The organism is Chryseobacterium camelliae, assembly GCF_030818575.1.
Taxonomy (GTDB): Bacteria; Bacteroidota; Bacteroidia; order Flavobacteriales; family Weeksellaceae; genus Chryseobacterium; species Chryseobacterium camelliae_A.
In genome coordinates this window covers 345,647-403,317 of the sequence record NZ_JAUTAL010000001.1, presented here as the reverse complement: position 1 = coordinate 403,317, position 57,671 = coordinate 345,647, and the positions used below count along the sequence as shown (strand labels likewise).

The 57,671-nt window shown below is 40.8% G+C and carries 42 protein-coding genes (2 of these 42 running past the window's edge); 15 read left to right on the top strand and 27 right to left on the bottom strand.

What is annotated here, in order from left to right:
* The 3 genes in view from QE404_RS01860 to QE404_RS01850 are tightly spaced (at most 35 nt apart) and all read left to right on the top strand, a layout consistent with a single transcriptional unit that may run on beyond the window.
* Nucleotides 1-634, top strand: partial view of a cbb3-type cytochrome c oxidase subunit I gene (locus QE404_RS01860; protein WP_307445803.1) — the 3' portion only. 1,367 nt of this gene lie to the left of the window's left edge; 634 of the gene's 2,001 nt are visible here — the last part of the coding sequence; its start codon lies off the left edge, out of view; the stop codon is at nt 632-634.
* Between the two features lie 35 nt (nt 635-669).
* Nucleotides 670-1,305: a cytochrome c oxidase subunit 3 gene (locus QE404_RS01855; RefSeq protein ID WP_307445801.1), complete on the top strand. Its 636-nt coding sequence runs from the start codon at nt 670-672 to the stop codon at nt 1,303-1,305.
* Nucleotides 1,302-1,607, top strand: coding sequence for a cytochrome o ubiquinol oxidase subunit IV (locus QE404_RS01850; protein ID WP_307445799.1), 306 nt, complete (start codon nt 1,302-1,304; stop codon nt 1,605-1,607). The genes QE404_RS01855 and QE404_RS01850 overlap by 4 nt, the downstream gene beginning before the upstream one ends.
* Nucleotides 1,608-2,002: 395 nt before the next feature.
* On the opposite strand, the gene QE404_RS01845 is transcribed toward QE404_RS01850, so the two are convergent.
* The 10 genes from QE404_RS01845 to QE404_RS01800 all read right to left on the bottom strand — a co-directional run bounded on the left by QE404_RS01845 (nt 2,003) and on the right by QE404_RS01800 (nt 19,157).
* Nucleotides 2,003-2,557 carry a DUF7683 domain-containing protein gene (locus tag QE404_RS01845; protein WP_307445798.1) on the bottom strand — a complete coding sequence of 185 codons (555 nt, stop codon included), beginning with the start codon at nt 2,555-2,557 and terminating at the stop codon, nt 2,003-2,005.
* Nucleotides 2,554-9,465 carry a colicin E3/pyocin S6 family cytotoxin gene (locus tag QE404_RS01840; RefSeq protein ID WP_444877991.1) on the bottom strand — a complete coding sequence of 2,304 codons (6,912 nt, stop codon included), beginning with the start codon at nt 9,463-9,465 and terminating at the stop codon, nt 2,554-2,556. Before QE404_RS01840 ends, QE404_RS01845 begins: the two co-directional genes overlap by 4 nt.
* A gap of 40 nt (nt 9,466-9,505) precedes the next feature.
* A complete protein-coding gene (locus tag QE404_RS01835) occupies nt 9,506-9,988 on the bottom strand; it encodes a hypothetical protein (RefSeq protein WP_307445794.1) in 483 nt (160 codons plus the stop codon).
* A 4-nt stretch (nt 9,989-9,992) separates the two neighbouring features.
* Entirely contained in the window at nt 9,993-10,904 is a 912-nt protein-coding gene (locus tag QE404_RS01830) for a cell wall anchor protein (RefSeq protein ID WP_307445793.1), read from the bottom strand.
* A 366-nt stretch (nt 10,905-11,270) separates the two neighbouring features.
* A complete protein-coding gene (locus tag QE404_RS01825; protein WP_307445791.1) occupies nt 11,271-13,412 on the bottom strand; it encodes an outer membrane beta-barrel protein in 2,142 nt (713 codons plus the stop codon).
* 189 nt (nt 13,413-13,601) lie between these two features.
* Complete coding sequence (locus QE404_RS01820; RefSeq protein ID WP_307445789.1) at nt 13,602-14,486, bottom strand: DJ-1/PfpI family protein; 885 nt, start codon at nt 14,484-14,486, stop codon at nt 13,602-13,604.
* 212 nt (nt 14,487-14,698) lie between these two features.
* A complete protein-coding gene (locus QE404_RS01815; protein WP_307445788.1) occupies nt 14,699-15,037 on the bottom strand; it encodes a hypothetical protein in 339 nt (112 codons plus the stop codon).
* Between the two features lie 252 nt (nt 15,038-15,289).
* Nucleotides 15,290-16,216, bottom strand: a complete 927-nt coding sequence (locus QE404_RS01810) for a malate dehydrogenase (protein WP_307445786.1) — start codon at nt 16,214-16,216, stop codon at nt 15,290-15,292.
* A 154-nt stretch (nt 16,217-16,370) separates the two neighbouring features.
* Nucleotides 16,371-16,925, bottom strand: a complete 555-nt coding sequence (locus tag QE404_RS01805) for a biliverdin-producing heme oxygenase (protein WP_307445785.1) — start codon at nt 16,923-16,925, stop codon at nt 16,371-16,373.
* Between the two features lie 24 nt (nt 16,926-16,949).
* A complete protein-coding gene (locus QE404_RS01800) occupies nt 16,950-19,157 on the bottom strand; it encodes an ATP-binding protein (RefSeq protein WP_307445783.1) in 2,208 nt (735 codons plus the stop codon).
* A 506-nt stretch (nt 19,158-19,663) separates the two neighbouring features.
* On the opposite strand from QE404_RS01800, the gene QE404_RS01795 reads away from it, so the two are divergent.
* Complete coding sequence (locus QE404_RS01795) at nt 19,664-22,687, top strand: ligand-binding sensor domain-containing protein (RefSeq protein WP_307445781.1); 3,024 nt, start codon at nt 19,664-19,666, stop codon at nt 22,685-22,687.
* Nucleotides 22,680-23,303: a response regulator transcription factor gene (locus QE404_RS01790; protein WP_307445779.1), complete on the top strand. Its 624-nt coding sequence runs from the start codon at nt 22,680-22,682 to the stop codon at nt 23,301-23,303. Before QE404_RS01795 ends, QE404_RS01790 begins: the two co-directional genes overlap by 8 nt.
* Before the next feature lie 422 nt (nt 23,304-23,725).
* Here QE404_RS01790 and QE404_RS01785 read toward each other — a convergent pair whose 3' ends face one another.
* Complete coding sequence (locus tag QE404_RS01785; RefSeq protein WP_307445778.1) at nt 23,726-24,739, bottom strand: nucleoid-associated protein; 1,014 nt, start codon at nt 24,737-24,739, stop codon at nt 23,726-23,728.
* A gap of 312 nt (nt 24,740-25,051) precedes the next feature.
* On the opposite strand from QE404_RS01785, the gene QE404_RS01780 reads away from it, so the two are divergent.
* Both QE404_RS01780 and QE404_RS01775 read left to right on the top strand, forming a co-directional pair.
* Nucleotides 25,052-25,402, top strand: coding sequence for a DUF7674 family protein (locus QE404_RS01780; protein WP_307445776.1), 351 nt, complete (start codon nt 25,052-25,054; stop codon nt 25,400-25,402).
* A 228-nt stretch (nt 25,403-25,630) separates the two neighbouring features.
* Entirely contained in the window at nt 25,631-26,020 is a 390-nt protein-coding gene (locus QE404_RS01775) for a DUF7674 family protein (protein ID WP_307445775.1), read from the top strand.
* Nucleotides 26,021-26,096: 76 nt separating this feature from the next.
* Here the strand turns inward: QE404_RS01775 and QE404_RS01770 are convergent, their stop codons facing one another.
* The 11 genes from QE404_RS01770 to dnaK form a co-directional block, all read right to left on the bottom strand.
* Nucleotides 26,097-26,609, bottom strand: coding sequence for a thioredoxin family protein (locus QE404_RS01770; protein WP_307445773.1), 513 nt, complete (start codon nt 26,607-26,609; stop codon nt 26,097-26,099).
* A 145-nt stretch (nt 26,610-26,754) separates the two neighbouring features.
* Nucleotides 26,755-32,865, bottom strand: a complete 6,111-nt coding sequence (locus QE404_RS01765) for a T9SS type A sorting domain-containing protein (RefSeq protein ID WP_307445771.1) — start codon at nt 32,863-32,865, stop codon at nt 26,755-26,757.
* 9 nt (nt 32,866-32,874) lie between these two features.
* Complete coding sequence (locus QE404_RS01760) at nt 32,875-33,780, bottom strand: formyltransferase family protein (protein ID WP_307445770.1); 906 nt, start codon at nt 33,778-33,780, stop codon at nt 32,875-32,877.
* Nucleotides 33,781-33,818: 38 nt separating this feature from the next.
* Complete coding sequence (locus QE404_RS01755; RefSeq protein WP_307445769.1) at nt 33,819-34,937, bottom strand: ABC transporter substrate-binding protein; 1,119 nt, start codon at nt 34,935-34,937, stop codon at nt 33,819-33,821.
* A gap of 53 nt (nt 34,938-34,990) precedes the next feature.
* Nucleotides 34,991-35,533: a phage tail protein gene (locus QE404_RS01750; protein ID WP_307445768.1), complete on the bottom strand. Its 543-nt coding sequence runs from the start codon at nt 35,531-35,533 to the stop codon at nt 34,991-34,993.
* A gap of 33 nt (nt 35,534-35,566) precedes the next feature.
* The gene (locus QE404_RS01745) at nt 35,567-36,106 is read right to left on the bottom strand and encodes a phage tail protein (RefSeq protein ID WP_307453671.1); all 540 of its coding nucleotides are present in this window, start codon (nt 36,104-36,106) and stop codon (nt 35,567-35,569) included.
* A 43-nt stretch (nt 36,107-36,149) separates the two neighbouring features.
* Nucleotides 36,150-36,689, bottom strand: a complete 540-nt coding sequence (locus QE404_RS01740) for a phage tail protein (RefSeq protein ID WP_307445765.1) — start codon at nt 36,687-36,689, stop codon at nt 36,150-36,152.
* Nucleotides 36,690-37,455: 766 nt separating this feature from the next.
* The gene (locus tag QE404_RS01735; protein ID WP_307445763.1) at nt 37,456-38,376 is read right to left on the bottom strand and encodes a helix-turn-helix domain-containing protein; all 921 of its coding nucleotides are present in this window, start codon (nt 38,374-38,376) and stop codon (nt 37,456-37,458) included.
* Nucleotides 38,377-38,415: 39 nt separating this feature from the next.
* Entirely contained in the window at nt 38,416-39,135 is a 720-nt protein-coding gene (locus tag QE404_RS01730) for an SDR family NAD(P)-dependent oxidoreductase (protein WP_307445761.1), read from the bottom strand.
* Between the two features lie 48 nt (nt 39,136-39,183).
* Nucleotides 39,184-40,074 (bottom strand): SDR family oxidoreductase, encoded by an 891-nt coding sequence (locus QE404_RS01725; RefSeq protein WP_307445759.1) that lies wholly within the window; start codon nt 40,072-40,074, stop codon nt 39,184-39,186.
* Nucleotides 40,075-40,300: 226 nt separating this feature from the next.
* Entirely contained in the window at nt 40,301-42,199 is a 1,899-nt protein-coding gene (gene dnaK, locus QE404_RS01720) for a molecular chaperone DnaK (protein WP_307445757.1), read from the bottom strand.
* Between the two features lie 377 nt (nt 42,200-42,576).
* Between dnaK and ppk1 the strand changes: the two genes are divergently transcribed.
* Together ppk1 and QE404_RS01710 are read left to right on the top strand one after the other, a co-directional pair.
* Nucleotides 42,577-44,649 carry a polyphosphate kinase 1 gene (gene ppk1 / locus QE404_RS01715; protein ID WP_307445755.1) on the top strand — a complete coding sequence of 691 codons (2,073 nt, stop codon included), beginning with the start codon at nt 42,577-42,579 and terminating at the stop codon, nt 44,647-44,649.
* Nucleotides 44,646-45,530 (top strand): Ppx/GppA phosphatase family protein, encoded by an 885-nt coding sequence (locus tag QE404_RS01710; RefSeq protein WP_307445753.1) that lies wholly within the window; start codon nt 44,646-44,648, stop codon nt 45,528-45,530. Before ppk1 ends, QE404_RS01710 begins: the two co-directional genes overlap by 4 nt.
* A gap of 333 nt (nt 45,531-45,863) precedes the next feature.
* Here QE404_RS01710 and QE404_RS01705 read toward each other — a convergent pair whose 3' ends face one another.
* Nucleotides 45,864-46,109 carry a hypothetical protein gene (locus QE404_RS01705; RefSeq protein ID WP_307445752.1) on the bottom strand — a complete coding sequence of 82 codons (246 nt, stop codon included), beginning with the start codon at nt 46,107-46,109 and terminating at the stop codon, nt 45,864-45,866.
* A gap of 302 nt (nt 46,110-46,411) precedes the next feature.
* Here QE404_RS01705 and QE404_RS01700 point away from each other — a divergent pair, with 302 nt between their 5' ends.
* The 5 genes from QE404_RS01700 (at nt 46,412) to QE404_RS01680 (ending at nt 51,642) form a co-directional block, all read left to right on the top strand.
* Nucleotides 46,412-46,819: a hypothetical protein gene (locus QE404_RS01700; protein WP_307445750.1), complete on the top strand. Its 408-nt coding sequence runs from the start codon at nt 46,412-46,414 to the stop codon at nt 46,817-46,819.
* 28 nt (nt 46,820-46,847) lie between these two features.
* The gene (locus QE404_RS01695; RefSeq protein WP_307445748.1) at nt 46,848-47,774 is read left to right on the top strand and encodes an IS1595 family transposase; all 927 of its coding nucleotides are present in this window, start codon (nt 46,848-46,850) and stop codon (nt 47,772-47,774) included.
* On the top strand, nt 47,765-48,007 hold the full coding sequence (locus tag QE404_RS01690) for a hypothetical protein (protein WP_307445746.1): 243 nt from the start codon (nt 47,765-47,767) through the stop codon (nt 48,005-48,007). Before QE404_RS01695 ends, QE404_RS01690 begins: the two co-directional genes overlap by 10 nt.
* Before the next feature lie 338 nt (nt 48,008-48,345).
* A complete protein-coding gene (locus QE404_RS01685; protein WP_307445742.1) occupies nt 48,346-48,498 on the top strand; it encodes a hypothetical protein in 153 nt (50 codons plus the stop codon).
* A gap of 105 nt (nt 48,499-48,603) precedes the next feature.
* Nucleotides 48,604-51,642, top strand: coding sequence for a choice-of-anchor I family protein (locus QE404_RS01680; protein WP_307445741.1), 3,039 nt, complete (start codon nt 48,604-48,606; stop codon nt 51,640-51,642).
* 414 nt (nt 51,643-52,056) lie between these two features.
* On the opposite strand, the gene QE404_RS01675 is transcribed toward QE404_RS01680, so the two are convergent.
* Nucleotides 52,057-52,305, bottom strand: a complete 249-nt coding sequence (locus QE404_RS01675) for a NifU family protein (protein WP_294207302.1) — start codon at nt 52,303-52,305, stop codon at nt 52,057-52,059.
* A 41-nt stretch (nt 52,306-52,346) separates the two neighbouring features.
* Nucleotides 52,347-53,453 (bottom strand): Mrp/NBP35 family ATP-binding protein, encoded by a 1,107-nt coding sequence (locus QE404_RS01670; RefSeq protein ID WP_307445739.1) that lies wholly within the window; start codon nt 53,451-53,453, stop codon nt 52,347-52,349.
* 126 nt (nt 53,454-53,579) lie between these two features.
* Here QE404_RS01670 and QE404_RS01665 point away from each other — a divergent pair, with 126 nt between their 5' ends.
* Nucleotides 53,580-56,381, top strand: coding sequence for a GH92 family glycosyl hydrolase (locus QE404_RS01665; protein WP_307445737.1), 2,802 nt, complete (start codon nt 53,580-53,582; stop codon nt 56,379-56,381).
* Between the two features lie 97 nt (nt 56,382-56,478).
* On the opposite strand, the gene QE404_RS01660 is transcribed toward QE404_RS01665, so the two are convergent.
* Together QE404_RS01660 and QE404_RS01655 are read right to left on the bottom strand one after the other, a co-directional pair.
* Complete coding sequence (locus QE404_RS01660) at nt 56,479-57,201, bottom strand: phytanoyl-CoA dioxygenase family protein (protein WP_307445735.1); 723 nt, start codon at nt 57,199-57,201, stop codon at nt 56,479-56,481.
* 30 nt (nt 57,202-57,231) lie between these two features.
* Nucleotides 57,232-57,671, bottom strand: the end of a protein-coding gene (locus tag QE404_RS01655; RefSeq protein WP_307445733.1) for a dicarboxylate/amino acid:cation symporter. The gene runs 814 nt beyond the window's last position; only the last 440 of its 1,254 coding nucleotides appear in the window; its start codon lies beyond the right edge, outside the window; the stop codon is at nt 57,232-57,234.

The window sequence follows — 57,671 nt, the reverse complement described above, 5'->3', positions numbered from 1 at the left end:
ATATTCTCTGAACGAAAAGTACGGTAAAATTTCAGCTTATCTCTGGATTTTCGGCTTTATTTTTACATTTATGCCTCTCTATTGGCTGGGTCTTCAGGGATTGCCTAGACGTTCTCCTGAAATTCATGATGCCTCTTTTCAACCCTGGCTGATCGTTTCCGGAATAGGCGCATTTATGATGCTTGGCGCGCTGAGTTTTCTGATCTATGATTATTACATAAGCTATATTGAAAGGGATACCCAAACCGACCCAAAAGGAGATCCCTGGGATGGCAGAACCCTGGAGTGGTCTATCCCTTCTCCCCCTCCGGAATGGAATTTTGCAGTTCTTCCGAAAGTAGACTCCAGAGATTTTTGGTACAATAAAAAGCAAAAGGAACAGGATCTCTATAAAATAGAAAATTATGAAGATATAGAATTAGCTCCTCCATCAACAATGGGTTTTCAGATGGCCGCTTATTCTTTCATCATGGGATTTAGTTTAATCTGGCATATCTGGTGGTTAGCGATCTTAGCCGTTTCAGCAATCATTGTTTCCATTATTGTGAGGTCCTGTATGATTATAAAACCAAGTTTTTTTGATAAGAAAGAAGTAAAGGAAACCTGGGAAAGTATTTATTCTCAAAAGAGATAATAACCTCACCCAATAAAATTTAAAATAGAAGTATTATGTTTTTTGATAAAAAATATTCAATTCATCCGGGACTAAATCTGGAGCACGACAGCCCCGAGCCGGAAAAGAAAACAGAAACAGTTGTTTTTGGTTTCTGGACTTTTTTAATGAGTGATCTGATTATTTTTGGGATCCTGTTCGCAACCTATGCTTCTTCGCATAATATGATGGGCATGGCAGACGGACCCGGGCCGAAAGATTTGTTCAATCTAAAAAGTGTCATTTATCAGACTCTGTTTCTTTTATTAAGCAGCTTAACTTTCGGGATATCGAGCCTGATCATGAAATACAAACAGAATAAAAACATGATGGCCTTGTGGTTAATCATCACCTTTATTCTTGGCTTTCTGTTTCTATATTTTGAAATTACCGATTTATCAGATATGGCCAAATCAGGCGGCGTACCTACGAGAAGCGGCTGGCTGTCATCGATGTACGCGCTGCTCGGCCTTCACGGTCTTCATATTGGAATCGGTTTAGTTTGGTTGCTTGTTACGATCTTTCAAATCTACAGCAGAGGCTTTGACTTTGCTACCAAAAGCCGGGTGCTTTGCCTTGGTGTCTATTGGCATTTTCTGGATCTGGTCTGGATCGGTATTTTTTCGGTCATCTTTTTATTTGGTACATTATGAAATCGACAAAATTTAAAACAGAATTAACCCGATATATTGTAGCCACAATTGTTTGTATAGGAATTACTTTGGCCGCCTTCTCAACGGTAATGTACGGTTTGGACAGGACCAAGGCTCTCTGGATCATCACCCTTTTGGCCATTGTCCAGATTATCGTTCAGCTCAAATATTTCTTACACCTCAGCTTCAGACAAAAAAATAAAGAAGATCTCTGGCTCGTTCTTTTTTCATTGGTCATGCTTCTGATCACTGCCGGAGGGACAATCTGGGTATTGGCTGATCTTTCCAACAGAATGATGTGAAAATTGGTGGAGGATAGGATATTTCAAGAAGAATTTTCTGATAAATCCGTTTTTTTAATTTCTTTTGGTACTGTTTAATGTGTTTTGGCATCCCCATAATTAAAAAGCCCCCTAAAAAGTGTTTAACTTTTTGGGGCCAGTCCACTATATAATTCTTCATCAAGGAATGTTACAATAGGGATCTTTATCCTGTGAAAATACAGTATGGTCATCCAATTTATCTAATTCATTTGAAAGATGTTTTTATTAGCTTTTATATCTCTGACATTAATTTTTAAATTATTGACTATTATATTTATTACACTAAATTAATAATGGAAAATGCCAAATAAAAATATTAACAATAGTCGTTACCACTGCGATTTGCAGTGGTAACGATCTAAACTGAATATTATTTAGTTTTCCGTACTTGCTTCATTGTACCAGTGATAAAGATAATAATCATATTTTTCAATATTCTGATTAAGATTTTCTTTTAAAAAAGGTTTTAATTTCTCAATTTGCGAATCTGTAAGCTTATATACTTCATCAAGATTCTCATCATCTTCATCTACTGACAAGTCATCTAAAATCTTCAAAATTTCCTTTGAATCAATTTCCAAACCATAACTTTTATTGATCTCATTTGATAATTTACTAAATTCTTTCACAGATCTTATCTTTTCCATTTGTATAGCTGAGACAGAAACTTCCTGTTCCTCATAGCAGCTTAATTCGTATGTATATTTTTCTAAATCTTCATACAATGGATCTTTTAAAAAGGGCTTTAGTTTTTGAATCTGCTCCTCAGATAATGTATATTGTCCATATATTTCATCTTCATTATCATCATCTGCTAAAGAAAAATCATCCAACACCCGTATAATTTCTTTTGGTGTTATATCTAAATCATATTCTTGATTAATGATTTCATTCTCGATACTAAATTCCTCTATTACTCTTTTTATCATAAAATTATTCTTTGGTTCTTGGGACTTTGTACATTATCCATCTGCATCTGCATTATTGGTGTCATTAAAAACGGTGTAAGTCTTTTCGTTGCCAAATCTATTAGTTTTAATCCACCTACCAAAATTGTTACTCCAATTCCTGTTTTTATTATAGGATCAATAGTTCTTCCCTTTACAGGGGGCTTGTACATTTCACCTGTTTCAGGCCTTGCTGATCCTAGATGTTTCCCTTTTTTGTTATAAACTTCTACATCACCATGCTGTTTATCCCATTCTAAGATATTTCCGTCCGGATTTTTCCATCTTGTTCTACCACTCCCTTTATTGTTTGCTCTTTTAGCATTAGGAAATCCAGGTAAAGTTTTTGGTGCGGGTTTATGATGGCTTGTGTTTCGATTATTTGCACTGTCGCTTTTTTTCCCACCATCATTATTATCATTATTGTCATCATTTTCTATATAAAAAACATTTGATCTGTGCATGACATGATTAAGTCCAGCAACAATACCTCCAATGACTGCGCCCTGCCAGAAATTCCCTCCTGACAATTCTGAACCAATTCCTCCAGAGATGGCACCAAATGCAATTGTACCTATGGCACTATTTGCTGCAGTACCTGCAACAGCTCCAAAAGCGGATGCTCCTAAACTTCCGAAAAATCCTGAAAAGAAAGATTGTTTAAAATCCCCATTCTGCATCAAGGATAACGTTCCTTGAGCAATACCATGTGCTGCTGCTTTTACTAAAAACGCAGCATCTCCTAAACTTTTAGCAAATTGGGTAGCTCCTGCAGCACTGGAGAAGGCGCTTCCTATTCCGAAGGTCACGGCTGAGGAGACAGCTCCAAAAAAGATTGACTTGAGTCCGCCTTTTAAGCTGATTTGTTCTTTAGTTAAATAAGCTGTTGTAACAAGATAGGTAGCGAAAGCAATATACGTACCTATTGCAACTGCCTGCCAAAAGAGAATTGCTGCCGCAGCTACCTGAATAAATTCTCCACTTGGATCATTAAACATCAACGGATTATTCAATACATAGCCATACTTATTATAATTCTGTGTATTTGTTGGATCCTGAATAAATTCATCGGCATTCAAGAATCTTCTTAATAAAGGATCATATAATCTTCCATTCATATGAATAATGCCTATTTCTGGGAAGTATTCATGACTCGTATATCCTCTATCCAATAATAGATTACCATTTGATATAATCACATTAATCTGATCACGATCTGTAATAATAGACTTAAGCCCTTTCTTGTAATGGGTCATATTCCCCCAGGCATCAAAATGTCTTTGCTCCAAATTATTTCCAGCTTCGTCAGTAATGGCAAGTATACTCCCTAAATAATCTTTATGCAGGAATTTATAAGAACCTGTTGTTTCCCCATAATTTTTTACAAAAACGATATTACTTTCATAAGGTGTACCCCCTATATAGATAACATGTTTTTCTGCTCCTGTAGAGTTATCTATCTGTATTTCAAAGCTGCCATCTTCACTATAGAACTTTGTGTATTTTCCATCTCCGTCTGCAGCAAAATTTCCGCCATATGTCACTCGTTGTCTCATCCCCGATAGTCCGTATTGGAAAGCAACATCGCCCTTCAATCCATCAATAAAAACAGGATCATTATTTTCATTGTATGTAATGGTCTGAATTAGATCATTGGTATAATTCTGCTCACCTTTTGCATTTAACGTCATCCCTGTAGGTTGGTAGATCTTAGAAGAATTCTCATACTTCATTGTTCCTACCTGATCATTCTCCATGATTCTTCCTTTGACGTCATATACATTGTGAGACATTTGTCCAGTAACAGGATTTGTCCAGTTGACTAGCCTATTATTATCATCATAATTAAATATTTCTGTAATATTAAAATCTCCCCCTCTTGTTCTATTTTTCAGTTCATTTTTAATAGCATCAAAAGCATAATTCATCTGAAGAATAACTGTATTATTCTGATTTACTTGATTTGCACTTGTAAGAAATCCATGAGTAGTATCATAGGTATTAGTAATATTAACAGCTCCAAGCTTTGAACTTAAAATCTGGCCTTTAGAATTAACCTCTTTAAGTTCCCAAAGTATTTTACCGGATGCTTTGTCTTTCACCTGATACAAATCTCCACTCCATGTGCTGTAAACGTTTTCAATATGTACCTTGGTCATAGTTCCGGAAGAATAAAGCTGCTTCTCATAAGATATAATTCTTCCTTTATCATCGTATGTTATACCTTTTTGTATAAAATACTTTCCGTTACTACTTTCTGAGGAAGATAATATTCTTCCTTGCTGATCATAGCTAATGTTTGAACCATAAGCTTTGCCATTAGAAGTTCCGGATTTTGAAATCAATCTTCCCTTGGGGTCGTAAGCTAAAGTAATTAATTTATTTGTCGACAAGCCACCATCTGTAGTCGATATTTCTTTTTGGGTGATAAGCTGTCCTAAATTATTATAAATAAGTTCTTTAGTTCCTTTCGGACTAATAACTTTTTTAACTTGTCCAAAACCATTATATTCATATTTGTAGATTCCATTGGAAGGATCATTAACTTCAGACTTTCTACCCCAAGTATCATATTTTGTTATTACAACATTCTCTGCATACTTCGCTTCTATTTGCTCTCCAGCGGCGTTATAAGAAAAATTAATAGCGCCTCCTTTATCTGTAGTAGAAACCACATTTCCTAAAGCATCTACAGTTTTTGTGTTAATCCTTCCGTAATCCGAAGGATTTGTTTCCTTCATTGTTGTTATAAGACCAGATACACTAGTCTCAATTTTCTTTCCGGTAAATGATGTTGATGTAACCTTTGCCGGATAAGTTGTATCGTCATAAGTTGTTAAATTCCATTGCAGAGGTCCTCCATCATAGAAAGGTTCTCTTTCCGCAATTTTTCTTCCAATTAAATCATAGCTGAACTGTTTATGTACAAATTGTCCCTGCCCAAATGCTTTTGTTGATGTCAAATAGTTTTGCCCTTGTCTGTTTGTATAATTTTTTATAACGTCACCGTCCGAATCATATTGAGTGACGATAATATTCCAATTATTGTCTTTTTCGTATTGGTAAGCGGTAACTCCTAATAAATTATCTTTTGTCTTAAGGATTTTTCCCCAATTATCGTAAGTATTTATTTTTGAGTTTCCATCCGGATCTGTTTCAGATAAAATCTGTCCAAAGTCATTATAAATTATATAAGTTTCTAATCCTAAATTATCAGTTTTTTTAACTACAAAACGACCATTTGGATCATACTCAGAGTTGACGGTTTCTGTCTGTGCATCGGTGCTATTAGTAATAACTTTCTGATTAATATTTCCAAAATCATCATAATTATATGTTTCCAGTACATATGCTGAGTTGTCTCTATTCCAAGTTTTAATAGATTTTAGCTGATTGCTCTCGTAGACATATTCTTCTTTTGCAGATTTTGTATCTCCATAAGCCTGAGATATATTGGTTTTACTTTTAGGGCGACCAATATAATAATTAGACCCCACTCCTGCTATATCATTATAATAATCTATTAAAGTATTTTCTATAGCATAGCCATTATTAATATTTGAATTTTTTTGTGCAGGAAGATAGTAGTCTCCATAAATAATGGTATCCTCTGTAACAACACCAGTTAAAAAGTCTTTAGACCTGATAACCTTTGGTATGATTGAGATCACCATATTTTTCTTGTCATTATCAGCTACAGTAGATAAAATCTGCCCGTTTACCAACTTATCTGTTTGATACTGTGTAATTTTTAAGCTGAGTAACTGTGTATTATTTTCAGAAATATCTGCCGGGAAAATTTTGCTTTCTTCCGTTGTTCTTATTGCCCATTCTTTTATAGGTAGTCCCTCATTGATTGGATCAATTTCTGTTCCTGCCCAAATTTTTGTATTTTCATATCCGTTGGTATACCAAGATGAACGTGCACTTTGTCGGAATCCTATCATTCCTTTGCCTGTAAAATGCGAAATCATCCCTCTATATCTGAAATCCTGGTATAATGATGAGGTCCCCGTCTGAATCAATCTGGTAACAATAGACGATTGGGGAATTATGTCCATCTCATAATAGGGAAACTGCTCTCTTTTAACAGGTTTATAAAGGTTTGAATCCTGATAGGTATTTAGTTCCTGATACAAAGCTGTGGTTGTAATTCCTCCTTGGGTAATGGTTTTTATTCTTGATTTCGTAGGTAGGTACGGATGTCCATAATTGACAATGTAGTTACAATTGTCACCGGTACAATTGCTTAATTTTCCAATTAAAATTATTTGTTGATTATCTCTATTTAATGACAGCTGAGAAAAATAAATTGCTTGTCCAGAAAAAGATTTTGTCCATACTCTAGTCTGATAAAAAGTATATTTCCCACTTGAATCTGTTTGATTGAAAAGTGAGACATTTACATTATCAATCTTATTTAATGAATAAACGGCTACTCTATATTGTGTAGACTCTTGATTATTATGAGAAGCCCACTCATGATCAGTAACCATAACTTCACTTACAATAATTTCAGATTTTCCATCTCCATCCAAATCATTTACATCATATTGATAATAATCAATAGTCTGATAAACACACTTACTTTCAGGAAATCCATTATGAGAATCTTGTGCCAGCACTACTGGATTTGGCTGGTAAGGATGTAATTGAACAGAAGAGATAATGAAATTATTACCATTAGAAATATAGAGTTTATAAACATTTGAGCCACTTGACTGTGGAACAATAATATCTGCTTTCGCATCTCCATTGAAATCACCGAACATCATCCCTGTATGAGGTAAGCCAACAAAATTAGTCCCAGAAAAGTTTCCTACCGTTACCTTTGAATAATTATAGAAATCATCTCGTTTGATGTTAAAAACGTTTGAAAACTGAGAATAAGTCTGAGCTATTATATCTTGAATACCATCTCCATTAAGATCTGCCAATCTAATTTGCGAAGTACCCCCAACAGAACCATTTGTAGAACTTGTCTCGAATTTATATATACTTTGAGGAATGGTTAAACTTTGATCCAAATCAAAAAAAACATAAGAGAAAAATGCTTTTATTGTCTGTCCATTCCCTATTTCATCAGTAGGAGTATCATCTTGAGTTCCCTCTGTATTTGTTTTCCTATCAATTGATAAAGGTATTTCAACTTCATCACCTACTGATGATTCCGATAAAGAAGAAAATTTGCTGGAAATAGGTCCAGGATCTGTTGTAATACTTCCGCAAATTCTTGTTACCCTATATTTAATAATAAGCTCAGGAATTCCGTCACCATTAAAATCATGACTCTGTGCTTCAACCAAAGTAGGAGCAGAAGGCGTCTGGCAACCATCTAATTCATCATCCAGTACTAATGGCGTAAAGGAGTCGTAATCCATTGTTTTAGAATACTCAAAATTCAGTTTCTGATTTTGAATATCAATAGAGTATATTTGAAATTCATAATCCTTCTTATATGTTACACTTGTATTTTTAGGTACAGGCACAACAAGTCCCATTTTATTGGTAATGTAGTTATCTTTTTTGAATACTAAGGGAATAGCATTTTTGAAATTTTCCAATTTAAATTTCGTAGCATCATAGGATAAATTAACCGTTGAGTTATTGCTTGAATAGACAGAATTTTTAAACCTTAGATTACCATCTGAAACAAATTCAAGATAATCAGTAGTTCCATCCATGTTAAAATCCCCATACTTTTTTGTCGTTGTTGTACTTGGAGCATTTTGATAGTTCGTTTCTTCATTACTTCCTGCGTTGGTATAATATTCTATGTTAACAGGTGTTGCAGATTCATCAGCAGCATTTTGTTCTGTAATATTTTTTACAAATTGGTAGCTACTGCTAGTTTCTTCATAATCTATTATGTACTTTTTGAACTTATTTTGGTTTGCTTTTACTTCAATACTCTTTAATAATTGATTCTGAATAAATTCTTTTTCATTGACATAAGCGATCTCATTAAGTTTTCTACTGGTATAATTAAATTGAATACTATTAAAATGAGGTTTATTGATTTTATCATTCCCTCCCCATTGTATATTTGATATAGTAGAAACATTATTGGCCTGATTATAAATATAGGTTATGTAATTTCCTTGAACATCACGCCATTTAATAATGTTATATTCCAAAGGCGTACGACCAGGACTAAATTCTACATTAGAATCTGTTGCCCCATACCATGCTTGTGAACCATCTTCAAATGTTACCTCCCAATATTGGGGTCCATTCATATTTTGTGCAGTCCCCTGTAATGATCCAATTGATTTAATTTTTATATTAGAGTATTTCTCCGTTACATATTCTGCACCATCTTTTCCATATTCACCGGACTTTAAAATCAATCTCTGTCCATTGAAACTGTAATCGTCAGAATAATCTAATTGTACTCCACGTATTGCATTATTTCTTTCAATATTTTTTCCAATCCTTGATATAGAAGTAGTACCACCTAGACTCCAACCATATCCAGCAATTCCATTTGCTGATCCGCTGGTATAAGTAAGATTAATCTGAGGAGCTACATTTTTTATTCCCGGCGGTAACGCAATGGGTAAAGTAAATTGAAGTTGCCCTGCTCCGTTTACATCTATATTCCCCTTCGTATCATGAAATTTTTGATCTTGTGAGGATGTTATAGTTCCTGAGGGATTATTAGCCCCTGCATTAGAATCTGCAGGTCCACCGCCAGGATTCTCTGTCGCAGGGCCTATTTTAGCTACGAAAGGATTCGATACACTCGATGAAGCGGTGAATCCCTGAGCCAACACTACCGTTTGAGGATCCTGAACCGTCCGGGTACTACTTTCTGCCTGGTACAGGATGGTCTGGGAAAAGGCCATGACTGAACACAACGACAGTATAAATGATGAAAATATTCTCATTTTCATTGTTGTTATTATTTAATTTCGTTAAAAGTTTTTCTTATCGCTTAGTGATGTTCCTGCTGAAGACCCTTCCATCTTTCAAGGTAAAATGAAGGACATAAATACCCCAGTCGTAACCGGTCATATTAATTTTCAGCTTCCTGTTCAGATCCGGAAGGTTCTGCTGCTGGAATTTCCAGTGTACGGTGCTGTGCTGGTAGAGGGAAACTGATTCTATCAGTCCGTCTACTTCTTCCGTCCAGTCTATGGTTAAAACGTCATTTACCGGAACCGGATACAGCCTGATCTGCTTCCAGAATGATTTCTCATCAATGACCGGATCCTGTTTTACAGCAGCTATAGTGGTTTCCTGCATCTTCGACTGTTCAGCAAGTTGGATATCCGAAGTCTTTTTACCAGCAGCATTGGTTCCACGATAGCGCTGATTTCCTGCTTCATCATATTTAAAATAGACTTCAGTCTGGGAAAATCCAAAGAACCCGATCAATAAAGAGGAAATAGATAGTATTTTTCTTTTCATAGTATTATTTTGGGGTTGAAATGAGCTGTTGAACTTGTTTTTTCAACTCTTCAAGCTCATCAGACTGTTTTTTTAATTCTTTAAGTTCTTCAGTCAGTATTTTCAGGATTGCATTATCACTCTGAAGTTGTTTTATTTGTTTATTCTGTTCAATGGAATAAAGGGTTAGTTCTTCGATTTTTTCTAAAAGCTTAGCATCCATTTCACCCAGGTTAATCCCGTTTTTCTCTACTTCAGTAGCAGATGGGATATTGGGTAAGTGACCTTTTTCAGCAATGTGTCTTTCAACTTCATCTAAAGTCCTTAGTTTATAATCTTTTTTAAATACATAATCTGCCCAGCCATTAGTAGCAGGATTCTCAACTTTAACCTGTTCTGCCTTGATCCCTTTACGTACATAAAAGATATAATCAGGGTCATTATCATATTGGTCCGTACCAACAGTTACTTTTCCGGTGTTGAAAACAGCCAGGCTGCTTTTATGAACAGCATCAGTGAATTTAATTTTGGTCACCCCCGACGAATTTGGAGTAGAAGTATCTGAATTAGGATCAATTGCATTATCGTTGGGCATGTGGAATTCCATATTTCTGCTCCCTAAAGTTCTGATCACTACATCAGAAGGGACAGCCCAACGTGAAGCACAACCATTACATAGAACAGTTGCTATCTCCAGTTTTGCACCATTGACAGTACCATTAGCCGCAGAATTTCCTATAACAATTCCATTGACATAAGGACCGGCAAAAACTTTAAGCCTTTCCTGATTATTGGTTTTAAATACAAGCTCTTTATCATCATTTGTTCCAATAAAATTTTTCGGAGGATTAGTTCCTGAATTTCCTGTTAGCCCCCATGATTGAGCAAAGGTAAATGATGATAAAAGCAAAGTTAGCGGTATTAATTTTATTTTCATATAAGTTAATAAATGTTAAAATTTTTGCAAAAATATGTTTTTTAATTCACTAAAAAAAGATATTTTTATATTTTTTCACATTAATGTGTATATTAATATAATTTAATTGCTCTATACAAATGTATTTCCTGTAAACGACAGAACTTTTCGTATTAAAATTATATTGATATTATTTTTTTTAAATCACCTTAAAAAGATTTAGACGTCAATCAAATTATATAAAAAAGATTATCCTGTAAAAGTCTAATTTAATTTTAATTATGATTAAGCAGAGTTTGTCAATCATATCATATAGCGGAAAGCTAAATAAAAGATCCCAGAAAATACATTCTGAGATCTTTGCTATAAAATATTAAAAGATGATATCTATTTTCCTCCCCCGTCTTTTTCCACATCGGTTTTGGTATTGTCCTTCACTTTCTGATTTCCGAAACGTTTCACAAATGTGAGGGAGAACCCATGCCAGTCGGAGCGGGAGGCATTCCGGAAGGTTCCCTGGGCACTGTAGGTGGTGGCGTCAAAATTAGGCCGCTGGAAGATGTTCATCAGCTGGAGACTGACTTCCATTTGTGTTTTCGGGAAGATCTTTGTCACGGAGATGTTATGGAAGACATTGGTATTATTCGCAATAGAGTTTCCATTGTTCTGGTTGTTGATTTCCACCCATGCACTGAGGTTGATGTTCTTGTTGAAAAGATTGGTATAGGAAATATTGGTGGAACCGCCCCAGTAGCTGATGTAGTCCCTGGATTTCAGGTCATTCTTTGCGTTGAAGTCGCTGTTGTCAATATAATACCACCCGAATCCGGCATTCACCGTAAGCTTATTTTTCAGGAAGGTCTGATTGGTATTAGCGAAAAGGTAGTATTTTTTCACTTTCCCGAAGAAGTTGGCTTCCTGGCTGATGGTCTTGCCGTTTTCATTGACGAAAGTCGTCCAATAATCCTGATCGGTAAACATATACCTTGCCGAGAGGAAATATTTCTTAAACAGTCCCATCTTCAGGTATAAACGGTCACTCGGATTGGGTTCCAGGTCAATGCTTCCGCGGGTATAGATCCCGTCCGTATTTGGCAGCAAGAACGGATTGAATTCCGCATACCAAGGCCTCCACAGGTTCCGGTTGTAGGTAAGGCTCACATCCAGTTTTTCCGAAAAGGAATATTTCAGCAACAGATTCGGAAGGAAAGCCCCGTAACCATCTTTCCTGGAGGTTCCCGCCACATCCTGGCGGATTTTAAAAGACGTGCTTTCATACCGGATGCCGATCCTGGTTTCCAGCTTTTTGAAAAAGGTCTTGCTGTAGTTGGCGTACAGGGAATTGATATTATCCTCATAATGGAAGATATCATTCTGGCTGAGGCCGCTGAGCTGGTTCCCATACAGGTTGTTCGGAATGCTGTTGTTATTGAAGTTCATCTTCCCTCCCACTTCAATGGTCCCGCCGGATTTTCCCAGAGGCTGGGTATAGTCTACCTTGACATAATAGTTGCGGGCCTGGGTATCGGTTAAAATCCCGATTTCATTCGGCAGCGGATTGTTGCTGAAGTTTTTCAGGAAATAGCTGTCGTCTCTCTGGCCGTCATAATTGGTCCCGAGATTCACATCCAGGATCCTGTTTTTTTCCTTGTCGTAATATTTATAGAAAATATTGGTTCCCAGGGTACGCCCAAGACCGGAGGAATTTTGGGTCTGAGCATAGGAGTATTTGAAAAGGTCATTGGCAAAATTCACGGCATCAGCCTGGGAATCTGAAAAGCTGCGGCTCTGGTAATATTCCAGGATTACACCGATATTGTTCTTTTCGTTCAGCTCATATTCTGAGGTAGAGGAAAGCGACGGGCTCCGGTAGCGCTGCTGGCTGTAGGAATTGATATTGGTGATATCATTGTTTTCGTAGAGCGTATTGGTAATAGAATTCCTCTGCACCCAGGTATTGTCGCTGTAACTTCCGACCAGGGTCTGGGTAAACTTTTTGCGGTGGTAATTCAGGTTGGCATTGGTATACTGGGAATTTTTGGTATTCTGCCTGTTGTTGAGGGTTATGCTTCCCTTGATGCCTTCATCATCCCGTTTTTTCAGGACGATGTTAATAACGGAACCTGCGCTCTCATATCTCGAAGACGGGCTTGTAATGACCTCTATCTTCATGAGGTTGTCTGCCGGGATGGTGGCAAGATATTCTTTCAGCTCTTTGCCGGTAAAAACAGATTTCCGGTCATTGATGTATACTGTAACCGACTCTCCTTCCGCTTTAATCGCATCATTGTTATCGATGCTTACCAGGGGCGTCATTCTCAGCACGTCCCAGGTGGTATTTCCGGCCAGTATAGAACTGTTGGCCACATTAAAAACGGTCCGGTCAACTTTGGATTCTACGGTAGGCTTCCTAACGACCAGCGCCACAGCTTCTATTTCTTTTTCTTTCGGCTTCAAGGTATCTTTCTGCGTCTGGGCTGTTGCAAGACCAGCGGCCAGTAAAGCAATAGAAGATAAAATTATTCTCATCACGTAGATATTTACAGATAAGACAGGTGAAAGCCATCCTATGTTACATGGCTACCGAAAAAAAAGTAAAAAAACGCACTAAAGCAGTGCGTTCCAATCATATACATTTGAAATTATTTATCCTGAGAGCAAGATTAACCTTCTTTTTTAAAAATTCAGGTCTTTTATACACTTCAGTATGCCATTCCCTTATCTTCCTAATTGATTGTTTTTTACCCTTTCCAGGCTGTCAATAACCGGGTTGAATCCCGCCTTGTAGAGTTCGGTTATCATCTGTCTTACGTCCGGGTCCGTTCTTTCTGGGGTTCCGCCTTCTACTGGGGGTGCAGGATCATATTCAAGGTCGAGCATGACCGCCTGGGCATACTTGCTGCCCCAATTATCTTTCAGGATAGCCAGCGACATATCCAGGCCTGCTGTTACGCCGGCGGATGTCCAGTATTTACCGTCATGCGTATAACGTTCCTGTACGAAATGAGCACCGTATTGAGCCATTTTTTCTTTGGCATCGAACCAGTTGGTTGTTGCTTTCCTTCCTTTCAGGAGGCCTGTTGCGCCGAGAATCCACGCTCCGGTGCACACAGATCCGGTGTATACGGTGGTTTGATCAATCTTCCGGATCCAGTCCAGCAACTTCTCATCATATGCTGCTTTCACGGTTCCCTTAAAGCCTCCCGGGATGATCAGGATATCCAGCTTCTGTACTTTATCAATGGTAGTATCCGGTTGTACCGAAATTCCTGACACGGTTTTAAACAGGCCCGGCTTCAGGGCTATGAGCATGACTTTCGCTCCCATAACCTGACCTAAAACGTATCGGGGATTCATAAAATCAAGGTCATTCACACCGTCGTAAACGAGGATCCCGATGGTTCTGATCTCCTTTTTAGGTTTTCCAAAGACGGCATCCATAGTCTGTGCATGACTTACTGAAGTCATAGCATCCGCCGGGTGTTCTTTGGCTGAGGGTTTCTGAACAGAGGTTTCTGTTGGTTGTATTTCTTTTTTCATAGGTTCTTTGTGGCAGCCTGACAACAGCATAGCTGCTACAAAACTGCGTAATACTATTTTCATCGTAAGATTCTTTTTTTTTGTTAATCTCTGTAGATTTTTCATCATTGATATCTAAACCCTACCGGTTCAGACGGGCATATCATCCTTTTCTAAAAAGATTCAGGTTTATACTCCTTCCCTGACAGCCCTATGAAGGCTACAGGACATCAGCCTGCTGATCATTAAAGCATTAGCTCTGTAATCTGTAAAAGTTGATTAAAAAAAGGATGTCATCAGGCCAAAGGAGGATGGAATATCCTGGAATACAGCAGTGGCAGATAACAGTCTTCACAGAAGATAGTAACTGCACGATCATCCATATCAGCAGTACCGCAAAAGGAAAACATCCCTTCTTCCGCAACAAACACATCTACATAAGGAAAAACGGTTTTCCTGCTGTCCTGGGAAGCCTGTTCCCGGCCGTTTTTGGCAAGCTGCCTGAATACATAGCACTTGCCGTTGCACATGAGTTCCGGCTGCGCCCTGTTTTCGCAGAGGTTTTCTACAATATAATCATAATGAACAGCATAGTTGATGAGCGGCAGCAACGGTTGTACTGCAAGTGTGAACATCAATACTATGGCAACAATATATTTCAAAACTAGTATCAAAGATACGAATCCGGAATGAGTATCCGGCTGATATTCATCAGATTCACAACATGAGCATTGGCAGCAAATGAGTGGTTTGTGAACAGGGGGAAAAGTTGAAGGTAAAAAGCGAAACAACAAAGTTGCAAAGAAGCATGACGGGAAAATGGAGTGAACAAACAAAGAATCGGCGCCCTAAAAGGGCGCCGATTCTTTATATAAAGTTCGATATCGTTAGAATTTCAGGTCTCCGTTTACCTCTTTTACTGCACGCGCAGCTTCAGCAAATTTCAGCTGTTCGTCTGCGGTAAGGGTAACGTTTACGATTTTCTCTACTCCGTTTTTACCAATGATCGCAGGAACACCAAGGCAGATATCGTTCTGTCCGTATTCCCCTTCCAGCATCAGTGAACAAGGGATCATTTTTTTCTGGTCGCACGCGATGGCCTGAACCATTACAGAAACCGCAGCACCTGGTGCATACCATGCGGAAGTACCCAGCAATTTGGTTAAAGTAGCCCCACCCACTTTGGTTTCTTCAATAACGTACTTTTGTTTTTCTTCGTCCAGGAATTCCGTTACAGGAACTCCGTTTCTTGTCGCTTTGCTTAATAGCGGAAGCATTCCGGTATCACTGTGTGCAGCAATTACCATTCCGTCTACGTCGGAGATTGGGGCTTCAAGGGCTTCAGCCAGTCTGTATTTGAACCTTGCCGAGTCAAGAGCTCCGCCCATCCCGATGATCTTATGTTTAGGAAGCCCGGATGTCTTATGTACCAGGTAAGCCATGGTATCCATTGGATTGGATACTACAATGATGATGACCTCAGGAGAATTTTTCACCAGGTTTTCCGTTACTTCTTTTACAATGCCTGCATTAATGCCGATCAGTTCTTCTCTGGTCATTCCCGGTTTTCTCGGGATCCCTGATGTGATTACGGCTACATGAGAACCCGCAGTTTTGCTGTAATCCCCTGTTGTACCGGTGATTTTGGTATCAAACCCATTAAGTGATGCAGTCTGCATCAAATCCATGGCTTTCCCTTCTGCAAAGCCTTCTTTAATATCTACTAAAACCACTTCCGAACAGAAGTTTTTCATAGCGATGTATTCTGCACAACTTGCTCCTACAGCACCTGCACCTACTACGGTTACTTTCATAATGTATACTTTTTTAAATTTATAATCAGATTTACGGAAAATTTACAGCAAAGCATTAAGGGTATGCCAGACAGCCGGACTTCCGGTTTCCAAATTTAAACATTCCGGAAAAGTTGAGCAATTTTTAAAGGATATAATTAATAATTTGTGAACATCAGTCAGCGTTCAGCAAAAAAGCATATAATTTCCTGGCTCCGGACAAAACTTTATCGTAGTCCTTTTCCTCTACTCCACTGTCCAGCTCTTCCTTGAAGTTTTTCCACATTGGCCCGGTATTTTCCTGATAGCAGCCAAAGAAATGGAAGGTTACCCCATCAAAGTCCTCCGTCCTGGAAAGCTGTTTTGCAATAACGTTCCCGCCCAGTGTAGATCCCTCGATCACATACAGAGCACCTAATGCTTCATGCTCATTCTCAAAAGTAAGAGGATCCCCTGCCTGCTCCTGGACGTTTAATGAGAGACTCTCCATGTCCTTTTCGATCAATGGAAGTTTTTTCCTCTTGCCAAGATCGATCTTACCCGCCCATTCTTCCGAAAGATGTTCATTAATCTTCTCTTCGGAGTTCAGCAGCATCAGGTAATTGGTACGGATGATCTTTTTGTAGTCGTCTAAAGTAAATGTTTTATTGAAAATTTTTTCTGAACTGAAAAGCTTTTCAGCAGCGTCATGATAAGCCGCTGTATGTTGTTTAAGATATTCTGATATCATGAAAATTGAAAATATATAACGATTTTAAAATTCCTCTAATTTAGGGTTTTTGAACTTTAAAATGAATGTAGTTCCTTCGTCATTGCTTTCGTATTCCACACTGCCGCCAATCCTCTTCATGATGCGGTGCACGATAGAAAGCCCCACACCATTTCCTTTGAATTTCCTGGCGTTGACCATCCGGTTAAAAATCTTAAACATCCTGTGTTTTTCCTCTTCGGGAATACCGATGCCGTTATCGCTGATCCTGTAGACCACGAATTCGCCGTCTTCCACTCCATCGATCTCCACAACAGGCTGTTCTTTGGTGGAGGAATATTTCACCGCGTTGTTGATGATGTTCAGGAAAACCTGGTGAAGCAAGGTCTTATCTGCCATCACTTCAGGACAGGCCTTGATGATGATTTTACTTTTCGGGCTCTCAAAGGTTATTTTTGCGTTTTCCGAAATTTTTTCTATCGTCTGGGCGGTGGGGATACTTTCCAGCACGATATCAGTATGCTTGGCCCTGCTGAGTTGAAGGACGTCGTTCATCATATCAGCCATTCCGTCGATCTCATTGATGATGGCTTTGATTTTTGCCCTGCTTTTTTCCGAACCGTCCGTAAGGGTATTCAGCAGCATCTGAGCGTTCAGCTTCATAACGGTAAGTGGGGTTCCCAGGTCATGGGAAATGGTATAGGAAAAGCTGTCCAGCTCTTCATTCACTTTTTTCAGCTCGTCGTTGAGCGATTTTATCGTATTGTAATTTTTGTGGGAAATCTCAAGGATTACGTCTCTCACGGCGTTTACAGCGCTGACATTTTTGCCGTTCCACCGTTTTGAATTTCCTTTGATGCTTTCCGTAAATGCATGAAACGACGTTCTTGGGGAAACGATGTATTTTTCTTCACCGTTCTGCACAAAAAGTTCAATCTTTTTCTCCGGTTTTCCACCCCAGCTGATGTGCTCGTCAAACTCCCTCCTGAACCAGATCAGAAGTTCCTTTTTGCTTTTTTCTATGCAATAGATGATTACTCCGGCCGCCTTCTCATCAAGAGCCAGGTCTTTGCCATGATCCTTGAGGAAGCTTCTGTTGACATAAATGCTTTCATCAATATTTGCCAGTGCCCAGTCTGCGATCCTTCCGACGGTTTCCCTGTCGGGAATACTGCCTTCAGTCACCATATGCTCATCCGAGATGATCGCGAGCCCGTCCGCTTCCGGAAGACAGGCAAGTTCAGATTTATTGTCGGCAAGAACATCAAATATATTATTGTCCTGCAGGAGCTGCTCTTTTAACTGCGATGTTTTCTCATTCAGTGAGAGCCTGTACTGGAGCTCATTCTTAGATTTGAAAGAAGAATAGGCATTGGAGGCCAGTGCTGTAAAAATTCCTGCCTGCACCCGGTCTTCCAGGTCAATGTGCTTCGGCTCGGTGTTCTGGCAGGTAACCAATCCCCAGAGGTGATCATCAATAACAATAGACACACTGAAACTTGAAGAAGCCCCGGAATTTTTGATGTACTGCCCATGAATCGGGGACATAGCCCTCGATGTGGTAAATGTAAGATCGATGCTTTCCATATCCCTGCTCAGCACCGGAACGGTTTCTGCATAGACATTGCTGAAAATTCTCTTACGCTTTTTCATGTATAATTCACGGGCCTGGCGCGGAATATCAGATTCCGGATAATGAAGCCCGAGGTAGCTCTCCACGTGGTCCTTCTTTTTCTCTGCGATTACCTTTCCGGAACCGTCCATCATGAATTTGTAGATCATCATCCGGTCATAATTGATGATCGGAGCAAGCGTATTCAGGAGCTGTTCCCAGATTTCCTGTGCATTATCCATGATATAAAAACTGTCATATTTATTGGAAATGCGCTTGTTGGGATTGAAAATTACTTCTTCAAATTCAAGAAATATATTATTATCGCTGCGGAAAACAGAAAAATGATACTGTATCCCATTGATAAAGATTTTATCAAAGTAGGTTTCGTTTTCACGTCTGGTAAAGTTGTCCAGGGAATTATAAATATCTGATTTTATGATACTGTGGAAGCTTTGAGGAAAGTCTGTAACTTTTCTACCGAAAAGCGCTTCGATGCTCTCGATGACAAAAATGTCCGCAATATTCCCGCTGATAAAAGTGATAGAACGTGATTCTGCATCAATGCCAATCAGATATCCAAAACTTTGTATACAACCCGGGATATGTATAGGCTCCTCATGACACTGTACAAAATTCATATAATACTTTGATAGATCAAAGATAATGTTTTTTTTAAATCAATGCCAATTATGGTTATCTAATATTTAAATGATTGGTCTTATGTATGTTTAATTTATTTTTTTGTTCTTTTCCCGGCTGATCTATAGGCGTAAAGGCATCTGCTTGTAATTAAAATGAGGTTTAGTACCTTTCCAGGTGTAACTTTTTACTTTTCAGCACCATATAACCCCACACCGTTATGAATTTCAATTTTTAAAGTCCTTAATTGGTCCGGAATATAGATCATTCATGATTCTCTTGTTCTTTCAAAGCATTGCTTTCCGCTCCGATAAAAAAAGTATACACAGCATATCATCTTTTTGCACAAACCTGTTCTGCCACCATACCTCCCGATTGCAGCAAGACAGAGTATAAAATATCTTATACTAACAATCGTTACTATATCGCCTATCTTTTATATGATTCTTTGAGAATTTATAAGATCCTGATGCTTATCTTTGTACCATTCATTAAATGGTATGTTTTGATTAGAACTTTATTGCTTTTTATCATCCTGTGTTTTTCATGCAAAGCATACGGCCAGAAGTTTAATATCTTAAAATATGATACGGAAAACGGTCTTCCGCAAAACAGTGTTAAAGATATTATCAAAGACAAGCATGGCTTCATCTGGCTTACTACTGAAAACGGAATTGTACGCTATGATGGCTCTAATTTCCTTACCTTCCGCAATTTCCCGCTCAATACACAACGGTTTGCCTATTTTTACGGTAACAAAGACAAGGACAGCATTTTTACCAATGACGGTTATGAAAATTCTGTGTTGCTGCACAACCGTTCTCCCAAAATACTTCCCCAGTCGGCCAAAAACCACAATAATCTGACTACAAAGGATGGATACAGCTATATCCTCTATTCAAACAAAGCCTATACCTACCATCCACTGAAAGGCATGGGATGTTATATCAGGATGAATAACGGCATCTATTATCTCAGGGAAAACTCTATGGTGTATCATGATTACCGAAGCAAAAAAGACCAGCCTGTCAATATCAGTATCACACTCAACAACCTGTTTGATTTTTTTACCGTCGGCCATAAGCTCTTTCACCTCGACTATGCATCCCGTTCTGTTACAGCAATAGAAGACGGAAGGATTACCCGTTCTTATGATATACCTCTGCTTACAGACCCTGAAAGTAAAATTTTCTGGAGCCAGATCAACAATCAGGTTTTTGTAGTTAACCACAATATCATTTACCGTTGCCTGCTCAGAAACGGCAGCCTCAGCATGCTTAAGCTGGCGGATGTAGATAATCTCGAGTACTGCACCAGCATTTATTACGACGAATATTATCAAAAACTGTATCTGGGAAATACCATCAACGGATTGAGGATCCTGAATTTCTTTGATTTTTACGCTACTGAGAAAAAGCCTTCGCAGCTTACTAATATTTTTTACTCAACCCTTCCTTACGGCAATGATAAAGTGATTACGCCTTATGGGGAAATCTATGACAGGAATGGTTTCATAGAGGGAAAACACTTCAACAGCCTTACACCTTATTTCATCTGCTATGACGGTAGCGGAGACATTCTGGTTGAAAGCAAAGCTAATATTCTCCTGTCTTACCAGAAAAAGGACAAGTTCAGCACGTTCCGTCCCTATACTCTTAAGGAAAATAATTTTGTTGACCTTTATCATGATCAAAACACCTACTATATTGCCAGTAGAAAACTCAAACAAACCGCCAATACAGGATACACAGGAATATTGTCAGTATACTCCGGTGAATCTTTCGCCACTCCTGTAAAACAGTTTAACCTGAATAATGAGATCACGAAAATTGCCCGGCTGGATCAGGACAATATCCTGGTGGGCACTATCAAAAATCTATACCGGATCAATATAAAAACCGGAGTCATTTACAACCTGACCCCGGAGAAAAATATCCTGATCCGCAATATCATACGGACCGATGACGGAAATTTTTGGATCACCAGCCTGGGAAAAGGCTTTTTCCTGCTCAGAAACGACCGGCTCATCAGGATGCCTTATGACACTAATAAAAATATTTCTTCTTCGCATACCATCCTTGAAGACAAAAAAGGGTTTCTGTGGATTTCTACCAACAATGGCCTGTATAGGGTTATGAAGAACCAGCTTCTGAAATACTGCTCAGACTCTTCAACACGGGTGCATTATTACCGTTTCTCCAAAGAAGAGGGCTTCAATACCAATGAATTCAACGGCGGAGGGAACTTCTGCGGCAACAGGCTCAATAACGGGGAATTTGTCTTTCCTTCCCTGAATGGCCTGGTTTTTTTTAATCCGCTCCGGATCAAGGCCTATTATCCCGCCCAAGTATATATTGAACGGGCACTGGTTGACGGCAAGACTTTAAGTTTTGACGGTAAAATCAATCTGAACCAGGATAATTACCGGGCCGATATATTCATTGATGTCCCCTATTATGCGAATAATGACAATGTAAAAATCCTGGCAAGGCTGAAGAATTCCTCTCATGCAAAATGGGAAACCATCGGGAAAGACCGCAAGTATTCGATATCCAACATCCAGCCCGGCTCTTATACCCTGGAGGTAAAAGTTCTGGCATCGGATCGTGAAGAGTATATTTATAAAACGGTCAGCGTCTATGTTCCTCCCTTCTTCTATCAGACGCTGCTTTTCCGCATCTTGTGTGCGTCCGTCCTTGTGCTTATCATTCACTTCCTGCTCAAATGGAGGGTCAGCTTTCTCAAAAAGAAAAACCGTGAACTGGAAGAAATCATTGAAGCCAGGACCAAAAGCCTTTCCGATACGGTAAACGATCTGAAATCTACTGAAATTGAGCTATACAAGGAAATCGAGCAGCAGAAAAAGCTGATCGGCACCGTAACCCATGACATTACCAGCCCGGTCCGCTTCATTGCCATTACCGCTAAGGAAATGCTGGATAGAAAAGACAAAACTCCCGAGAGCACAGAGAAGGTCCTGTCCTCCATATACAAGTCATCTTTCCAGCTGTATAATTTCACCAAAACCCTGAAGGAATATGCTGATATATACAATCACCACAGATTACATGAAAAAGAAACGTATCTGATCTACGACCTTATTGAGGAGAAAATCCTTTTGTTCAATGAAATAGCAAGGAATAACCATACGGTAATTATCAATACAATAGATCAGACCATCAGCACCACCATCAGCAAGAACATTTTTTCAGCCATCATTCACAATCTTTTGGATAACAGTGTTAAATTTACCAGAAACGGATCCATTACATTTTCCTGTGTCTCCGGCGACGATTCTGTATCGCTCAGTATAGTTGACACAGGCTCCGGAATGGATGAAAGCAAGATCAAATATTATATGAAGCTCCAGGAAAATATCGACCATGAAAAGCTCCTGCTGCAAAAATACGGGCTTGGGCTGCACCTTGTCCTTCAGTTGCTGCAGATGATCGAAGGGAAGATCATTTTCAGGAAAAACACGATAGGAACAGCATGTATCATTACGGTAAAAAATAAAAGAGATGAGTAAAAAGATCCTTATTGCAGATGACCATCACATAGTCCTTGAAGGGACTACAATCGTACTGGAATCCAGAATTCCAGATGTCATTATTGATCAGGCAGAGGATTATCCGGAAGCATATGAGAAGATATGCGGTGAAAAATATGATATGATCATCCTGGACATCAATATGCCGGAAAGCAAGAACAAAAAGATGATCTCCGAAATCATGGAAGCGGATCCTGACATTAAGATCCTGGTGTTTTCGGCTTATGAAGATTCGGTGGCGATACAGTATATCCGTGAAGGTGCCCATGGCTATGTCAATAAACTCAGCAAAATTGATGAACTGGTAGATGCGGTAAACAAAATATTTTCTGAGGGATATTATTATTCCACCAATATCGTCAATCAACTCCTCATTTCCTCCATCCGAAACATTCCCCTCAATCCTCTTGATGCCCTGTCGAAAAGAGAATATGAAATCTTCAGGCTAATGGCTAAAGGGCACGGCAATCTTGAGATTTCCAATTTGATGAACATACAGATGCCCACCATCAGCACCTATAAGAAAAGAATCTATGTTAAACTGAAAACAGCCAATATTGCTGATCTGATCGCACTCTACCAAAAGTACTGTTAACGGCGTTGATCAGACCCTGATTGGTCATGAATGCATTTCGTCCAATACCATATTATGTAGAAAATTTTCTACATAATATGATATCTATTTCTACTTTTTTTGTTTTATCATTCTACGGACCATTTTATTTTAAAGCAGAAACAATCCGTAATTTTGAGTCCGAAAGTAATGTCAGGCTCACAGACATACCCGTAGAACACAATTTGTAAATCATGTAAATCATTGAAGCCAGATTTTTTTATCATACTGCTTAAACTACTATATGCTTAAAGCAATAAAACTTAAACAATCTGTATTTTAAAAATTAATTAATTATTTGTCATCATCCTGGTAAGAATCTGGCATAAGTGAGTGAGTATTAAAAAATCCCTGGAGTTTTCTTCAGGGATTTTGTATGCTATAAAACGGCCTGCATTTTCAGATTAGGCTTCCTTATCAAAGTACAGCATATAGTATTTTCCTTTTTCATTCTGTCCCTGGTCGATCATCTGGCGGTCTCCGTGAATGTATATATGGAAATTCTTGTCCAGCTTAATAATGCTTTTGAAATGGCGCTGGGTCTTTTTCACCGCTGTTTCGTTAATGGGAAATTCCTCAGCAATATTAATCTGCATATCCTGTTCATAGTCGGTTTTGAAATTTACAAAGCTTTCAATAACATGCTCGTCGCCTAAGACTTCTTTGTTGAAATCATCCAGATTGAACTCTTCTTTTTCCTTGAAGAAATTAATTGACTTATTGAGAAAATCTGCCTGGTCTGCCCTGGAAACTTCAAACTCCTGCGGCAGCTGTTTGGTGATATAATCCTTGTAGACCATCAAAGCTTCCTGGGTGTGGAAATATTCGTCATCACGCTGCTTTACCTTCAGGAAATCCTCAAACCAGTAGTACATATCACCATTCTTGTTATTATCCACCACAGAAAGCACATATCCGGTTTCTTTTCCGTTGTTGTAGATCAATGCAGCCTTATCTATTTTGGAAAGACTGATTCCCTGGTCCTTCTCCATGCCGAAAGTCTCATTTTCCGGGAAAATTTTCAGGAAAGATTCTCTTTTTTCAGTCTTAAAGATCCCGATTTTGTCTACTTTCTCATCACCTGCTCCGTCACCTTCAAAATACACAATAAATAATTCGCCTCCCTGTACACGCGGGTTTTCCGCAGCTTCAAAAAGATGCTTGGCTATATTTTCAGATTCCCAGAGAAATTTGGCCTTATCATCAAAAATTTCTGATACAGCACTGTAAATGGGATTGTTAACAAGGTATGAATCGCTGTAAAACTGGTATGTTTCCTCAGATTTGAACGAACCTAAAAAGTAATCCTCCAGCAGCTCTGCCATACCCTCATCTAACTGCAGTTCCTCCTGGGAAAGCATAAGCGATTCGCCGTTAATTTTATTTCCTACTCTGTGAACTATGATTTTTGAAAACATGTCTGATTTTTATGGACTGCAAAGATATTAATTATATGATATACTTGCTCCGGCATCATTCCATTTTGATACATCCTGTCTCATTATGATGCTCTATTTTTTGAACTCTGATTTTACCTGAATTAAATATCATATTGATAAACAACAATTTAGATTAAAAATTCACTAAAGGAATACTGTTTGTACCATGTCTAACAGGACTTAAGCTAATAGCCCAATGAAAGAGCTCACGGCAGACATGATTCTGAGCAGCAACACATCCGGCAATGCTTTTCCCACCAATATTCAGCTATCACTTAAAAACCAACCGATATGAATTATTCACAGGCTGTCCGGGAAATTGAAACCATCTTTCCTGACTTACAGAATCGTCTTAAAGAAAATCATAATCCTTATACCGCTATCCGTGTCTTTACAGACCAGATCAAAAAAATGATCCGGCAGGACGACCAGAGTTTAATCAGGGAAAGCCTGGATAAAATGAGCACCATCTACAGCCAGGGAGACGCAGTGCTTAAGAATGCCATTGAGAATACTTTTATTTATTCTTTGGATAACTGTACTGCTTTTTGCACAGAAGAGTCCCGCCAACTGATCTTCAGCTGCATGTCTGAAGATTTGCAGAAAAGTTATACGGCCCAAATCTATCAGCACGGCATATAAACAGTTTATTACATTTTTAAGCACTTATATTACAAATTTATATCCTATGAAATCTAAAATCAGAAGAATATCAGACTGGAACGTCTTGGAAGAAAAATCTAAAAATCAATATATCAGCATATTAACGGTCCACATTGCTATAATAGTGGGTGTTTTCGTAGCGGCGGCCTGTCTTTAGATTGGTACGGTTTTAGATACAATAAACGTACTCTTGAAAAATAAGTTACAATGAATGCACAAATTCCAGCCATTAATCAAACAATAGCTGTTGAGTATTTAAAATCTTTCTTTCCAACCATCAGACAAGAAATTGCACAGCTTAAAAATAACTTTGCCGGAACAATACAGGCTACCGTAAATTATCTGAAGAACCTTGTGCGCGAAGCGAAAATTAACATTATTAAGCATCACATCAAACTTATAGACTGGTTGTACAGAAATGCCAATGTAGAAGTAAGGATCATGATTGAAAATCTTTTCATCAGGTCTTTTGAAAGCTTCAGAAAGATTGCCAAGACCAGCCACTGGAAAGAGATTTATGAATATATGCCCATAGAATTCCAGCAGATTTATATGAATCATACCAAACTGGATGAGATCATGTTCAAGAAGAAATAATTAAACATCACTATAAACAAACACCGTTTTCACATTCATGAAAACGGTGTTTGTTTATGTTCTGTAGCTTACTCACTTATTTTTTCACAAATACATTTTCAATCTTCTTTTTCTCTTCTGCGCTCAAAGGCGATACCTGATCCAGTTTAGCGATAAAAACACTTACCTCTTCTTGGGTAGCCGGCGAACCCAGATTTCCCCCTTTTGCATTAAAAGAATCTGTCATCACCTCGCCTTTGGGACTGATGATCAGCCAGAATGGCAATCCGGCCTTTTCCCCTTTATATCGGTTCATGAGCTCCTGCCCTCCCGGATTTTCCAGCCGTTTTTTCTCACCTACTTCCTGAACATCTACATAGGCAGTAACAAACCTTTTTTCAAAAACGGGCCTCATCTCAGGACGCTCCATGTTCTTTTCCATCAACCTGCACCATTGGCACCATGACGCATGAAATATCAACAGGACATTCTTCTTATTTGCCTGTGCTTCTTTCATGGCTTTATCTACTATAACATCGGCCTTCTCCTGGGCTGCTCCCAACTGAAAAAGCAATAATCCGAGGATTATTATAAATTTAGAATATTTCATATGAAAAGGTTTTAAAACTCAATACGAATGTAGCTATTTTATCAATACAGAAGTATCCAGCAAAAAAATAAAAAGAGGGCTGTCTGAAAAGACAGCCCTCCGGGCAAACCTATTAATAGCATTTAACAGGTATGAAAACCAAATTCTACTTCTTAATAAATTTAAAGGTATGAATTCCGTTATTTGTAAATATCTGAATCAGATACATTCCCTGCGGCAATGCACGCACATCAACGCTTCTTTCATTAGCTGAAAGTTTTGTTTCGGTTACTTTCCTGCCGTCAGCAGCAGTAATAATTACCTTACTGAGGGTTTCCTGACCGCTGATGTTAAGGATGTCCCTTACCGGATTAGGATAGATCTGAATCTTAGATTTAGACGGTGCATTGTCTACTCCCAAAGTACTGTTAATTGCCAATACTGCCAGAGAAACTGATGATTCACAACTTCCTACCGTCTGAGTAGCGTAATATGTCGTGTTGTTCACCAATACTGTCGTGATCGGCAAACTACCGGTATGGTTAGCTGCAGCAGATGCTGAAGCATACCACTTGATATTCTGCCCTATAACCACTAAAGCGCTTAAAGTACTTCCCGGCGTGAAAGTCTGGGTTGCCGCTCCTGTCGGTGCAGCTACCGGACCTGATTGGGTAATTGTAACTGTTTTTGTCAGTGTACATGCGTTAGCATCAGTCACAGTCACAGTATAAGTTCCGGCAACCAAACCTGATGCTGTGGCAGCTGTTCCTCCGGATGGAGACCATGAATAGGTGTACGGTGCTGTTCCTCCTGTTACAGCTATCGTTGCACTTCCGGTAGATCCTCCGTTACAAGCTATATTGGTTTGCGTAACAGTTGCGCTTAATGCTGTCGGCTGTGTAACAGTAGCATTTACCGTTGCAGTGCATCCGTTGGCATCAGTTATAATTACTGTATACGTTCCCGCAGCAAGACCTGTTCGGTCTTCTGTGGTAATTCCACCACCCCAGTTGAATGTATATGGTGCTGTTCCACCGGCTGGCGTTAAGTTAATCGCTCCGTTGGAAGCGCCGTTACAGGCAACATTGGTTACAACCGTAGTTCCGGATAATGCGCTTGCAGGCTGCGTTACAGTAGCATTTACTGTAGCAGTACATCCATTCGCATCAGTTATAATTACTGTATACGTTCCGGCAGCAAGACCTGTTCGGTCTTCTGTGGTGATTCCACCACCCCAGTTGAAGGTATAAGGTGCTGTTCCACCGGCTGGCGTTAAGTTAATCGCTCCGTTGGAAGCGCCGTTACACGCAACGTTGGTTACAACCGTAGTTCCTGATACTGCACTTGCAGGTTGGGTTACAGTTGCATTTACCGTTGCAGTACATCCATTCGCATCAGTTATAATTACTGTATACGTTCCGGCAGCAAGACCTGTTCGGTCTTCTGTGGTGATTCCACCACCCCAGTTGAATGTATATGGTGCTGTTCCACCGGCTGGCGTTAAGTTGATCGATCCATTGGAAGCGCCGTTACACGCAACGTTGGTTACAACCGTAGTTCCTGATACTGCGCTCGATTGAGTAATCGTTACAGTCCTTGTAAGGGTACATCCGTTAGCATCGGTTACCGTCACTGTGTAAGTTCCGGCTGCAAGGCCGGTAGCTGTAGCCGCTGTACCACCGGATGGAGACCATGAATAAGTATACGGTGCCGTTCCTCCTGTTACAGTCACAGTAGCGCTTCCGGTTGATCCTCCGTTACAAAGTACATTGGTTTGGGTAACGGTTGCGCTTAATGCTGTTGGCTGTGTAACAGTTGCGTTCACTGTAGCAGTACATCCGTTAGCATCAGTGATAACAACAGTATATGTTCCTGCTGCTAAACCAGTACGGTCTTCTGTGGTGATTCCACCACCCCAGTTGAACGTATAAGGTGCTGTTCCACCAGCTGGCGTTAAGTTAATCGCTCCATTGGAAGCGCCGTTACACGCAACGTTCGTCACAACCGTAGTCCCTGATACTGCGCTTGCAGGTTGGGTTACTGTTGCATTTACCGTTGCAGTACATCCGTTGGCATCAGTAATGATCACAGTGTAGGTTCCCGCAGCAAGACCTGTTCGGTCTTCTGTGGTAATTCCACCACCCCAGTTGAATGTATATGGTGCTGTTCCACCGGCTGGCGTTAAGTTAATCGATCCATTGGAAGCGCCGTTACACGCAACGTTGGTTACAACCGTTGTTCCGGATACTGCGCTCGATTGAGTAATGGTAACTGTCCTTGTCAGGGTACATCCATTAGCATCGGTTACCGTCACTGTGTAAGTTCCGGCTGCAAGGCCGGTAGCTGTAGCCGCTGTACCACCGGATGGAGACCATGAATAAGTGTACGGTGCCGTTCCTCCTGTTACACTCACAGTAGCGCTTCCGGTGGATCCTCCGTTACAAAGTACATTGGTTTGGGTAACGGTTCCGCTTAATGCTGTTGGCTGTGTAACAGTTGTGTTCACTGTAGCAGTACATCCATTCGCATCAGTTATAATTACTGTATAGGTTCCGGCAGCAAGACCTGTTCGGTCTTCTGTGGTGATTCCACCACCCCAGTTGAATGTATATGGTGCTGTTCCACCGGCTGGCGTTAAGTTGATCGATCCATTGGAAGCGCCGTTACAGGCAACATTGGTTACAACCGTAGTTCCGGATAACGCGCTTGCAGGTTGGGTTACAGTTGCATTTACTGTGGCAGTACATCCGTTGGCATCAGTGATAATTACCGTATACGTTCCGGCAGCAAGACCTGTTCGGTCTTCTGTGGTGATTCCACCACCCCAGTTGAAGGTATATGGTGCTGTTCCACCGGCTGGCGTTAAGTTAATCGCTCCGTTGGAAGCGCCGTTACAGGCAACATTGGTTACAACCGTAGTTCCGGATAACGCGCTTGCAGGCTGCGTTACAGTTGCATTTACTGTGGCAGTACATCCGTTGGCATCAGTGATAATTACCGTATACGTTCCGGCAGCAAGACCTGTTCGGTCTTCTGTGGTGATTCCACCACCCCAGTTGAAGGTATATGGTGCTGTTCCACCGGCTGGCGTTAAGTTGATCGATCCATTGGAAGCGCCGTTACACGCAACGTTGGTTACAACCGTTGTTCCTGATACTGCACTTGCAGGCTGCGTTACAGTAGCATTTACTGTGGCAGTACATCCGTTGGCATCAGTGATAATTACCGTATACGTTCCAGCAGCAAGACCTGTTCGGTCTTCTGTGGTGATTCCACCACCCCAGTTGAAGGTATATGGTGCTGTTCCACCGGCTGGCGTTAAGTTAATCGCTCCGTTGGAAGCGCCATTACACGCAACGTTGGTTACCACTGTCGTTCCGGATACCGCGCTTGCAGGTTGGGTTACAGTAGCATTTACTGTAGCAGTACATCCGTTAGCATCAGTGATAACAACAGCATATGTTCCTGCTGCTAAACCAGTACGGTCTTCTGTCGTAATTCCACCACCCCAGTTGAACGTATAAGGTGCTGTTCCACCGGCTGGCGTTAAGTTAATCGCTCCGTTGGAAGCGCCGTTACAGGCAACGTTGGTTACAACCGTAGTTCCTGATACTGCACTTGCAGGCTGCGTTACTGTTGCATTTACTGTGGCAGTACATCCGTTAGCATCAGTTATAATTACTGTATACGTTCCGGCTGCTAAACCAGTACGGTCTTCTGTGGTGATTCCACCACCCCAGTTGAACGTATAAGGTGCTGTTCCACCGGCTGGCGTTAAGTTGATCGATCCATTGGAAGCGCCGTTACACGCAACGTTGGTTACCACTGTAGTTCCTGATACTGCACTTGCAGGTTGGGTTACAGTAGCATTTACTGTAGCAGTACATCCATTCGCATCGGTTATAATTACTGTATACGTTCCGGCAGCAAGACCTGTTCGGTCTTCTGTGGTAATTCCACCACCCCAGTTGAAGGTATAAGGTGCTGTTCCACCGGCTGGCGTTAAGTTAATCGCTCCATTGGAAGCGCCGTTACAGGCAACATTGGTTACCACTGTCGTTCCGGATACCGCGCTCGATTGAGTAATCGTTACTGTCCTTGTCAGGGTACATCCATTAGCATCGGTTACCGTCACTGTGTAAGTTCCGGCTGCAAGGCCGGTAGCTGTAGCCGCTGTACCACCGGATGGAGACCATGAATAAGTGTATGGTGCCGTTCCTCCTGTTACAGTCACAGTAGCGCTTCCGGTTGATCCTCCGTTACAAAGTACATTGGTTTGAGTAACGGTTCCGCTTAATGCTGTTGGCTGTGTAACAGTTGCGTTCACTGTAGCAGTACATCCATTCGCATCAGTAATGATTACAGTGTAGGTTCCTGCTGCTAAACCAGTACGGTCTTCTGTGGTGATTCCACTACCCCAGTTGAACGTATAAGGTGCTGTTCCACCGGCTGGCGTTAAGTTGATCGATCCATTGGAAGCGCCGTTACACGCAACATTGGTTACCACTGTAGTTCCGGATACTGCGCTTGCAGGTTGGGTTACTGTTGCATTTACCGTTGCAGTACATCCGTTGGCATCAGTAATGATCACAGTGTAGGTTCCCGCAGCAAGGCCTGTTCGGTCTTCTGTGGTAATTCCACCACCCCAGTTAAAGGTATAAGGTGCTGTTCCACCGGCTGGCGTTAAGTTGATCGCGCCGTTGGAAGCACCGTTACAGGCAACGTTGGTTACAACCGTTGTTCCGGATACTGCGCTTGCAGGCTGCGTTACAGTTGCATTTACTGTGGCAGTACATCCGTTAGCATCAGTGATAATTACCGTATACGTTCCCGCAGCAAGGCCTGTTCGGTCTTCTGTGGTAATTCCACCACCCCAGTTGAATGTGTATGGTGCTGTTCCACCAGCTGGCGTTAAGTTGATCGATCCATTGGAAGCGCCGTTACAGGCAACATTGGTTACAACCGTTGTTCCGGATACTGCACTTGCAGGCTGATTAATAGTAAATATCCTTGTAGCCTGACAACCAAAATTATCGGTTACCGTTACAGTATAAGTCCCTGCAGACAATCCTGTAGCTGTAGCAGCTGTACCTCCGAAGGGTGCCCACGAATAAGAGTAAGGTGCTACCCCTCCTGATGGTACCACAGTGGCCGAACCATTAGCCCCTCCGTTACACGCAACGTCTGTCTTGCTTCCTGTCGTACTGATGCTCACCACCGTAAGGCCTGCAGCATTGGAAGTAGCAGAACCTGAAGCATTGCTGGCCACACAACGATATTGATATCCATTCATCGATGCTGTTACTCCGGTAATCGTAAGCGTATTGGTGGTTACGCCGGAATAAGTAGCCGTATTTGTTAAAGCAACAAATCCGCTTCCGGAATTCTGGTACCATTGGTAAGACGTGGCTCCTGATGCATTTGCCGTAAAGGTTGTGGTATTTCCTGCACATATCGTCCTGTTTGCCGGGTTTGCCGTGATTACAGGATTGCTGGCAAGAAAGGTACATCCGGAATACTGAGATCCCGAGCTCGCACTAAGTGTCCAACCGGCATTATTCATTACTGCTGTCCTTATATTGGCTGCCGTGGAAGTAGGTACTCCGGTACAGTTGAATTTTCCGGATACGGCAAGGGTATTACCTGATACAGGTCCTGTATAATAGGCATTTGTTCCCCCTGTAAGCCCTGGTGGCATTAGAGAGGCGTTAGGTCCTGAAGGTGCACCTACATTCCATGAAGCTGTTGTAGAAGCAGCTGTATAGTAATAGTTGATACCGGCAATACAGGCTGCTCCACTTCCTGTAATGCTTCCGTTTCCTCCCTGAAATGCTATAATCTGATCACCAACGGTAGATAAGGAAAGACCATTATTGGATGTTCCATCGGTAAGCGCTACCGTTCCGTTGGCCACAGAAGTGCCCGTTGTAGAATTATAGGTGTAGGATGAAAGCCCTACAATATATACTTCAGTTCCCGTCGGGAGTGCGGTACCGCTCGTCCATGTAATGGCAGATTCGGTAGCACCCGCAACTTGCCATCCTGACCCCTGGTATCCCTGATCGGTAAAGCTTATTTTTGTTCCGCTTGAAATATTGGTTAGCAGAACAAATGAGAAAACATCTCCCACACCCGGAGCGGGTGAGGAGTCATACGCGGTGAATGCAATATCACCTGCTGCGAGAGTCGTTTGTGCCTGGGCAGATCCCAGCATCAACGCTCCCGCCAAAAAGACGGCGTGCGTTAACTTCTTGATTTTAGAATAAAAGTTTTTCATGTTTTAATATTAATTAGGTTGTAAATTGATCAGCTGTCCGCCCTTTTTAAGTCCAAAGGCAGATAGTTTATGTCCACTCATAAATCCCTCATCAGTATAGACAATATCTAACCTGAGATGGGTTTCGTTATTACATTTCACGATGAATCCCTGTTCTTTATCCAATGAAACAATGGTTCCGGGAAATCCCGGATGGCTGTTTACATTATGAACCACAGTAGCTTCCACCACTCTGATATTCCACCCATTCCATTGGGTATAAGCGCCTTTATTCCAAGGATTACATGCTCTTGACAGCGCTTCAATGGTTTCGGCATCATACTTTTGCCAAGAAATACAGACATCCGAAATCCCCGGTTTGGGAAAATAGCGTGCATGATCGGTATCCTGTCCTGTGCCCCGGAAATTAGCCTGCAATAAAACGATCAGCTCATGAAGAAGGCTTGCTCCTAACCATGACAGATGGGTACATAAAGTACCATGTGTCATATCAGCGGTAAGAGGAAGACTTTTTTTCAGTATAATGGCCCCCTCATCAATATGCTGGTCTATGGCATGAACTGTAATTCCGGTCTCTTTAGCTTTAATCCTGAGCGATTCAAAAACCGGATCGGCACCACGCATTTCAGGTAGCAGCCCGTAATGGAAATTATAAAAGGTATGCGGATAGTCATGAAGGATTTTCTGGCTGATTTTCCAGGGGAAGGTCATGGTAAAGATGTAGTCTGCACCGCTCGTACGAATTATTTCGATGATCTGTGAAGACCGGTTTTCTTTACTGATGACAAAAAGTGATATTCCGGATTGCTGTGAGAGCAATGCACAAAAATCCATGACATCCGTGTTGCCTTCTGCCACGCCTACAGCACAAAGCCGGCCTTCCGCATGTAGAGACTGGAGGGCCGGGATTGCCATTCGGTTATTGCATAAAACCGCTATTTTAGGTTTATGTATCATGATTCCAGGCAGGCATAAGCGTTAAGCCATGTATTTGCTTCAATATTCTGCAGGGACTGAATATTATTTTCTAGTCCTTTGCGCTCCGATTCTGTAAGCGAAGCCGCTTCCAGGTCTCTGAGAATACAATTTCCTGTGATTTCATCTTTTGAAACAGTAGCATAATACACACCGGCTTCCGTAAATCCGTTTTCAGGATTTATTGATACTCTCCCCCGGGGTGAACTTATGATCATACCGTCAAGGCTTGTATTTTCCAATCCGATGAATTGCGCAGCCTCCCAACCCAGCAACGAGAAAAGGTTGGCTTTACCTTCCTTCATCCTGTTCATTGTATTGACAAAAACCCTGTTTTCGGGGATCTGCAATTCTCCTGACCATGCCACAGCGGTGCTCCAGTCATATCCGGGATAGGCTATTTTATTCAGCCAGGTTTCATCAGACGTGAAGCTGGTTCCATACACCATACAATTACCTGTCATACCGGTGCTTGCAGTAAAAAAATCCTCCGCCATATCACCGCAGAAAGTGGCTAGCACTGCTGTCTCCGGTTCTTTTTCCAGGAATTCCTTAAGGGGCTTCAGGGTAAAATCTGCACGCCGCAAAGAAGTAATGTGGTTGAATACAATAGATCCGCCCTTTTCTTCCACAGCCGCAGCATAGACATAAGAGGGCCGGTAGCCGGCGTCATAAAATGAGCAGCTGAACGCAAAGTTCCTGAATCCGTCTTCAATGGCCTTCTGAACGATTACCCTGGTACACAAACTGCCCTGAAGGGAAATGAACCAGGCGTTCCGGAGCTTTTGAAATTTAGGGAAATGATAGCCACTGTCCAGAACAATCAGCGTTTTGCCGGTAGATTCAAACAGAGGATGTACGAATTCTGCAGCAAGCGGATTCATATATCCTATGATGACATCCGTTCCGGACAATAAAAACTGTTCGCAATGGTCATAAATTTCCTCATGCTTTGCGGCCACCCCTATTCCGGCCGAAACAATTTCATGATATCCCTCCAGGCCCATAGTATTCAGGGACTGTTTAAAACCATCCATAATATCAAAAGAAAGCGATGGATAGATCACGGATCTTGGTAAAAGTATAGCTATTTTCATATTTTTGATAAAGCCTCCGGTAAACCTATTACCGGAAGCCTGTTAATTATTTTTTAAGATCTGGACGGGAAAATTCCGTAGACACAAATGATATAATTGATTCCCAGATAGGGCTGGCGTATGCTGATCGGCTGGCCACTGCCCGCTGCACTTAAAGCAAATGCATTGGGGATCGGTTTCATACTGCTGTCTGCCTGCTGAGTTGAATACAGCCCGGACAATGCAGCCAGCGTACTTCCCGTGGGAGAACCGGTGTTGCCCTCATCTGAAAAAGTTTTTATCGAGATCGTTTCCGATCCCGCCACATGATTATGTGTAGGCATATGCTGGAGGTCACAGGTTACCGTTTCGGTACCTACCATTTGTCCCAGCTGGAACACCTTTGTACCTACACCCGTTCCTGTTCCCATAGCGGTTCTTCCGGAAAAGTTAGGCAGCATGAAAGTGGTCCTTCCATCGCCTCCGTAGGTATTGCCCAAAAGTGCAAAAAGCGCCTGATTTGTGTTGATTGCTAATGTCTGTCCCTGGCAGAATGCCCAGTATTTCGGAGCAAAATTTCCTGCAAACATCCTTATTTCTGACATGGTTCCTTCCATAATGATAGTCTTTTTTATTATTGATTTACAGAATTAGTCTCTCGGAGGAAAATACCCCTCCAGACAAATGATATAATTGGTGGACAGCACAGGCTGTATGATGCTGAAAGGTATGCTGCTGCCTACAACCGATATTGAACCTGTAATGGCCGCCGGAGCGATAGTGGTGTCCGGGGCCTGGGTAGAATAAGCACCAGAAAGGCCCGCCAGTATGTTTCCTGTAGGAGAGCCTGTGTCTCCTTCATCTGAGAAACAAGGGAATGTAATGGTTGCCGCTGCCGCATGGCTGTGTAAAGGCATTTGCGCAGAAGTCATGGTAACCGTTTCTGAACCTCCGGTCTGTCCCAAATTAATGGCCGTTAATCCTGTTCCCTGTCCCGTGCCTACTGCTACACGGCCCCTCAGGTCCGGCACAGCAAAAGTAGTTTGCCCGTCTCCACCGAAAGTAGTTCCTAAAAGTGTAAATGCTGCTGTATATTCTGCTAAACTGTATTTTGTTCCGTCACAGAAAACCCAGCCTAACGGAGCAAAATTTCCTCCAAATAATCGGATTTCTCCTATATAACCTTCCATAATGATGTCTTTAGTGTGTTATTGATTTTACTTTTTAATGTGATCAGGACCTCTGAGGGAAAATTCCTAACAGGCATACGATATAATTCATCCCTAATGATGGCTGAACAAATGTGAGGGCATTACCGCCTCCCGAGGTTCCTATTTGCATGGCCAAAGGAATTGCTTTTGTGGTGGAGTCGCTGCTCTGATTGCTGTACATGGATGCCTTTGAAGCAAGCACATTGTTTGCCGGAGTTCCCGAATCACCTTCATCCGAGTAAGCAGGAACAACAACGTTTCCTGATATACTGTGAGTATGGGCTGGTAAATTCTGTAAAGTTAAAGTCACAGAATTCGTCCCTGTTGTTTCACCCAGCTGGTAATACGACAATCCAGGCCCCTGCCCCACTCCCACAGCCGATCTGCCGGCTAGGTTTGGGATGCCAAAAGTCGTTACACCATCCCCTCCATACGTGGTTCCGAAGAGTGAAAACAGAGCTACATTTGACCTGATGGCCAATAAAATACCATTACAATACTGCCAGTTCCTGGGAGCAAAGTCTGCGGCAAAAAGTCGGATTTCTCCAATTGTTCCGTCCATAATTATTTGTTTTTAAATTGAAAAAGATCAATGGTTTGATTCTATGTGAAAATATAAGAGAAGCCCTGGCAAGATCAGAATATGATGATGGCCTCAAAGTACCGGCAATTGATTCCGTGCACTAAGATTCCGAATACATTTACTAATCTTACTTACGGTCTGAAAGATCGAACAATGCTTACATTGTCTATTAAGTACTTGATTTCACAGCGAAGTGAGCAGCGGGCCGGGTTTTAGCCCTGATAAGAATTTTATACATGTCTAGTTAGTTTTTGGTTAATTGTTTTTATAGCTTTTAGATAATAAAATATCTATTAATTATCTTTACAAATTTAAATTTATTATTAATAAAACCAATATTTAATAATAAATTTAACTATTTATTTACTTAAAGGAGTTTTTCAATAAATTTAAATGACTCCTGAAATCAAATAATTATTACGTGATAAAATTAGTCATACTAAAATTCTCTGCAATCGGTATTTCTACTGAATTTGTTTTAAAATTAAACCGCTGATCTCATCAGGTCTTTAACGATCAAGCTTCAGACAGGATCTTAATGCTAAATAACATCAGCTGTTAATGTTTGATTATCAGCAGATAACAAACATCATGTAATGATTAAAACCTCCGTAAGCCAGATGCATCTACAATATGGCATTAACCATAAAAAAATGCTTCAAACTTGTGTTCAAAGCGGTATTGTTCCGAAACTATCGGGATTATTATTCTGCGAAAAGGCCTGATAAGCTTTAAGGTGACATTATTAGTAAAACGAAGCCCTGAATTCCAAAGGTGACATCTGTGTCTTAGTCTTAAATAATTTACTGAATGATTGCGAATGTTCAAATCCTAGATCGTAGGCAATTTCACTCACGGATAAGTTTGTTGTTGATAGTTTTTCCTTCGCTTTGCTGATCAGTTTATCATGTATGTGCTGTTGCGTACTTTGTCCTGTAAGCAATTTGAGCAGGCTGCTCAGGTATTTTGGTGAAACATGTAAAGCTTCGGCAATATATTGAACCGTCGGCAATCCTTTGATGGCTAAATCATCATCATCAAAATAGCCAGTAAGCAGACTTTCGAGACGCCCTAAAATATCATGGTTAGTCTTCTCCCTGGTAAGGAACTGGCGGTTGTAAAACCGTTCCGAATAATTGAGCAGGCTCTCAATCTGTGAAACAATGATCTGCTTGCTGAACCTGTCCATATTGGTATGGTATTCCTGCCTGATATTCTCAATGATGCCGTTCAGCGTTTTCTGTTCTTTTTCCGAAAGAAACAATGCTTCATTCACGGAATAATCAAAATAATCATACTGCCTGATTGTCTTTGCCAGCGGGGTATTCCATAAAAAATCGGGGTGAATGAGCAGCATCCAGCCGCTACGCTTTTCGGTAGAAGTGGGATCAGACTGTATCCTGAACACCTGGTTAGGTTCTATAAAGGCCATTACACCCTCATCAAAATCAAATTCCTGTTGTCCGTAATACATTTTCCCAGCCAACCCGCTTTTCTGTGAAATCATATAAAAATCGAGCACCAGATTTATTTCGCCAATATCCGAAGGTCTTTTAATCGACGAATAATTGACGACACTGATCAGTGGATGCTCAGGCTTGGGCAAGCCACGTAACTGGTGAAACTCACTGATGGTTTTTATCCTTTGTATCTGCCGCTGTTCCATTAGACAAAATTATACATTATGATTTGTATGGCCTTGCTATTACCAGGCCAATTTATTGCCGTTTCTATCGAAAAATGTACCGGTTGATACATCGTGCACAGTTGCAAATTGTACAATGATACCTGCGGCCTGTGCTGTGGTCTGGGTTCCCTGATATCCGTTCAGGTTTGATGCCGTGTAGCCGGGCTCTACACTGATCACGCTGAAATTGGTATCCTGTAATTCTTTTGAAAGCAGAACTGTAAAGGCATTCAACGCAGTTTTAGACGCACTGTACGCATCATAGATCCTGAAATTGGGACTTTGGGAATCCGTCTGAATGGAAAGCGAACCCAGAGGACTGGACACATTGATGATTCTTGGCGCATCTGATTTTTTCAGCAAATCCATCAGCAATTGGGTCGTTTGTACAGCACCGAAAAAATTAGTCTCGAAAACATTCCGCAGGTTGGCCATATTGCCTGTTGACATCGTTTGGGGCTGCTCCCCTGCGATGCCTGCATTGTTGATCAGCACATCCAACTGATGCTCTTTCGATTCCAGGATATGCTTTACTGATTGTATAGATTTTACATCCGTGACATCGAGCTCGATACATTCTACATTATGAAACCCTGCTTCGTGTAACTTTTCTTGAGCTTCAATTCCATTGGACTGACTCCGGCTTCCAAGATAAACATAATGACCGAGTCCGGCCAGCTGTTTGGCCGCTTCAAAACCAATTCCCTGGTTGGCACCTGTTATAAGAATCTTTTTCATCGTGATTATTTAAAAATGTTGTTTTATGAATATGAGAACTCTTTACCTTTAGAAATAATTAAGCTTCATATCTTCCAGAAGCCCTATATGAGAAGGCTTCCAACCCAGCATTTCCTGGCTCTTAAAATTGGTAGCAGGGCAGTCCAGGGTAATAAAATAGCTCATCCATTCAAAGTGTCTGTTAAGGTCTTCTCCGGAAAGAGAGGCTACCGGAAGGTTCAGTTCCTTGCCGATCAGTTCTGCGATCTTTTTCATTTCAACACCTTCGCCATCCACAATGTTATATAGTGCACCTTTATGACCTTTTTCCACAGCAAGGCGAAAAGCCTTTGCGGCGTCTAAACGATGAACACCCACCCAGCAGTTTTTGCCTTCATCAGGATAGGCGGATACCCCGTTTTTACGTGCCTGACTGATGATAAAAGGGATGAATCCGGCATCGCCCTTGTCATGGACAGAAGGTGCCAGTCGGATGACAGAAGCTTTGACTCCTTTTGAAGCCAGGTCTAATGCAGCTTCCTCGGATGGCCTTGGTGAATGTTCTGCAACGCTCTCTTCAGTTATAAAACCGTTGATCTTTGGCAGGCCCAGCATTCCGGAAGTGATCACGATCGCCTTGTCTGTACCTTTCAGCACTTCACCCATGGCAAAGATAGCATTCCTGTCGGTTGCCGCAGAATCTAAGAATGTACCTGCACCACCTTTCATAAAATCATGGTTAAATGCACAATGAATAATGCCATCAGCATTTTGGGCGCCCTGCTGAAGGATTTCTAGGTCTTCAAGGTTTCCGTGGAATACATCAGCACCCAAATCCCGGATAATTCTGGCGGATTCTTCAGACCGCGCCAAACCGGTTACCTGATGTCCTGCATTGATAAGCTCTTTGAGTATGGCTGAGCCATTATAGCCCGATGCCCCTGTAACAAATACTTTCATTTTAATATTGTTTTACTGATTGTAAAGTTCCAAAGATTTTCAAACCTGCATGTAGCCGAATATCCGTTTGTTGTAGTCTAAATACAAATTGTTTTGTCTGAAATGTAGATCCGGTAAAATGAAGTAAAAAACTAAAATACTCAACCGTGAGCTAAAAATAAGAAACCGCTACAGATACTGATCTATAGCGGTTTGCTTTATTTTAGTGATTGATCCTAATCAATCATTACTTTACTTCTTCAAAGTCTGCATCCTGAACATCATCTGCCCCGCCTGCATTGTTTCCTCCTGCATTCTGAGGTCCCGCATCAGCACCCGGCTGTTGGCCTGCGGCGTACAGTTCTTCAGAAGCAGCCATCCATGCAGCGTCCAGAGCTTCTGTTTTTGCTTTTACCTCATCTCCGTTCTTAGCTTCAAATGCTGTTTTCAGTTCTCCGTGAGCTTTTTCAATCGCTGCTTTCTTATCAGCAGACAATTTATCTCCGAACTCCTTCAGCTGCTTTTCAGTCTGGAAGATCAATCCGTCAGCTTTGTTGAAGATTTCAACTTCTTCTTTTTTCTTAGCATCGGCAGCAGAGTTTTCCTGAGCTTCTTTCTTCATTCTTTCGATTTCTTCCTCAGAAAGTCCTGAAGAGGCCTGAATCTTAATGGTCTGTTCTTTACCTGTTCCTTTATCTTTAGCAGAAACACTTAGGATACCGTTGGCATCGATATCGAAAGTTACTTCGATCTGAGGAACCCCTCTTGGTGCCGGCGGAATATCAGTAAGGTCAAATCTACCGATCTCTTTGTTGTCATTGAACATTGGTCTTTCCCCCTGTCCTACTCTGATGCTTACTGCCGGCTGGTTGTCAGACGCGGTAGAGAATACCTCAGATTTTTTAGTTGGGATCGTTGTATTCGCTTCGATTAGTTTTGTGAATACGGAACCCATAGTTTCGATACCTAAAGAAAGCGGTGTAACGTCAAGAAGCAATACATCTTTTACATCACCTGTTAATACACCTCCCTGGATGGCAGCACCAATCGCTACAACTTCATCCGGGTTTACTCCTTTAGATGGTTTTTTACCGAAGAATTTCTCCACTTCTTCCTGGATGATCGGGATTCTTGTAGAACCTCCTACCAGGATCACTTCGTCGATATCTGAAGTAGATAAACCTGCATCTTTCAATGCTTTGGCTACCGGCTCCATTGACCTTCTTACCAGATCAGCAGATAACTGCTCGAATTTAGCTTTGGTTAAGGTTTTTACCAAGTGTTTAGGACCTGTCGCCGTAGCCGTGATATACGGAAGGTTAATTTCAGTCTGTGGAGAAGAAGATAACTCGATCTTAGCTTTTTCAGCAGCTTCTTTTAGTCTCTGTAATGCGATAGCATCAGATTTCAGATCCACACCTTCTTCAGCTTTGAATTCATCAGCCATCCAGTTGATGATCACATCATCAAAGTCATCACCACCAAGGTGCGTATCCCCATTAGTAGATAATACTTCAAATACACCATCTCCTAAATCAAGGATAGAAATATCGAATGTACCACCACCCAAATCGTATACTGCAATCTTCTGGTCTTTATGGTTTTTATCCAAACCGTATGCTAATGCAGCAGCAGTAGGCTCGTTGATGATCCTTTCCACTTTAAGACCTGCAATTTCTCCCGCCTCTTTAGTAGCCTGTCTCTGTGCGTCGTTAAAGTAAGCCGGAACAGTAATTACCGCTCTTGTTACTTCCTGACCCAGATAATCTTCAGCTGTTTTCTTCATTTTCTGAAGAATCATAGCAGAGATTTCCTGCGGTGTATATTCTCTGTCGTCAATTTTTACTTTTACCGTATCGTTAGGTCCGCTTACCACTTCGTAAGGCACTCTTGTGATCTCGCTCGCATCATCTTTAAAATGAGTCCCGATAAATCTTTTGATTGAATATACTGTTTTCTTAGGGTTAGTTACTGCCTGTCTTTTAGCAGGATCCCCTACTTTTCTTTCTCCGTCTTCTGTAAAAGCTACAATAGAAGGTGTAGTTCTTTTACCTTCCGCATTAGGAATAACAACAGGGTCTTTACCCTCCATTACGGCAACACAAGAGTTGGTTGTTCCTAAGTCGATTCCAATTATTTTACTCATAATATTTTTTATTTTTCTAATTTTATTTTAAGCTATATCCATCATTTCTCAATATTTGTACCACATCAAAATTTGTGACAAATTGACACAATCAAAGGAACAGGGGCTGTTATGAAGGTATCCTGCCTTTCCATTCCTGTCAGCAGGCTTGTATAAAAAACATTAAAAAATTACATCTGTACCTGAACGGACAGGTTGAAATATTATCAATTTAGCTGTATATTTGAAAGACGGGATGTTATTGCTGCACATAGTAGTAAGGATTCACACACTTGCAGATCGCAGCAGATATTCAAAAAAAATTAATCAAAGTTTAACCTGAACAGTACTGCTGAACATCTGCCGAATTGTTATTTTTGGTCAAATAAAATATAAAAATGTCATTACAGTTCAATCCGCGGGATATTACCTGGCTCGCCTTCAACGAAAGGGTTTTACAGGAAGCCATGGACGAAAAAGTCCCCTTGCATTTAAGGATTCGTTTTTTAGGAATATTTTCCAATAATCTGGACGAGTTTTTCCGGGTGCGGGTTGCAGGGCTGAAACGTGCGATGGATTTCAAAGAAAAAGTTGTTGCAGAGTCTTTTTATCAGGCACCTTCAAAAATCCTTCAGAGAATCAATGAAATCGTCATACATCATCAGCAGAATTTTGACAAGACTTGGAAAAAGATCCAGGCTGAAATGGCAGATCAGAAAGTTTTTATTAAACTCCCTAAACACCTCACTCCCGTACAGAAAGAATTTGTGAGGAAGTATTTTGATGAGGTAGTAGAGTCCAATGTTATTCCTATCCTGTTGCATGAAAATACGCCTATGCCTTATTTAAGGGACAAAAGCCTGTACCTTGGAGTTGCCATGAGCAAAAAAGACTGGCAGTACGCCAGCAATTATGCCATCATTGAGATCCCGTCGCGTTTCGTCGGCAGGTTTTTACTGCTCCCCACTGAAGATCCAAAAGAGAAGAACGTAATGCTCCTGGAAGATATTATTACGTTCAACCTTCCGCATATCTTCTCATATTTCGGATATGACGAATTTTCTGCTCATGCCTTTAAGGTAACCAAAGATGCGGAACTGGACCTTGATAATGACATCAGGACCAATTTCGCGGAGAAAATAGAAAAAGGACTTAAGAACAGACGAAAGGGAAAACCTACAAGGTTTGTTTTTGACAAGGATATGGATAAAGCATTGCTTGAACTTCTGATCCGCAAGCTGAACCTGACCAAGAAAGACAGCATCATCCCGGGAGGAAAAATTCATAACTTCAAACATTTCATGGATTTTCCGGATGTTTTTGAAACCTATGAACGGCCAGTGGAAAGGACTTCTTTTACGCATCCAGCCTTTGAGCACGGAGAGCGGGTAACAGATGTGATTTTAAAAAATGATGTACTGCTTACTTTCCCCTACCATAAATATAATCCCGTTATCGACCTGCTGCGTGAAGCTGCGATGGACCCCGATGTAAAATCCATACAAATCACGGCTTACAGGCTTGCCAGCAGCTCAAAAATCATCAACGCCCTCATTTACGCAGCGAGAAACGGTAAAGAAGTAACGGTTATGCTGGAGCTTCAGGCGAGGTTTGATGAAGAGTCGAACCTGGAGTGGAAAGAAATGCTGGAACCGGAAGGCATCAAGGTACTGATAGGCATTCCCAATAAAAAAGTACATGCTAAACTCTGTGTGATCAAAAAAAGAGCTCATAATAAAACCATACAGTATGGCTTTGTAAGCACGGGGAATTTCAATGAAAAAACGGCACGGATCTATGGAGATCATTTGCTGATGACTGCCGACCGCGGAGTGATGGCGGATATCAATAAGGTATTTTCCGTCCTGAAAAAACCAAAAGACGATTACATGCCGGTCCTTAAAACCTGTAAAAACCTGTTGGTCTGCCCTCAGTTCATGCGTGAGAAATTCATCCACCACATCGACAGGGAAATTGAAGAAGCCAAAGCAGGACGAAAAGCAGAAATGATCATCAAAGTGAACTCGCTCAGCGACCGCGGAATGATCCTAAAAATATATGATGCCGCCAAAGCCGGTGTAGTTATCAAAATGATTGTCCGTGGAATCTACTGTGCCGTCAATCAGAAGGATTTTAAAGAAAAGATTGATGCGATAAGTATCGTGGATGAATACCTTGAGCATGCCCGTGTGATGTATTTTTACAGCAAAGGCGAAGAAGACATCTATATATCATCGGCAGACTGGATGACGCGGAATCTTGACAACCGTATAGAGGCTGCCGTAAAAATTACTGATAAAGACCTGAAAAAAGAGATGAAGGATATCCTGGACATCCAGCTGAGAGACAATGTAAAGGCCAGGGTACTGAATAAAAAACTCGACAATGAATACGTAAGAAACAATAAGAAGCAATGCCGCTCCCAGATTGAAATTTATAAATATTTAAAAGCCAAAACAGATCCTGAATGAAGATTGCAGCGATAGATATCGGAAGTAATGCCGCAAGGCTCCTGATCAATGAAGTAAAAGTAAACAACAATAAACCTGAATTTATCAAACTGAACCTGCTCAGGATTCCCCTGAGGCTGGGAATGGATGTATTTACCCTCGGAAAGATCGGGGAAGAGCGGGAGAAAATGGTGATTGATGCCATGAAGATCTTCAGTGACCTCATGAAAATCTATCAGGTGGATCACTACCGTGCCTGTGCTACCAGTGCCATGCGGGATGCGGCCAATGGAAAGGAAATTATTAAAGAGGTACAACAGACCTCGGGCATTAATATTGAAATTATTTCGGGAGACGAAGAAGCTACCCTGATCTATGAGAACCATGTTGCCGAAGGCCTTGATAAAGAATTTGCCTATCTGTATGTAGATGTAGGCGGCGGTTCCACAGAGCTTACCTTTTACGAAAATGACAAGATGATTTATGAAAAATCCTTTAACATCGGAACAATCAGGCTGCTGAATAACCTGGTTACAGAAGATAACTGGAAGGAAATGAAAGAAGAGATCAGGAAGAATATCAACAGTAAAAAACCAATTGTAGCCATAGGCTCCGGAGGAAATATCAATAAAGTTTTCTCTATGAGCAAGACCAAGGAAGGAAAGCCTATTTCCCTTGCCCACATTAAAAAAGTATACAAAGAATTCAATGAAATGACGATCGAGGAAAGGATGACGCGGTATAACATGAGGGAAGACCGTGCAGACGTAGTCGTTCATGCATTAAAAGTATACAATAATGTGATGTCCTGGGCAGACATCAGCAGGATATTCGTCCCTAAAATTTCCGTAGCGGATGGCCTGATCCAGAATATCTACCATAAGCTCCAGCGTAAAAATTAGAATCTTTTTTTATTTATAATCGCCGGCTGTTCATCAGCCGGCTTTTTATTGGCCACTGATCAGGAAATACATCTTTTTATTTTATATTTTTGGTAACTATACGTTATTTTACACCAACTAATTTTCAACGAAACAAGCAATAAAGACTATCTAAAACAGATAGTCTTCTTTTTTTATTAATAATCTTAAAATTTAACGAAATGGAAAATCAAAAATTAGAAAAACAATTAATGAAACATTTGCAAAAAGCAGAGAATGTAGCTAAAAAATTAGAAGAATTAGGAATCTATGTTCGGATAAACAGAGTTTCATGCCTTCAAAATTATATTGAGATTACTCATTCCCTCCGTTTGAAGAAATAGTATTTGTGAGGTGTTGCATAATTAAATCCTGAACCCTAAAAAATCTATCAAATTTATGATTGACTTCATGAAGGTAATGTAAATTAAGCATAGAAATAAAAGTTGTTAAATCAACCTTATCATCTTTAAACTCTTCATATTTCTCTAAAATAATATGGAAATCTCTTTTATTAAAGTTCTTTAAAGATTTCTCAAACTCAGATTCAAATTTGTTCATAATTTTTGCCCTCAATATACAAAGAAATACAGAAATTTTTCGTATATTTGTGGTCAAATTTTTATCGAAAAAAGGAAGCGTTAGCTTTTATTCTGTTAATCTGAAATCTGGAAAATTTCTCTTAATACAATACAGAATAAACAGTGGACACTTACACCTATACGGTGTGGGATTGTCTTGTTTATATTGTATTGGTTTTCCAGAACCACAGATTAATAAGCAAGAGTTACAAACCCACACTTTCTTATTTATAATCAAAAATTTCTACATCGGGTTTGGGTAGGTTTATAAAAATCTATCTTATGAAAAAGACTTTATTAGCCTTGACTTTTATGGCTTTATTAACTGTAAACTGTTCAGGGAACGAAGATGACACAACACCAGAACAAACAAATCCTGTAATAACACAATATTTCCATCCTCCTACATGGATTCAGGGCAGTTGGAAAATCTCAGGGAGCAATTCTGCATACTTTAAATTTACCAATGATGATTTTATCTTAGTAAGCCCATATACAAGCTGGAAAGCTGTATTGCAACAAACAGCAAGTGCAGGACAGACAGCTAAAGTAAATGAAGACATCTCAGAACAATATTATCAATTTACAATCATTGCAGGTAATTCAGGAGGGCAATATAAGTTTAAAAAAATCAGTGATACAAAGATTCAATGGGTTGGTAGTACTCCTTTCTTTTTGGATAAAGAGTAAAAGTTTAACACACCAATAAATATTAATCATGTTTAACACCAACATAAAATCGGTTTTTGAACTTACTCAAATCTTTGCTACTGAGCAGGACTGTATAGACTACTTAGAAATAATGAAATGGAGCAAAGTTCCTATAAGTCCTTTTGATGCAACCTCAAAGGTATATAAATGTAAGAATAACCAATACAGATGCAAGAATACTGGCAAATACTTTAATGTTAAAACAGGAACATTGTTCGAGAACTCAAAAATCAGTTTGAGAAAATGGTTTATGGCTATTTGGCTTGTTACTTCTCATAAGAAGGGAATTAGCTCGATACAACTTGGAAAAGATATTGGAGTAAGGCAGGCAACAGCATGGTTCATGTTACAAAGAATTAGAGCATGTTTCGGTATTGAGAATGGTAACGAATTAGAAGGAGTTGTAGAATGTGACGAAACCTTTATAGGTGGAAAGAATAAGAACCGACACAAAGACAAGAAGGTTAAAAACTCTCAGGGAAGGAGTTTTAAAGATAAAGTTCCTGTTATGGGTATACTTCAAAGAGATGGTAAAATGAATGCTTTTGTTGTACCTGATACAAAAAGAAGTAGTATTCAACCATTGATTTGTAGGTATGTAAATCCAGAAACAACAATCTTAATATCTGATGAATGGTTAGGATATACAGGTTTAAACAAATACTATGACCATAAAATCATAGACCATTCTAAAAAAGAGTATGTAAGTTTGCAGGATAACTCTATACATACAAACAACATCGAGGGTAGTTGGAACATACTTAAAAAGAGTGTTTCAGGAATGTATAATCACGTTTCTAAAAAGCACCTTCAAAAATATGTTGATGAATTTGTATACAGATTTAACCTGAGAAAGGTCTCAGACCAAGAAAAATTCAGATATTTGTTATCAAATTCAAATATCCGAACTAAGTACAAAGAATTATGTCAATAGATAAAAAACTTAGAGAACAAAGAGTGAGACACACTATTATAGATGGTGAAGAATACTTTTATGTAGAGGATATTCGGAATAATCAGAATTTTCTGATAACAGATTTAAGCCAAGTTATTTATCAGGGTGCAACAGCCTTGATAAAAGCCAAGTTTGTCCATGAGTTAACACTCTTTGACAAACTAATGAAACAAACATTGAATATCAAACAAGATAAAGAAAAAGAGGATTAGATTAATCCTCTTAATTTTTTATTAGGTTTGTGTAAAGTAACGTATAATTACCATATTTTTTATTAAAAAATTACAAATTATGATATAAAATCAAATAAAAAGTGTTAAATTCACTCAATAATCAACATATCTTAATACTGTTTTAAATTCTGAAGAATAATTTGTACGATTTTTGCATTGTTCTAAGGTAAAATACATTCGATGAACGTCATCAGTAGTATCAATACTGAAGATCCGTTCTATGATTTCCGCATCTTTTACAGAGAAATAATAGAACTGAAGCTTGAAATGAGGAACAGATTGATTTATTTACCATCAACATTTAAAAACTTTACGATATGAAAGACATGATCAAGCGCATATTTCTGGTAGCCTTCATTTTACTGGTGCTTACAGCCATCTCAGGCTTTTTTTACATGCAGAAACATCCCATAGAAAATAATAAACCCGCCGGCACAGCTCTCATGATGACCGGTAAAGCGGTAAAGTAGCAAAGGACGTCAGATGATGATCTATTTGTTAATCATTTATTAAAGTTCCATTAAAATACTTCAGAGGTATATCGTCCATTTTTGTAAAAATTAAAGTACATAACAATGACGAACCATTATCTTCTGAAAGGTTCCGTACTAGCTGCATTCTTTCTTCAGGGCAGTCTGTTCGGACAAACACTTATCCATTACTGGAATTTCAATAACAATGCCTCTGCCACAGCCCTTACCACACCGGCCTCAACACTTCTTAACGGTTCACTTACAGCCATCTCCGGCGGCGGCAGTGTCATAGATTATGCTAACGGAACCGGACAGAATTTTGACGTTCAGAACTTAAATGCCCGGAACAACGATTCCGCAGGTACCCATCTGAGATTGAATAATCCCGTTGGCGGAGGACTGCAGTTTTCCCTGCCTACCACAGGTTACAACAGTGTTATGATAAAGTTTACCACCAGGCGTTCCGGCCAGGGCGCCGGAACCCAAAGCTGGTCATACTCTACGGATGGAACTTCCTTTATTCCTTATCAGACGGTTTCTCCGCAGGATGCCAATCCGCAACTGGTTACATTTGACTTTTCCGCTGTTCCCGGGGTCTCCAATAACCCGAATTTTAAACTGAAAGTTGAATTCTCAGCCACAGGCGGAGGAACGGGAGGCAATAACCGGTTTGACAATTTTACGGTGGATGCGGTGCCGGCAACCGGTGCAGACACGACACCTCCCATCGTTACTTACCTTCCTGCGAACAACAGCAGCAGTGCCTCTACCGCTGTAAACCCTACACTCGCATTCAATGAAAATGTGAGGCTGACAGATAATTCCGCCATCACCAATGCCAATGCCCAGAATCTGGTTGAATTCCGTACCGGCAACGCTTCTGGTACGCAGGTTCCTTTTACCACCTCTTTTGCCAACAATACTATCACGGTAATCCCGACTTCTGCTTTACTTCCCAATCAGACTTATTACCTTGCCCTTAAGCCCAATACGGTTGAAGATTTCAGTGACAACGGAATCAGCACTGTAACATCCAGCACATTCAGCACAGCTGCCACATCGGTTTCCATGGAAAAAAACCTGATCAAAATCAATGAAAATACCGGCAACCTAGCCTTCAAGATCAATGTCAGCAATCCTTCTAATGCGACGGTAAATCTTGTCGTTAAAGCAGCTCCGTTCAGCACAGCTAACAGCAGCGATTTTACATTATCTTCACAGACTATTGCCATCACTCCTTCTGCAAACAGTTATACAGTCAATATCCCGATTATTGATGATACACTACAGGAACAGCAGGCAGAATATTTTGTCCTAAGCCTTGAAAATCCGGTTGGTGCCGTCATCGCAGGGGATAATACATCCACGGTATATATTATTGATAATGATAAACCGGCACCGGTGCCTTCCCATCAGATCCAGATGAACTATATCGGAAGTTTCGATCCTTCAGGAAACAGCAGCAGCTCAACGGAAATCGTCGTGCATGATCCTGCTACCCAAAGGTTATTCACCATCAGTTCGCTGACAGATGTTTTTGACATTATCAATTTCAGCAATCCGAATACACCTTCTGTGATTCAGACAGTAAATATGGCGCCGTACGGAGGCATTACCAGTATTGCAGTGAAAAACGGCATTGTGGCAGCAGCTTCCCCGAATACCAATCCGCAACAGAACGGTTCTGTTGTTTTCTTCGATATCAACGGGAATTTTCTGAAACAGGTTACGGTAGGAGCCTTGCCGGACATGATTACCTTTACACCGGACGGGACAAAAGTGATTACCGCCAATGAAGGAGAGCCTAATGATGCGTATACTGTAGATCCTGAAGGCTCCATCAGCATTATTGATATTTCAGGAGGCATTGCAGGTCTCAGCCAGACTAATGTGACAACACTGAACTTCAACAATTTCGATTCCCAGGTTGCTGCCCTGTCAGCCACCGGACTTAGAAAAGTAAGGGCGAATAACACATTGTCCCAGGATCTTGAACCGGAATATGTGACCGTAAGCTCTGATAGCCAGAAAGCCTGGGTAACCCTTCAGGAAAATAACGGCATTGCCGAGGTTAACCTGACTGCCAAAACCATTACCGGCTTATGGGGGCTTGGAAAAAAAGATATGAACATACCCGGAAATGGCTTTGATGCTTCAGACAATAACGGAGAAATCCTGATTGCCAACTGGCCGGTAAAGGCATATTATACTCCTGATGCCATCCAGAATTACACTGCGGGAAATACACATTACATTGTTACTGCGAATGAAGGGGATGAAAAAGACCTTTCAGGCTTCAGTGAAAGAACCACAGTAGGTGCCAGCAGTTATACTCTGGATCCTGATGTGTTCCCCAATGCAGCAGTCTTGAAAGCATCCCATAATCTGGGAAGATTCAGGGTAACCAGCGTAAACGGGAACACAGATAATGACCCTGAATTTGAAGAAATCAATGCTTTAGGCGCACGTTCGTTTTCTATATTCAATGCAGATACGAAACAGCTGATCTATGACAGCGGCGACAGTTTTGAACGCTATATCGCAGCCAATCATCCCCTGATCTTTAATGCCGACAATGAATCCAACACCGTAAAAAGCAGGAGCCGCGCAAAAGGGCCGGAACCGGAAGGCGTAGCATTAGGAACGATTAATGGACAGACTTATGCGTTTATCACGCTGGAAAGGACCGGCGGCGTTATGGCCTATAATATTACAGATCCTAACAATCCAACATTCACGGATTACAAACATTCCCGTATGACTTCAGCTTATGGCGGCGACAACGGACCTGAAGGGATTATCTATATCGCACCATCCAACACTGCCAACGGCAAAGGATATGTAATTGTAGCCAACGAAATTAGCGGGACATTGTCCATGTACGAAGTAGCTTCCTCCCCTACGCTTGCCACCGGGGAAGCAAACCAGGAAAAAGCAACATTTAATGTATTTCCTAATCCTGTTGCAAAAGGTAATACCCTATATTTTAACCGTGCACAGGGTTATGAGCTTTATGACATGTCCGGAAAACTGACCAAAAAAGAAAAAAATGCATTAACCATACCTACATCCGAACTGTCTTCAGGAATATATGTAATGAAAACTACAGATGGTTACACAAAAAGGATTATTGTTAAATAAGCATCGCCAAGGTACCAACAAAAAATAAAATCCCCGGAATATTCCGGGGATTTTTGCAGCTATAAAACAATAAAATAATACAAAAATTAAATATAAAGCTCTTTATATGTACTTTATTAACTATATTTATGTAAATATTTTTAACATAAATTATATATTTAATTAAAATTTTCCACATATTCATCTTCAATAACCATATACCTGAAAAAATTCAATATGACCATTATTTATGATTCTAGAAACACGAGAATTGAAGGCTGTAGCAAAATAACCCCTCATTATTGCAGTCTTCGGCGAAGAATCTGTCTTTCATAACTCAAAAGGAAATACCTATTTCTTATTGTTTTATGATATCAAAAAGGCAGACTTCTAAAAGTCTGCCTTTGAAATTATCTCGTATAGTATCGTATGCTACTACTCTACACTTATTACTTTTTCTATTTCCGGAGCGTGCTGCCTGATGGTATTTTCTACTCCCAGTTTAAGGGTTGAGAAATTCAGTGAACAGCCGGAACAGTTTCCAAGGAGTTTTACAAAAACCTGATTGTCCTTTACATCAATAAGCTCAATATCGCCCCCATCCCTGTTCAGGAACGGACGGATGCTTTCCAGGGCTTCCATCACCCTTGTTACGGTATCTTCGTGTGTTATATTTGTTTCCATATATTGTATTCAGTCATTTGGTCACATCCGTTCGGGATGAATTATTTTGATTTTGGTGAACATCCTGCCATAGTTGTAATTTTCACCGCTTCCGTAGGAGGAAGGTTTTTATTTCTCTCCACTAAGCTTTCAACCATTTTTCTTGCGGTTTCAGTATAGATCTCTGCAATTCTGGAATTTTCCTGAAGGGCAGCCGGCCTTCCCACATCCCCTGCCTCTCTGATGCTCTGGATCAAAGGAATTTCTCCCAGTACCGGAATACCCAGATCGTCAGCAAGATACTGTGCTCCCTGGTTTCCGAAGATATAATATTTATTATCCGGAAGTTCTTCCGGTGTAAAATAAGCCATATTTTCTATGAGCCCCAAAACAGGTATATTGATGCTTTCCATCTGGAACATGGCGATTCCTTTTCTTACATCGGCCAATGCCACATGCTGAGGCGTACTCACGATTACGGCACCGGTAACCGGAACTTCCTGGATGATGGAAAGGTGGATATCACCTGTTCCCGGAGGAAGATCGATTAACAGGAAATCCAGTTCTCCCCAGGCAGCATCACGAATCATCTGATTCAATGCTTTCGATGCCATCGGGCCTCTCCAGACCACCGCCTGGTTGGCTCCCGAAAAATAACCGATGGAAAGCATTTTAACGCCATAATTCTCAATAGGTTTCATCAGACTTTTTCCGTCTACATCTACAGAGATCGGCTTTTCGCCCTCAGTATCGAACATCGTAGGTACAGAAGGTCCATAGATATCTGCATCCAGCAATCCTACCTTAAAGCCCATTTTAGCAAGCGTTACCGCCATATTGGCAGCTACGGTAGACTTTCCTACGCCTCCTTTTCCGGAAGCGATGGCAATAATATTCTGAATGCCTTTGATCTGTTTTCCTTTGATCTGGCTCTGCTGAATTTCAGTCGGTTCCGGAGAAACGATTTTCAATTTCAGGTGAACCTCTTCTCCAAATTCGCTGGCAAAGGCCTGCTTCATAGCCGCTTCCAGCTTCTTTTTCTCATGCATTGCCGGTGAATGAGCCGTCATATCAATATACACGTCATCGCCCATAATCTGAAGATTATTTACCAGATCATCAACTTCTATTTCTTTAAGGAAATCCTGAACCTTTTCTTTCGTCAACATAAACTCAATAAATTGATTACAAAGTTAAGGAAATTTTACCTATTTAGAATAAGTAAACAGTACTATAGATAAATTCTTTTAGGGTCCGGATATTTATAGTATTTTTAAGGAATTTTTATGGTAAGAATGAAAAAAATACTTTTTGTCCTCTTGGGTGTGATTTCAGCCCATGCTTTTTCACAAAATTATGCGCAATACGTCAATCCGTTTATAGGGACCGGGGGCCACGGCCATACATTTCCGGGGGCGATTGTTCCTTTCGGGATGGTCCAGCTATCACCTGACACCCGTATAGACGGCAGCTGGGACGGATGCAGCGGTTACCACTATTCCGATTCTGTAATCTATGGCTTTTCACATACGCACCTTAACGGTACAGGGGTTTCGGATTACGGAGACATTATGCTGATGCCAACCATGGGAAAGGCCAGCCTCAACTCTAAAGAATACTCATCTTTATTTTCCCATAAAAATGAAAAGGCCACTGCCGGATTTTATTCGGTAAAACTGAATAAGAACAATATCGATGTCCGGCTCACCACAACTAAAAGGGTGGGCTATCATGAATATACTTTCAACAACGCGGGAACCGCCAATATCATCCTGGACCTGAACCATCGCGATAAGCTGCTGGAAGGCGAAGTGAGGATTATAGATCCTAAAACCGTTGAAGTATTCAGGAGGAGCTCCGCATGGGCTACCGACCAGTATATCTATGCGAGAATTGAGTTTTCTAAGCCTGTGGAAATTTCCCGCAAAGAAGTGAACGGAACCCAGGACCGCAATGTGTATACCGGAACCAGGCTGGCGCTGGCTTTCTCAGCTAAGGTGAAAAAGGGTGAAAAAATCAATGTAAAAGTAGCCATTTCCCCAACAGGTTATGAAGGAGCAGGAAAAAATATGCTGGCAGAAGGGAAATCCAATGATTTTGAAAGCATCAGAAAGATGGCAGCCGCAGACTGGGATAAGGAACTCTCCAAAATAGAAGTAAAATCCGCTGACAAAAATAAGCTTACCATTTTTTATACTGCACTATACCATGTCTTTACCCAGCCGAACATCAACATGGATACCGACGGGAAATACAGGGGAAGGGACAATAAATTCTACATGGCCAAAGGCTTTGATTATTATACGGTCTTTTCCCTGTGGGATACTTTCAGGGGAGCCCATCCTTTAATGACGCTGATCGACAGAAAAAGGACTTCCGACTTCATCAATACCTTCATCAAACAGTATGAGCAGGGAGGAAAGCTTCCGGTATGGGAACTGGCTTCCAATGAGACGGAATGCATGATCGGCTACCACGCAGTATCCGTCATTGCAGATGCCATGGCCAAAGGTATCAAAGGATTTGATTATGAAAAGGCTTTTGAGGCATCCAAACATTCGGCTATGCTGGATATCTTCGGGCTGAATGCCTATAAACAGAATAACTACATCAGCATAGATGATGAACATGAAAGCGTTTCCAAAACCGTTGAATATGCCTATGATGACTGGTGCATTGCCCAGATGGCCAAAATTTTAGGCAAAAAGGAGGATTACCAGTATTTTATGAAACGTTCCCAGAACTGGAAAAACCTCTACAATCCTGAAAACGGATTTATGCAGCCGAGGAAGAACGGCAACTGGTACCAGCCTTTTGATCCAAGAGAAGTGAACAACAATTATACGGAAGGTAATTCATGGCATTATTCCTATTCCGTACAGCAAGATATCCCGGGACTGATAGCCGCCCATGGAGGAAAGGAAAAATTTGAGCAGTTTATTGATGCTATTTTTGCTGCTCCGGACAAAACCACGGGAAGGGAACAGGTAGACATCACCGGCCTTATAGGACAGTATGCCCAGGGAAATGAGCCGAGCCATCATATCGCCTACCTGTACAATTATGTAGGCAAGCCTGAGAAAACCGACGAGAAGATAAAGTATATCCTGGACCATTTTTATAAAAATGCCCCGGACGGGCTGATCGGCAATGAAGACTGCGGACAGATGAGTGCCTGGTATATTTTGAGTACACTGGGAATTTATGCCGTGACCCCGGGATTACCGGAATGGCAAACCACAAAACCTTATTTCGATGAGATAAAAATCCATCTTGAAGACGGAACCACCCGGACGATTACCCCCAATACCGGAAGAGATGAACTCAGGAAGCTAGGCTTTGAAAATGTACGTGCATTCAAAGACCTGAAATATGATGAGCTTACCGCTTCTCCCGTGATTGCAGCAGACCGCCTGTTCGACTTTTCCACCAAAGTAACCATAACCCCGCTGAACCCGGAAGACAAATTATATTACATGACCCTGGATGAAGGCGATGCCAATGTGAGGAAAACATTTAAGGCGTACAAAGAGCCTTTTACCATCAACACAACCACCATGGTTTCAGCTTATGCGGAACGGAACGGCGAGAAAAGTTCGATCACCACGGCCAATTTTAACAGGAGACCGAATCATTGGGATATTACGGTAAATGCTACGATGAATCCCCAATATACAGCAGGAGGCAAATTGGCGCTGATAGACGGCATCCACGGAGATATCAACTGGAGAAAAGGTGAATGGCAGGGATACCAGGGACAGAATTTTGAGGCCATTATTGATTTCAAATCTCCTCAGGACATGACCAGACTATCTTCCACATATCTCCAGGACAGCCGCGCATGGATCCTGATGCCTAAAAAAGTGGAATATTATGCCTCGATGAACGGTAAAGATTATATTTTGTTATCTACTGTCAATAATACGGTAGACCCGAAAGATGAAACAGTGCAGGTAAAAGAATTCAGCGCTGATATTCTTCCTACACAAGCCCGTTATCTTAAAGTAAAAGCATACTACTACGGAAAACTTCCTGAATGGCATCAGGGCGCCGGAGGCGAAGCTTATATCTTTTTGGATGAAATTTCAGTGAAATAGGTCTGTACAATGATAAAATTAAACTCCCTCCGAATAGTTTTTCAGAGGGAGTTTAATTTTTATGGAGCTTATAAATTTTAGTCAATGACTGATTAATTCATAATCCGCTTATTTTTTCAGACCATTGCAGTCCGCCGGGAAGCTCAAGATCGGAAAATTCTATATGGATGACCCTTCGTCTTTTTCCGTTTGTCGTCCTGTTGGATCCATGCAGCAGCAATGGCTTCATAATCATGATCCCACCCTTTTTCACACTGCAGATTGCCTCTTTTTCGATAGTCCAGTCGATGGTTTCAGGCCTGTAAATACCTTTGGCATGAGAGCCGGGAACTACTTTCAGTGCACCGTTGTATTCATCCGTATCATCCAGATGGATTCTGATGGTAAAAATATTTCCGAGGATTTCCAGTGGCGGCTGCACACCAAACTGGTCTTGTTTGGTGGTCCATGGACCAAACCCCTCAATTTCAGCTTTCCGGTCTACGGAAATGGTGAGATCCTGATGATAGGCAACATACCAGTTGGACGATTCGGGCTTATCAAAATAAATACTTTTTACAGCTAAATAACTGTTGCCAAAGATTTCTTTGATAATTGCCGTTAGCCGGCTGCTGAAAACTGATTTCCTGACCTCTGGCACTCCTTTCAGGAACTGCCGGATGGCAAAAAGGTCTTCCGATTTCCTGAACGTTTCACAGGAAGTATCGGCATTCTCGATACCATCAATGATCTTTTTTATTTCCTCTTCAGAGAATACATCATGAATCACGACAAAACCGTCATCAGCAATCTGCTTTCTATATTCTTCCCATCCTGTCATTCCGGTTCTGAGTCTACAATTCAATATTCATTAAAGGTCCCCACCACCATGATTGTCCAGCTGTCCTTCCCATTTGGAAACGGCAGAAGTAGCCAGGGCATTGCCGAGGACATTCGTCATGCTTCTTCCCATATCGCAGAAATGGTCGATTGGTAAAATCAGGGCAATACCTTCCGGCGGGATCCCGAACATGGAACAGGTAGCCACAATGATGACCAGGGAAGCCCTCGGAACACCGGCAATCCCTTTTGAGGTAAGCATCAGAACCAGCAGCATGGTAATCTGCTGACCGAGAGACATCTCAATCCCATAAATCTGTGCTATGAATATGGAGGCAAAGGTCATGTACATCATGCTTCCGTCCAGGTTAAATGAATACCCGAGCGGCAGGATGAACGATACCACCCTGTTGTTGCAGCCGAATCGTTCCAGCTCTTCCACAAGCTTGGGGAATACCGCTTCGGAGCTCG

Excerpts from the sequence above, each read along its gene's own strand:
- QE404_RS01855 (WP_307445801.1), top strand. The coding sequence starts at position 670 with ATGTTTTTTGATAAAAAATATTCAATTCATCCGGGACTAAATCTGGAG.
- QE404_RS01850 (WP_307445799.1), top strand. The coding sequence starts at position 1,302 with ATGAAATCGACAAAATTTAAAACAGAATTAACCCGATATATTGTAGCC.
- QE404_RS01845 (WP_307445798.1), bottom strand. The coding sequence starts at position 2,557 with ATGATAAAAAGAGTAATAGAGGAATTTAGTATCGAGAATGAAATCATT.
- QE404_RS01840 (WP_444877991.1), bottom strand. The coding sequence starts at position 9,465 with ATGAGAATATTTTCATCATTTATACTGTCGTTGTGTTCAGTCATGGCC.
- QE404_RS01835 (WP_307445794.1), bottom strand. The coding sequence starts at position 9,988 with ATGAAAAGAAAAATACTATCTATTTCCTCTTTATTGATCGGGTTCTTT.
- QE404_RS01830 (WP_307445793.1), bottom strand. The coding sequence starts at position 10,904 with ATGAAAATAAAATTAATACCGCTAACTTTGCTTTTATCATCATTTACC.
- QE404_RS01825 (WP_307445791.1), bottom strand. The coding sequence starts at position 13,412 with ATGAGAATAATTTTATCTTCTATTGCTTTACTGGCCGCTGGTCTTGCA.
- QE404_RS01820 (WP_307445789.1), bottom strand. The coding sequence starts at position 14,486 with ATGAAAATAGTATTACGCAGTTTTGTAGCAGCTATGCTGTTGTCAGGC.
- QE404_RS01815 (WP_307445788.1), bottom strand. The coding sequence starts at position 15,037 with ATGTTCACACTTGCAGTACAACCGTTGCTGCCGCTCATCAACTATGCT.
- QE404_RS01810 (WP_307445786.1), bottom strand. The coding sequence starts at position 16,216 with ATGAAAGTAACCGTAGTAGGTGCAGGTGCTGTAGGAGCAAGTTGTGCA.
- QE404_RS01805 (WP_307445785.1), bottom strand. The coding sequence starts at position 16,925 with ATGATATCAGAATATCTTAAACAACATACAGCGGCTTATCATGACGCT.
- QE404_RS01800 (WP_307445783.1), bottom strand. The coding sequence starts at position 19,157 with ATGAATTTTGTACAGTGTCATGAGGAGCCTATACATATCCCGGGTTGT.
- QE404_RS01790 (WP_307445779.1), top strand. The coding sequence starts at position 22,680 with ATGAGTAAAAAGATCCTTATTGCAGATGACCATCACATAGTCCTTGAA.
- QE404_RS01785 (WP_307445778.1), bottom strand. The coding sequence starts at position 24,739 with ATGTTTTCAAAAATCATAGTTCACAGAGTAGGAAATAAAATTAACGGC.
- QE404_RS01780 (WP_307445776.1), top strand. The coding sequence starts at position 25,052 with ATGAATTATTCACAGGCTGTCCGGGAAATTGAAACCATCTTTCCTGAC.
- QE404_RS01775 (WP_307445775.1), top strand. The coding sequence starts at position 25,631 with ATGAATGCACAAATTCCAGCCATTAATCAAACAATAGCTGTTGAGTAT.
- QE404_RS01770 (WP_307445773.1), bottom strand. The coding sequence starts at position 26,609 with ATGAAATATTCTAAATTTATAATAATCCTCGGATTATTGCTTTTTCAG.
- QE404_RS01765 (WP_307445771.1), bottom strand. The coding sequence starts at position 32,865 with ATGAAAAACTTTTATTCTAAAATCAAGAAGTTAACGCACGCCGTCTTT.
- QE404_RS01760 (WP_307445770.1), bottom strand. The coding sequence starts at position 33,780 with ATGGCAATCCCGGCCCTCCAGTCTCTACATGCGGAAGGCCGGCTTTGT.
- QE404_RS01755 (WP_307445769.1), bottom strand. The coding sequence starts at position 34,937 with ATGAAAATAGCTATACTTTTACCAAGATCCGTGATCTATCCATCGCTT.
- QE404_RS01750 (WP_307445768.1), bottom strand. The coding sequence starts at position 35,533 with ATGGAAGGAACCATGTCAGAAATAAGGATGTTTGCAGGAAATTTTGCT.
- QE404_RS01745 (WP_307453671.1), bottom strand. The coding sequence starts at position 36,106 with ATGGAAGGTTATATAGGAGAAATCCGATTATTTGGAGGAAATTTTGCT.
- QE404_RS01740 (WP_307445765.1), bottom strand. The coding sequence starts at position 36,689 with ATGGACGGAACAATTGGAGAAATCCGACTTTTTGCCGCAGACTTTGCT.
- QE404_RS01735 (WP_307445763.1), bottom strand. The coding sequence starts at position 38,376 with ATGGAACAGCGGCAGATACAAAGGATAAAAACCATCAGTGAGTTTCAC.
- QE404_RS01730 (WP_307445761.1), bottom strand. The coding sequence starts at position 39,135 with ATGAAAAAGATTCTTATAACAGGTGCCAACCAGGGAATTGGTTTTGAA.
- QE404_RS01725 (WP_307445759.1), bottom strand. The coding sequence starts at position 40,074 with ATGAAAGTATTTGTTACAGGGGCATCGGGCTATAATGGCTCAGCCATA.
- dnaK (WP_307445757.1), bottom strand. The coding sequence starts at position 42,199 with ATGAGTAAAATAATTGGAATCGACTTAGGAACAACCAACTCTTGTGTT.
- ppk1 (WP_307445755.1), top strand. The coding sequence starts at position 42,577 with ATGTCATTACAGTTCAATCCGCGGGATATTACCTGGCTCGCCTTCAAC.
- QE404_RS01710 (WP_307445753.1), top strand. The coding sequence starts at position 44,646 with ATGAAGATTGCAGCGATAGATATCGGAAGTAATGCCGCAAGGCTCCTG.
- QE404_RS01705 (WP_307445752.1), bottom strand. The coding sequence starts at position 46,109 with ATGAACAAATTTGAATCTGAGTTTGAGAAATCTTTAAAGAACTTTAAT.
- QE404_RS01700 (WP_307445750.1), top strand. The coding sequence starts at position 46,412 with ATGAAAAAGACTTTATTAGCCTTGACTTTTATGGCTTTATTAACTGTA.
- QE404_RS01695 (WP_307445748.1), top strand. The coding sequence starts at position 46,848 with ATGTTTAACACCAACATAAAATCGGTTTTTGAACTTACTCAAATCTTT.
- QE404_RS01690 (WP_307445746.1), top strand. The coding sequence starts at position 47,765 with ATGTCAATAGATAAAAAACTTAGAGAACAAAGAGTGAGACACACTATT.
- QE404_RS01685 (WP_307445742.1), top strand. The coding sequence starts at position 48,346 with ATGAAAGACATGATCAAGCGCATATTTCTGGTAGCCTTCATTTTACTG.
- QE404_RS01680 (WP_307445741.1), top strand. The coding sequence starts at position 48,604 with ATGACGAACCATTATCTTCTGAAAGGTTCCGTACTAGCTGCATTCTTT.
- QE404_RS01675 (WP_294207302.1), bottom strand. The coding sequence starts at position 52,305 with ATGGAAACAAATATAACACACGAAGATACCGTAACAAGGGTGATGGAA.
- QE404_RS01670 (WP_307445739.1), bottom strand. The coding sequence starts at position 53,453 with ATGTTGACGAAAGAAAAGGTTCAGGATTTCCTTAAAGAAATAGAAGTT.
- QE404_RS01665 (WP_307445737.1), top strand. The coding sequence starts at position 53,580 with ATGAAAAAAATACTTTTTGTCCTCTTGGGTGTGATTTCAGCCCATGCT.
- QE404_RS01660 (WP_307445735.1), bottom strand. The coding sequence starts at position 57,201 with ATGACAGGATGGGAAGAATATAGAAAGCAGATTGCTGATGACGGTTTT.